Below are 57,076 nucleotides of genomic sequence, written 5' to 3'. Positions count from 1 at the left end.
CGAGCAGATCGAGATGCTCGTCACACAGGACGGCCTTCTCTCCGGACTTCCGGACATCCCGCCCTACGAGGAAGTCGACGCGGTCGACGCCCGGGCGCTGTCCAAGACCCTCTTCGAGCGTCTGGAGACGCTGGAGGAAGGGACCCATGCGTACTCGTACGTCCGCAACACGCTCGTCGAACTGAACCTCGCGCTGGTCAAGTTCGCCGCCTCCCGGTTCCGCTCCCGCAGCGAGCCGATGGAGGACATCATCCAGGTCGGCACCATCGGCCTGATCAAGGCGATCGACCGCTTCGAGCTGTCCCGCGGTGTGGAGTTCCCCACGTTCGCGATGCCGACCATCATCGGCGAGATCAAGCGCTTCTTCCGTGACACCTCGTGGTCCGTGCGCGTTCCGCGCCGACTCCAGGAGCTGCGGCTCGACCTGGCCAAGGCCGGGGACGAACTGTCCCAGAAGCTCGACCGCGCCCCCACGGTGGCCGAGCTGGCGGAGCGTCTCGGGATCTCCAACGACGAGGTCGTCGAGGGCATGGCGGCGTCGAACGCCTACACCGCCTCCTCGCTGGACGCCCAGCCGGAGGAGGACGACTCCGAGGGCGCGCTCGCGGACCGCATCGGCTACGAGGACCACGGGCTCGAAGGCATCGAGTACGTCGAGTCGTTGAAGCCGCTGATCGCGGAACTGCCGCCGCGCGACCGGAAGATCCTGTCCCTGCGGTTCGTCGCGGGCATGACCCAGTCGGAGATCGGCGAAGAGCTCGGCATCTCGCAGATGCACGTCTCGCGTCTGCTGTCGCGGACGCTGGTGCGGCTGCGCAAGGGGCTGACCGTCGAGGAGTGATCCTCGACCCTGGTGTACGTGTCCCTCGGGGGCGGGCCGGACGGCCCGCCCCCGGGCGCGTGCCACCGGTGGTCGGCGGCGGCCCGATCAGGAGTTGAGGAACAGCGCTGCCGCCGGCAGCAGCGGGGCCGTCAGGCTCAGCAGCCAGTAGGTGTGCGGGGCGAGTGCCGTCCGGCGCCGTAGCGGCATGTTGGCGAGCCACCAGATCAGGCCGTAGAGCGTGACGACGGGGACGACGATCACGAGCCAGAGGGCCATGCCGTCGTTCTCGGTGGGTTCCCGCACGGTCCAGCCGGCCGCGGCGAGCGGCCCGTTCGCCGCGAGGTACCAGAGCAGCCAGAACGGCACCACGCCCGGGATCCCGAGCAGTACGTTCACCACGAGTGGTGCCGACCAGTGCTTCGCCAACCGTCCCCGCCCCATGGGTCCCCGCCCTCCGCCGATGCCGGTCGTCGTCCGACGCGGCATCGCATTATCGCGGGCCGGTGATCACACCACACGCTCTCCGCGCCGCCACACCCCGCTGACCAGCGGGACGCCGGGCCGGTAGGCCAGATGGACGTGGCTCGGGGCGTCGAGGAGCGTCAGGTCCGCGTACGCGCCCGGGGTGAGGCGGCCGACGTCGTCGCGCCGCAGGGCCGCCGCGCCGCCCGCGGTCGCCGACCACACGGCCTCGTCGGGGGTCATCCCCATGTCCCGTACGGCCAGGGCGATGCAGAACGGGACGGACGAGGTGAAGGACGAGCCGGGGTTGCAGTCCGTGGACAGCGCGACCGTGACACCCGCGTCGAGCAGCCGCCGGGCGTCCGGCCATGCGGCGCGCGTGGAGAACTCGGCGCCGGGCAGCAGGGTGGCGACCGTACGGCCGCCGGCCAGGGCGTCCACGTCCGCGTCCGTGAGGTGGGTGCAGTGGTCGGCGCTGGCCGCGTCGAGCTCGACGGCGAGCTGCACACCGGGGCCGTAGGAGAGCTGGTTGGCGTGGATGCGGGGGTGCAGGCCCTTCGCCTTGCCGGCGGTGAGGATCGCGCGGGCCTGGTCGCCGTCGAAGGCGCCCTTCTCGCAGAAGACGTCGATCCAGCGGGCGTGCGGGGCGCAGGCGTCCAGCATCTCGCCGGTGACCAGGGCGACATAGCCGGCCGGGTCCTCGGCGTGGTCCGGCGGGACGATGTGGGCGCCGAGGAAGGTGACCTCGTCGGTGTGGGCGGCGGCGATGCGCAGGGCGCGGGCCTCGTCCTCGACGGTCAGGCCGTAGCCGGACTTCGTCTCGAAGGTGGTGGTGCCCTGACGGAGGCCTTCGGCGAGGTAACGGGTGACGTTGGCCTCGAGTTCCTCGTCGCTCGCCGCCCGCGTCGCCGCGACGGTGGTGCGGATGCCGCCGGCGCTGTACGGCCGCCCGGACATCCGGGCGTTGAACTCCTGCGTCCGGTCGCCCGCGAAGACGAGGTGGGAGTGGGAGTCCACGAAGCCGGGGATGACCGCCCGGCCACCGGCGTCGACCCGATTGTCAGTGGCTGGTGCTTTGCTTTGATCACCGGTCCACACGACGCGGTCGCCCTCGATGACGACGGCCGCGTCCTGGACCAGTCCGAGGGGGGATCCGTCACCGAGGGAGGGGTCGTTGGTGACCAGGCTGGCGATGTTCGTGATGAGCGTGCTTGCGGTGCTCGCGGAGTGGGCGGGGCTGACGGTCGTCGCGTTGCTCATGGCGTCCTTGGTGGCCTGGTCGGCGGTGGGGTCGGGTTCGGGGGCGGAGCCGGGCCGCGCGGGCGGGCGGCCCGGGGTCATCCGCGCAGGGCTTCGACGGCGTCCGCGAGGGCTCGCGGCACGTCCGGTACGAGGGAGTGGACCCCGTCCCGTACGACGTGCCGACCACCCACGACCGTATGCGACACGTCTGCTGCCGACGCAGCGAATACGGCCGTCTCGGCCCCGAGCCGTGGAAGCGGCCCTGCCGTCCTGACCGAGTCGAGCGCGATGGTGGTGAAGTCGGCGAGCGCGCCGGTCTCCAGGGCGCCCGCGTCCTCCCAGCCGAGGGCCGCGTGGCCGTCGGCCGAGGCCGCCCGCAGCAGGGCCGCCGCCGTCCAGTGACCCCGGGTGCGGGTGCGCAGCCGCTCGTTCAGTTCCATGGCCCGCGCCTCTTCGAGCAGGTCGATGACGGCGTGGCTGTCGGAGCCGAGGGAGAGCGGGGAGCCCTCGTTCTGCAGGGCGACGGCCGGTCCGATGCCGTCCGCGAGGTCCCGCTCGGTGGTCGGGCACATGCAGGTACCGGTGCCGCTGCCGCCGATGAGAGAGACGTCCTCGGCGGTGAGGTGGGTGTTGTGGACGCCCGTGGTGCGCGGTCCGAGGACGCCGTGCAGGGCGAGGAGCTGGGTCGGGGTGCAGCCGTGGACCTCCCGGCACGCCTCGTTCTCGGCGGTCTGCTCGGACAGGTGCACATGGAGCGGAGCCCGCCGCTCCTCGGCCCACCGTGCGACGGTCTCCAACTGGTCGGCGGGCACGGCCCGTACGGAGTGGATCGCCGCTCCGATCCGCGCGTGATCCCGTTCCTTGAGAAGTGAACAGCGTGCGGCCCAGGCCTCGGCGTCGCCGTCGGAGAAGCGGAGCTGGTGGGCGGTGGGGGGCTGTCCGAAGCCGGAGGAGAGGTAGGCGGTGTCGAGGAGGGTGATGCGGATGCCGGCCTCGGCGGCGGCCGCGATGAGGGCCTCGCCCATGGCGTTGGGGTCGGCGTAGGGGGTGCCGCCGGGGGCGTGGTGGACGTAGTGGAACTCGCCGACGGCCGTGATGCCGGCCAGCGCCATCTCGGCGTACACGGCGCGGGCGAGGGCGTGGTAGCTGTCCGGGGTGAGCCGGCCGGCCGTGGCGTACATGACCTCGCGCCAGGTCCAGAAGGTGCCGGAGCCGACCTGGACGGTGCCGCGCAGGGCGCGGTGGAAGGCGTGGCTGTGGGCGTTGGCCAGGCCGGGCATGGTGAGCCCGCGCAGGACCTCGGCGCCGGGAGGCGGGGCGGGGGTGCCGGTGCGGACGGCGGTGATGCGGCCGTCCGCGACGTCGAGGGCAACACCCGGCTCGACATTCGTGCCGAGCCAGGCGTGCTCCAGCCAGTACGTCCGCGGGGCTGCTGTCGTCACCTGCACGCCAGTCCTTCCAGTACGTCGGCGAGTGCGAGTACCCCCGCCACGCAGTCGTCCTCGCTCGCGGACTCGGCCGGGGAGTGGGAGACGCCGGTGGGGTTGCGCACGAACAGCATGGCGGTCGGGATGCTCCCGGACAGGATCCCGGCGTCGTGTCCCGCGCCGGTGCCGAGGACGGGGACCGTGAGGTCGGTGTCCGTGCCGAGGATGCGGGCGAGTTCGTCGCGCAGGGCGTGGTCGAACTCGACGACGGGGGTGAAGGACTCGCGGACGATGTCGAGGTCGATGCCGTGGGCGTCCGCGTAACTCCGGGCCGCCTTCTCGATGCCGCCGACCACGGTGTCGAGGCTCATCTGGTCCTCGGCCCGGGAGTCGAGCCAGCCGCGCACCAGGGAGGGGATGGCGTTGACGCCGTTGGGTTCGACGGCGATCTTGCCGAAGGTGGCGACGGCCCCGGCGAGTTCGGCCTCGCGCCGGGCGGCGAGGACGGTCTCGGCGTAGGACAGCATGGGGTCGTGGCGGTCGGCGAGCCGGGTGGTGCCGGCGTGGTTGGCCTCGCCGCGGAAGTCGAACCGCCAGCGGCCGTGCGGCCAGATCGCGCTGGCGAGGCCGACCCGGTCGCCGGACAGGTCTAGGGCCCGGCCCTGTTCGACGTGCAGTTCGACGAAGGCGCCGATGCGGGCGAGCCGTTCGGGGTCCGGCCCGACGGCGTCCGGGTCGTATCCGGCCGCCTCCATGGCCCGGGGCAGCGTCACGCCGTCACCGTCGGTGAGGCGGTGCGCCTGCTCTCGGGTGAGCTGCCCGGCGGTGAGCCGGGACCCGACGCAGGCGAGCCCGAACCGGGCGCCCTCCTCGTCGCCGAAGTTCACGATGGCGAGGGGCCGGGTGAGGCGGGCGTCCCTGCGGCGCAGCTCGTCCAGCGCGGCGAAGGCGGACACGACGCCGAGGGGGCCGTCGAAGGCTCCGCCGTCCGGCACGGAGTCGAGGTGCGAGCCGGTGACGACGGCGTCGCCCTCGGCGGGGTCCCCGAGCCAGGCCCACTGGTTGCCGTTCCGGTCGACCTCGTGGCGCAGCCCGCGGGCCGTGGCCTGCTCTTCGAACCAGGCCCGGCATTCACCGTCGATCGCGGTCCAGGCGAACCGCCGGTAGCCGCCGGAGCCGGGGTGCCGCCCGAGGGGGAGCAGCTCGCGCCACATCTGGTGGAAGGAGCCGCCGGTGTCCTGGGTCACGCCGGGTCACCTTCGCGCATCGGGACGCGGACGCCCCGCTCCCCCGCCACCGACTCCGCGATGTCGTACCCGGCGTCGACGTGCCGGATGACGCCCATGCCGGGGTCGTTGGTGAGCACCCGGCGGATCTTCTCGCCCGCGAGCGCCGTGCCGTCGGCCACCGTGACCTGCCCGGCGTGGATGGACCGGCCCATCCCGACGCCGCCGCCGTGGTGGATCGACACCCAGGACGCCCCGGAGGCGACGTTCACCATGGCGTTCAGCAGGGGCCAGTCGGCGATCGCGTCGGATCCGTCGAGCATGGCCTCGGTCTCGCGGTAGGGGGAGGCGACGGAACCGCAGTCGAGGTGGTCGCGGCCGATGACGACCGGCGCGGCCAGCTCCCCGCTCGCGACCATGTCGTTGAACCGCTCACCGGCCTTGTCCCGCTCGCCGTAGCCGAGCCAGCAGATCCGGGCGGGCAGGCCCTGGAAGTGGACGCGTTCGCCGGCCATCTTGATCCAGCGGGCGAGGGACTCGTTCTCCGGGAAGAGGTCGAGGATCGCCTTGTCGGTCTTGGCGATGTCGGAGGTCTCGCCGGACAGGGCGGCCCAGCGGAAGGGGCCCTTGCCCTCGCAGAACAGCGGGCGGATGTAGGCAGGGACGAAGCCGGGGAAGGCGAAGGCGCGGTCGTATCCGGCGAGCTGGGCCTCGCCGCGGATGGAGTTGCCGTAGTCGAAGACCTCGGCGCCGGCGTCCATGAAGCCGACCATGGCCTCGACGTGCCGGGCCATGGACTCGCGGGCCCGGGTGGTGAAGCCGGCCGGGTCCTTGGCGGCGGCGTCGGCCATGTCCTCGAAGGCGATGCCGACCGGCAGGTAGGCCAGGGGGTCGTGGGCCGAGGTCTGGTCGGTGACGATGTCGATCGGGGCGCCCTCGGCGAGCATCCGCGGGAGCAGCTCGGCGGCGTTGCCCAGGAGGCCGATGGACAGCGGCTTGCGCTGGTCGCGGGCCTCGGTGGCCAGCTGGAGCGCGTGGGCGAGGCTGTCGGCCTTCACGTCCAGGTAGCGGTGCTCGATGCGCCGGTCGATGGCGCGCGGGTCGCAGTCGACGCAGATCGCCACGCCGTCGTTCATCGTCACGGCGAGCGGCTGGGCGCCGCCCATGCCGCCGAGGCCGGCGGTCAGGGTGATGGTGCCGGCCAGCGTCCCGCCGAACTTCTTCGCGGCGACGGCGGCGAAGGTCTCGTAGGTGCCCTGGAGGATGCCCTGGGTGCCGATGTAGATCCAGGAACCGGCGGTCATCTGCCCGTACATGGTCAGGCCGAGGTGTTCGAGGCGGCGGAACTCCTCCCAGTTTGCCCAGTCGCCGACGAGGTTGGAGTTGGCGATGAGGACGCGCGGGGCCCACTCGTGGGTCTGCATGACGCCGACGGGGCGGCCGGACTGGACCAGCATGGTCTCGTCCTGCTTCAGCCCCTTCAGCGTGCGCACCATGGCGTCGAAGGAGCGCCAGTCGCGGGCGGCCTTGCCGGTGCCGCCGTAGACGACGAGCTTGTCGGGGTGCTCGGCGACCTCGGGATCGAGGTTGTTCTGCAGCATCCGCAGGGCGGCTTCCTGCTGCCATCCCAGGGCGCTCGGTTCCGTGCCGCGCGGCGCTCGGACGGGGCGGGGTCCTGACATGGTCTGCCTCCTGGTGGGTGCGTGGTGCTCCCGGCGGTTTGTTGCTGTGGCTATTCACATCCTGGACGCATGAATAGAGCTAGTCAATACGTGGGGGTGTCGGCGCGGCGCCGCCGTGGATGTTTGGCTGGATGCATGGGCGCACACATCGAGACGGAAGAGGCGGACGGCACCGGGGCCCGGCGGGCCGCGCGGCGGGACGAGGCGGTGCGGGCCGCCGTGGAGCAAGGGCTGCTGGGGCCCGACAGCCCCCTCGTCGGGCTGCTGGACGTCACCGGCATCCGGGAATCGGCGGCGGAGTTGCGGGCCGCGTTCGAGGCGGTGGTGGCGCCGGGCACGCCCGTGCTGCACGCCTTCGCGGTGAAGGCGACCCCGCTGGTGCCGGTCCTGCGGCTGCTGCACGAGGAGGGCGTCGGCGCGGAGGTCGCGAGCCCGGGTGAGCTGGCCCTGGCCCGGGCGGCGGGCATGCCGCCGGAGGCGACGGTGCTCGACTCGCCCGCAAAAACGCCGTCCGAGCTGCGCGAGGCCCTGTCCCTGGGCATCGCCGTCAACGCGGACAACCCGCAGGAGCTGACCCGGATCGACGCCCTGATGGGGTCCTCGACCAGCCGCTCCCCGCTGGGGATCCGGGTGAATCCGCAGGTCGGCGGTGGTTCCATCGAAGCGCTGTCCACGGCGACGGCCACCTCGAAGTTCGGGGTGGCGCTGCGTGACGAGGGCGCCCGGGAGTGGGTCGTCCAGGCGTATCTGGACCGGCCGTGGCTGACCCGGCTGCACGCGCACACCGGGTCCCAGGGCATCCCGCTGGCCCTGATGGCCCGGGGCGTGGCGGAGACCTACGCGCTGGCGGAGGAGATCAACCGGCGGGCCGGACGGCGGCAGGTCGACACACTCGACATCGGCGGCGGTCTGCCGGTGAACTTCGCGTCGGAGGCGACGGCACCGACCTACGCGCAGTACGCGCGGCTGCTGGCCGAGGAGGTGCCGGGGCTGCTCGACGGGCGCTACGGGCTGGTCACCGAGTTCGGGCGGTCACTGCTGGCCAAGCACGGGACGGTGGTGGCGCGTGTCGAGTACGCGAAGGCCTCCGGCGGGCGGGCGGTGGCGGTGACGCACGCCGGGGTGCAGGTGGCCGCGCGGACGGTGTACGCGCCGGGGAGCTGGCCGTTGCGGATCTCCGCGTACGACGCGAAGGGGCGGCCGAAGGAGGGGCCGGTGGTGGTGCAGGACGTCGCGGGCCCGGCCTGTTTCGCGGGGGACCTGCTGGCGGAGGGGCGGTCCATGCCGTTGCTGGAGCAGGGGGACTACGCGGCCGCGCTGGACACCGGGGCGTACTACTTCGCCCATCACTACGGGTACAACTCGCTGGTGCGGCCCGGGGTGTTCGGGTTCGGACCGGGCGGGCGCTTCGCGGTGGTGCGGCGGGCGCAGAGCGTGGAGGAGATCGTCGCGGAGTCGGGTGGGTCCGAGGTGGATGCGTTGACGCGAGCGCGGTGGGAGGTTCCATAGGATTCCGGCCGCGCGTGCGTCGTGGCCTGTCGCGCAGTTCCCCGCGCCCCTGGGTGGGCCGGCCGCTGCCGGGTCACAGCAGCGCGGGGGGCTCTGCCCAGGGTGTCGGCCGCGAGTGCGTCGTGGCTCGTCGCGCAGTTCCCCGCGCCCCTGGGTGGGCCAACCGCTGCCCGATCACACCAGCGCCGGCGATTTCCTTCGCGCGCCTCCCGGCGCGGCGTCTCCCGCCGCGATGCCCGTGCTGCGGTACGCCCTCACGTGCTTGCCGGTCGGGTGGGCCGCTCCGGCGCGGAGCCAGTTCACGCGGACCCACAGCAGTGCCTCGTCGGCCTGCTCGCGGCGGCCCAGCCAGGCCGACTTCAGCCACAGGCCCGCGCCGCAGCCGGCCAGGAGCATGCCCCCGGCCGCCGGGGCCGCGAAGGCGCTTCCCAGGGCGGCGAGGAAGGCGAGGAGGAGCCACCAGCGGTGGCCCCGGCGCCAGTTGCGTACCGTGACCGCGCGGTCCTGGAGTACGTCGTGCTTGCCGGCCCGGGACGCGGCCGCGGCCAGGGCCGCGTAGCGCTTGCGGCGCACGCACGCGACCACCGCCGCCGCCAGGACGAACAGCGCCGCTCCGGCCAGGACGCCGATGCGGCGTCCGGTCAGGCCCGGTGCGAGCAGGCCGATGCCCGTCGCGAGAACGCCCAGCCACCACAGCGGGGCCGCCCCCGCCCGTACGACGACGGCCACTCGGGCCAGTCCCTGTCCTCCGCGCGTCACGTCCAGCCTCCGTCCGGTTCCGAAGCCTCCGGGAGCCGTACGGTAGCGACGCAACGTGAGACGAGTCTTAAGAAGCCCGCCCGTGCCGTCAGTCGACGAACAGGCCCCGCGCCGCCGCCTTCGTGTCGAACTCCTCCAGGCGGGACTGGGCCTGGGGCAGGTCGTCGCACATGGCCTCCAGCAGCACCCGGCCGAGCAGCATCGGCGCGCAGGCCGTGTCGAAGGCGAGGCCGGTGCCGACGGCGGCGGGCAGCAGCAGGTCGGACACCTTGGCGACAGGCGCGAAGGCGGAGTCGGCGACCGTGACGACGGTCAGCCCGGCCCCCTTGGCGTAGGCGAGGGTGTCGACGACCTCACGGGGGTGCCGGGGCAGCGCGAAACAGAGCAGTGCGCTCGCGCCGGCCCGGACGGCGGCGTCGATGCGGTCCTGGAGCATCGTGCCGCCCTCGCCGAGCAGCCGTACGTCGGGATGCACCTTGGCGGCGAAGTAGGCGAAACCGTGTGCCTGGGCGGCAGCCGCCCGCAGGCCGAGGACGAGCAGCGGCCGGGAGCCCGCGAGGAGGCGTCCCGCGCGCTGGACGGGGCCGGGATCGGCCAGCGCCTCCGCCAGGTGCCGCAGGTTCTCGATCTCGGCCTCGACGGCCTGCTGGTACTCGTTGTGCGACCCGGCCTCCACGGCGGGTTCGGCGGGCGTGACCTCGCGCAGATGGCGGCGCAGGGCGGGGTAGCCGTCGAAGCCGAGGGCGACGGCGAACCGGGTCACGGACGGCTGGCTGACCCCGGCCAGCTCGGCGAGCTCCACGCTCGACAGGAACGGCACGTCGGCGGCGCGCCGCACCATGCTGTGCGCGATGCGCCGCTGCGTCGGCGTCAGCCGGTGGCCCTCGAAGAGCGCCTGCAGCCGCGCGGCAGGGCTGTCGGTCACGCTCATGACGTGCTCCCCCTCGCCTATTCAGTAGCTGAGGATTCTGCATGAGCATATGCAGAGCGGCAAGCCGGACCGGAGGGCGGCGGCAGGACCGGGAACCCCCGGCGGAACAGGGGGGCTAACCCCAGTGCGACGGGCGGCGGCGCTTTCTACCGTGGACGGCATGACGGGAATGGACGCGCGGGACACCGACCTCAAGAGGGAACTCGACGCCACCCTGCACGCACGCAGGGATCTGGGCGAGGAGTACGAGCCGGCGCTGGTCGACTCGTTCCTGGAGAAGGTCGACCAGCGGATCGACGGCGCGGTGGAGCGCCGGGTGCGCCGGCAGCTCGCAGAGCAGCAGATGCAGGCGGCCCGGGACTCCCGGTCGCCGAAGGTCACGGACTCGTGGGGCGAGCGGTTCGGCTTCGGAATCGTCTCCCTGGTCCTCGCGGTGCCGCTGTCCGCGATCGGCGGGGGCGTGGCCCGTCTGCCCGGACTGCTCGTCGCCTGGGCCGGGATCGTCGGCGTCAACGTCGTCCAGGCGCTCCGCTCCAACCCGAACCTCTTCGGCCGCCGCCGCACGTCCTCCCAGGACGGTGGCTGGGAGGACTGAGCGTGCGCACGCCGGTCAGACCTGCCGCGTCGGCAGCGCGATGATCTGCCGCAGGTTGACCCGGCGCGGCCGGCTCGTCGCGTAGGCCACCAGGTCGGCCAGCTCCTCCGCGGACAGGGCGCCCACCTCGTCGAGCATGCCCTCGACCTGCCGGGACAGGTCCGCGTCCGAGATGTGGGTGCGCAGCTCGCTCTCCACGAACCCGGGCTCGATGTTGGTGACCCGGACGTCCCGGGGCCCGAACTCCCCGCGCAGGGCTTCCGACAGGTAGGTGACGGCGGCCTTGGTCGCGCCGTAGACCGCGTAGTTCGGGAAGCTGAGGTGCGCGGCGATGGACGAGATGTTCACGATGTCGGCCGTACGGCCGTCGGCGGCGGCGCTCACCAGGTCGTCGGTGAAGGCGCCGATCATCCGCAGCACCCCGGAGACGTTGGTGTCGAGCATCCGCTGCCACTCGTCGGCGCGCCGGGCGTCGACGGGGTGGGGCAGCATGACGCCGGCGCAGTTCACGACCAGGTCGACGGTCCCGTACTCCGCGTGGATGCCCGCCGCGGCGTCCGCGACGGACGTCTCGTCGGTGACGTCCGCGGCGACGGCCAGGGCCTGCCCGCCGTCGGCCCGGATCTTCGCCGCGATCTCGGTCAGCCGTTCCGCACGCCGGGCGACCAGCGCGACCCGGGCGCCCCGGGCGGCCAGCAGCACGGCGACGGCCTCGCCGATCCCGCTCGCGGCTCCGGTGACGACGGCGGTACGGCCGGCCAGGTTGTCGTACGACATGGGGTTTCCCTTCGGTGCCGGCCGGGGCGTCTCCCCGGCCTCGGACACCACCCTCGGCCGCCTCGGCCGCCCTACCCAGGGCTGCGCTCTTCCTGGGTCCGGCAGTACCAGGTTCGGCGGGCCCGGGCGGCCTAGGCTCGGACCCATGGACGGAGAACTGGGAGACTTCCTGCGCTCGCGCCGCGCCCGGATCCAGCCGGAGGAGGTGGGGCTGCCGTCGTACGGCCGCCGCCGCGTCCCGGGTCTGCGCCGCGAGGAGGTGGCGCAGCTGGCCGGGGTGAGCGTCGACTACTACGTCCGCCTCGAACAGGGCAGGGGGCCCGGGGCTCCCTCCCGGACCAGGTCCGGGGGTGTCTCGGACGCCGTGCTGGACGCGATCGCCCGGGTGCTGCGGCTGGACGAGGCCGAGCACGAGTATCTGCGGGCGGTGGCCCGGCCGCGCCGGCAGGACGGGCACGGGCAGGCCGCGCCCCGGGTGCGTCCGGGTGTCCAGCTGCTCCTGGACGGTATGGACCGCAATCCCGCCTATGTCCTGGACCACCGCATGGACGTCCTGGCCTGGAACCCCCTCGCCGACGCCGTGCTCGGCTTCAGCGGCGCGGGCGACCTCAGCCTGCCGCGCCGGCTCTTCCTCGACCCCGACTCGCGCGAGCTCTACCCGGACTGGGCCGAGGTCACCGCCCAGACGGTCGCACACCTGCGCCTGCAGGCGGGCCACCATCCCGGCGACCCCGCCACGGGGGAGCTCGTCGCCGAACTCGCCCGGGCCAGCGAGGAGTTCCGCCGGCTGTGGGTGGACCACCTGGTCAAGCCCTGCGACCACGGCGTGAAGCTCCTGCGGCACCCGGTCGCGGGCCTGCTGACCCTCCCCTACGAGACCCTCACCATCCCGGCGGCGCCGGACCAGACGATCGTGGTGTACGCGCCCGAACCCGGGTCCGAGACGGCGGAGCGGCTCCAGTTGCTGGGCAGCTGGAGGGCGTAGACGGTCTCCTGGGCACAGAAGGCTTCCTGGGCGCTGAGAGAGGTGCGCGGGGACCGCCGCACCCCCGTGAACGGGGGGCGGGACGACGGCGGTCCCCGCGAAGGACGCGGGCCCGGTCAGGGCCGGGCGTGCGCGTCCATGGCGTCCGTGGAGGTCCGGGAGCCGCTCCGGAGGTCCTGTGACGCCGTTCGGCGCCGGTTCGGGCGGGGAGCCGCTCCCGCCCTTGCCGACATCCACCAATGTGCAGGACGCGTGTTAAGCGGGTGCTGCGTGAACGTGACACCCGCGTACCGGTTCCGCGAAGTCCGCGAAGATCACGGACGCCGCAAGTTCACCCGGTGCACGGGTAGTTCACCGGGTGTTGGCCGTCACTTCCCCGCGCGGGCGAGGAAGGACAGCAGGTCCTGGCGGCTGACCACACCGGTCGGCTTGCCCTCGACGAGGACGATCGCCGCGTCCGCCTTGCCCAGCACGGCCATCAGGTCGGCGACCGGCTCGCCGGAACCGACCTGGGGCAGCGGGCCGGACATGTGCTTCTCCAACGGGTCCTCGAGCGAGGCGCTCTTGCTGAACAGCGCGTCCAGCAGCTCGCGTTCCACGACCGAGCCGACGACCTCGGCCGCCATCACGTCGGGGTGGCCGGCGCCCGGCTTGACGACCGGCATCTGCGAGACGCCGTACTCGCGCAGCACGTCGATGGCCTGACCGACCGTCTCCTCCGGGTGCATGTGGACGAGTGAGGGCATGCGGTCGCCCTCCTTGTCGTTCAGGACGTCGGCGACGCGGGCGCTCGGGCCCGTGTCCTCCAGGAAGCCGTAGTCGGCCATCCACTCGTCGTTGAAGATCTTGCTGAGGTAGCCGCGGCCGCTGTCCGGCAGCAGGACGACCACGACGTCGTCCGGTCCGAGCCGCTCGGCGACCTCCAGCGCGGCCACGACGGCCATGCCGCAGGAGCCGCCGACGAGCAGGCCCTCCTCCTTGGCGAGGCGGCGGGTCATCTGGAAGGAGTCCTTGTCGGACACGGCGACGATCTCGTCCGCGACGGTCCGGTCGTAGGCGGTCGGCCAGAAGTCCTCGCCGACGCCCTCGACGAGGTAGGGCCGGCCGGAGCCGCCGGAGTAGACGGAGCCCTCGGGGTCCGCGCCGACGACCTTCACCGAGCCGCCGCTGATCTCCTTCAGATAGCGGCCGGTTCCGGAGATGGTGCCGCCGGTGCCCACGCCCGCCACGAAGTGGGTGAGCTTCCCCTCCGTCTGCTCCCACAGCTCGGGGCCGGTCGAGTGGTAGTGGGAGAGCGGGTTGTTGGGGTTGGAGTACTGGTCGGGCTTCCAGGCCCCCGGCGTCTCACGGACCAGCCGGTCGGAGACGTTGTAGTACGAGTCCGGGTGCTCGGGGTCCACGGCGGTCGGGCACACCACGACCTCGGCGCCGTACGCGCGCAGCACGTTGATCTTGTCGGTGCTCACCTTGTCGGGGCACACGAAGATGCACTTGTACCCCTTCTGCTGCGCCACGATGGCGAGCCCGACGCCGGTGTTGCCGCTGGTCGGCTCGACGATCGTGCCGCCGGGCTTGAGAGCGCCGCTCTCCTCCGCCGCCTCGATCATGCGCAGGGCGATGCGGTCCTTCACGGAACCGCCGGGGTTGAAGTACTCCACCTTGGCCAGGACGGTCGCCCTGATGCCCTTGGTCACGCTGTTGAGCTTCACCAGCGGGGTGTTGCCGACGAGGCTGATCATCGAGTCGTGGAACTGCACCGTTGTCTCCGGATGCCGCAGAAGTGGTCTGAGTGGTGCCGCCAGCCTATGACCTTGTCGTGGTCCGTGACGGTCGTTCACTCCCTGTTGAGATTGGGCGACGGGCTGTACGGGGCAAGCACTGGGTGTACGGGTTCGAGGAGGTGGCAGCGACGCATGACGAGCATGTCGAGGGCGAGGGTGGCCCGGCGGATCGCCGCCGGCGCGGCGTACGGCGGCGGCGGGGTCGGTCTGGCCGGGGCGGCGGCGGTCGGGCTGGTGCTGGCCGAGGTGCAGCTGGCGCGGCGCCGGGTGGGCAACGGCACGTCTCCTCATGTGCCGCACGCGGACGGGCTGTACGGCCGTACGTACGCCGGTCCGGCCGAGGCACCGCTGAGGCTGACGATGCTGGGCGACTCCACGGCCGCGGGCCAGGGCGTGCACCGGGGCGGGCAGACACCGGGAGCGCTGCTGGCGTCGGGGCTCGCGGCGCTGGCCGAGCGGCCGGTGGAGCTGCGCACGGTGGCGACTCCCGGGGCCCGTTCGGACGACCTGGACCGCCAGGTGGCCCTGGTGCTGGCCGATCCCGACCCGATGCCCGACATCTGCGTGATCATGGTCGGGGCGAACGACGTCACCCACCGCATGCCCCCGACCCGCTCGGTCCGCCATCTCGCCTCGGCGGTCCGGCGGCTGCGCACGGCCGGCGCGGAGGTGGTGGTCGGCACCTGCCCCGACCTCGGCACGATCGAGCCGGTGCGGCAGCCCTTGCGCTGGCTGGCCCGGCGGGCCTCCCGCCAGCTGGCGGCCGCGCAGACGATCGGAGTCGTCGAACAGGGCGGCCGCACCGTGTCCCTGGGCGACCTGCTGGGCCCCGAGTTCGCCGAGAACCCGCGCGAGCTGTTCGGCCCGGACAGCTACCACCCCTCCGCCGAGGGCTACGCGACGGCGGCGATGGCGGTCCTGCCGACCGTCTGCGCCTCCCTGGGCCTGTGGCCCGCCGAGGAGGAGCGCCCGGACGCCTCCCGCCGCGAGGGCTTCCTGCCGGTGGCGCGGGCGGCCGCGGAGGCCGCCTCGGAGGCGGGCACGGAGGTCGCGGCGGCGATGCCGAGCGGACCGCGCGGACCGTGGGCCCTGCTGAAGCGCCGACGGCGCCGGCGGGTCCCCGAGCAGGAACCGGCCCCCGCGAGCCCTTCGAACTGAGGAGCGGAAGCGGCGGACCTGGGAACAGGGAGGAGGAGCGGCAAAGCAAGCGCTTGGAAACTGCGGTCAGGGTCACACCGTGACACCCGTGACCCAGGCCATACGTACGGGTAACTTCCCAGTCAGCCCTGCCAGACCACCCGGTACGTCAATGGAGCCGTGATGCCCGAAGCCGTGATCGTCTCAGCCGCCCGCTCCCCCATCGGCCGCGCCTTCAAGGGCTCCCTGAAGGACGTGCGGCCGGACGACCTGACCGCCACGATCATCCAGGCCGCACTGGCCAAGGTCCCCGAGCTGGACCCGAGGGACATCGACGACCTGATGCTCGGCTGCGGCCTGCCCGGCGGTGAGCAGGGCCACAACCTCGGCCGCGTCGTCGCCGTGCAGATGGGCATGGACCACCTGCCGGGCTGCACCGTCACCCGCTACTGCTCCTCCTCCCTGCAGACCTCCCGGATGGCCCTGCACGCCATCAAGGCCGGTGAGGGCGACGTCTTCATCTCGGCCGGCGTCGAGACGGTCTCCCGTTACGCCAAGGGCAACTCCGACAGCCTTCCGGACACGCACAACCCGCTGTTCGCCGATGCCGAGGCCCGCACCGCCGCGGTCGCCGCGTCCGAGGGCTCGACCTGGCACGACCCGCGCGAGGACGGCCTGCTGCCCGACCCGTACATCGCGATGGGCCAGACCGCCGAGAACCTGGCCCGCACCAAGGGCGTCACCCGCCAGGACATGGACGAGTTCGGCGTCCGCTCGCAGAACCTCGCCGAGGAAGCCATCAAGAACGGCTTCTGGGAGCGCGAGATCACCCCGGTCACCCTCCCCGACGGCACGGTCGTCTCCAAGGACGACGGCCCCCGCGCCGGCGTCACCCTGGAGGGCGTGCAGGGCCTCAAGCCGGTCTTCCGCCCCGACGGCATGGTCACGGCCGCCAACTGCTGTCCGCTGAACGACGGCGCCGCGGCCCTCGTGATCATGTCCGACACCAAGGCCCGCGAGCTCGGCCTCACCCCGCTCGCCCGCATCGTGTCGACCGGGGTCTCCGGCCTCTCTCCCGAGATCATGGGCCTCGGCCCGGTCGAGGCGAGCAACCAGGCGCTGAAGCGCGCCGGGCTGGGCATCGGCGACATCGACCTGGTCGAGATCAACGAGGCGTTCGCCGCCCAGGTGATCCCCTCCTACCGCGACCTGGGCATCCCGCTGGAGAAGCTGAACGTCAACGGCGGCGCGATCGCCGTCGGTCACCCCTTCGGCATGACCGGCGCCCGCATCACGACCACGCTGATCAACTCCCTCCAGTTCCACGACAAGCAGTTCGGCCTGGAGACGATGTGCGTCGGCGGCGGCCAGGGCATGGCCATGGTCATCGAGCGCCTCAGCTGAGCGGCGCACCGTAACCGCCATAGCACCCGCAGTGAGCCTTCAGCCCAGAACCCTGGAAACTCCAGGGTTCTGGGCTGTTTTGTGATCCAATCTCCCCCAGGATGTGACCTATCTCCCTCCGCCAGGGGAGAACCGCAGGTCACGACAGGCACACCCCCTCCCCCGACATCGAAGCCCTGTCCGTTTCGTGACGTTACGCACTGACAGCTGGTTAGTCCGCCCTTCAAGCTGATGTAGGAAGTCGGGGGTCGACTTTGAACCGGGAGTACGTCAGTGAGCGCCATGCCGATCGCGTTGCTGGTCACCACGGCCGCCACGGGAGCCGTGGGCGTCGCCGTCCTGCGCACCGTCCTGCAGCTGCGCCGACAGGTCGCGGCCCTGCACACCGCGCTGGCCGAGAGCCGCGCCGCCACCACCCGTGCGCTGCTGCCCGCCGCTCGCACCACTGCCGACACCGATGAGATACGTGCCGCCGTGGCGGCGGCGCTGGCCGAGGAGCGGGAGCGGGAGCTTGCCGAGGCGCGGGCGTTCTGGGCCGCCCAGGAGGCCCGTGACGCCTCCGACGCGCCCTCCCTGCTGGGCCTGCCCGAGGTCGATCTGTTCCTGCCCCGTCAGGCCGATTTCGCGGGTCTGGAGCCGGTGTCCGAGCCCGGCGCCGACACCGAGGAACCCGCCGCCGAGTCCCCGGAGCTGGCCGCGGCCCGCCGCCGCCACCCCTCGCACCCGGACTTCGTGCCGACGCAGTCGCCGGTCGTGAACGACCACGAGCGCACCGTCGCCACTCTGGAGGAGCTGGCTTCCTCCCGCGTCGAGCTGACGGACGTCCGCCCCGGCCCGCTGGGCACCCTGGACGTCTACGTCTTCGCCGACGGCACGACCCTGTGCATGACCCCGGGTCACCGCGAGACGGCGGAGCACCTCTCCGCGGCCCTGCGCGCCGGCCGGACCCCGGTCCTGCTGGGCGGCTCCGGCATCTCGGGCGCCTACACCCTCACGTTCGAATGCGGCGAGGAGAACGTCTACATCCTGGCGGACCGGGTCATCGCGTCCCTGTAGGGAAGCGCCCCCGAAGGGGTGCGGGGCTGCATCAATGTGCGGCTCCGCCGCGCGGGCACGATCAGCCACTGACCACCCGCGGCACGGCGCTACACCCCCGCCCGCTTCTGCGCCTCCTCCACCAACGTCACGGCTTCGTCGACGTCGGCTTCGTCGGGGACCACGACCGCCAGATCGTTCCCGGCCACGGTGATCTGATCTGCCGCTGCAAACATCCCCGCATCCGGCATCTCCCGGGGCTCCACGCCCTCGAGGACTTGCGCCCTGCGGGCCAACTCCCGGGCCAGCCCGAGAGCCTCGGCGGCAGCGCCCCGCTGCAACCGGCTCTGGGGCGCGGCCCTCAATCGATCGGCGAAGTGCTCCACCGCACGGGTCAGAGGCGTCGTATCAACCACGCCGCGAGCGTACGCGTCCCAGCGGGACTGTTGCCAACGGGCGAACACTCAGGCACGGTGACCTGAAGGACCGGCTTACATCCCAGCGTCCGGAGGCGCCGATGTCCCAAGTCTTCTCCGAAGAGACCCACCGCAACATGCTCGCCCGCATCCCCCACTGCACCGGTCGTGAGATCTCCGACTGGTTGCGCACCGTCGAAGATGGCCCGGCGCTCTTCCGCTTCGAGGAAAAGGTCAGCTGGCTCCGGCACGAACACAACCTCGCGTACGGCCACGCCAAGGCGATCATCCACGAGTACGACCTGAGGAGGGCCGCGCGCAAACTGCTCTAGGCGCGCACACCGCACCGTCCTCCCGACGACGAAGGGCCCCGGCCGAAGCCGGGGCCCTTCGCGCTACGACTGCCTGAACTAGTCGCTGCTGTTGAGGATCGAGATGAGCCTCAGGAACTCCATGTAGATCCACACCAGCGTCAGCGTGAGGCCGAAGGCCGCGAGCCAGGCCTCCTCGCGCGGGGCGCCGTAGGCGATGCCGTCCTCGACCTGCTTGAAGTCCAGGGCGAGGAAGCAGGCACCGAGGATGATGCCGATGACGCCGAAGACGATGCCGAGGGGACCGCTGCGGAAGCCGAGGCCGTCACCGCCGCCGAACACCGCGAACAGCAGGTTCACGGTCATCAGCAGGATGAAGCCGAGCGCGGCCGCCATCACGAAGCCGTAGAAGCGTCGGTTGACGCGGATCCAGCCGGCCTTGTAGGCGATCAGCACACCGGTGAAGACCGCCATCGTGCCGATCACGGCCTGCATGGCCGCACCGTCGGCGATGCGGTTGTCGACGATGTTGGAGACGACGCCGAGGAACACGCCCTCGAACGCGGCGTACGTCAGGATCAGCGCGGGCGAGGCCTTGCGCTTGAAGGACTGCACGAACGCCAGGACCATGCCGATCAGCGCGGCGCCGATACCGATGCCGTAGCTACGGCTGATGTTGGCGTCGTCGATCGGCAGCAGGGCCCACGAGAGCGCCGCGGTGAGGATGAGCACACCGAGCGTGCTCGCCGTGCGCAGGACGACGTCGTCGATGGTCATCCGGCCGGTGGTGGCCGGTGCCTGCGGCGGCGCGCCGTACTGCAGGTCCTGCTGGGCGTAAGGGTTCTGCGCGTACGGGTTCTGCGCGTACTGGTCGCCCGTCGGCTGCGCGTACGGGTTGCCCTGGGTGGCGACAGCGGGACCCCCGGCCTGCGGCGCGGTGTTGAAGCCCGCGTAGCCGTTGTCGCGGCTGAACCCCCGTCGCGAGAAGACCGGGTTTCTGCTCCTCATTTCACTCCTCCATGGCCACCAGGCGTGGCCTTGGCTCAAGAGTAATAGGTAGGCAAAGGAATGACCCTACTGCTTGGGGAGGATCTTTCCCTCGTCGTGCTGCGCAACACGCTACGCGGCTTGGTGATTCCCCTCACCGGAGGGGGTCACCCCCGGCTCCGCCGAACGGGAAGCCCGTGTAGGCCTCCGCCAGGTCCGTCTCGGCCGCGCGGGACGAGGCGATCCGCTCCAGCCGGGCGAGCTGGAGACGGTCCTCGAAGGCCGTCGCGGCGGGTGCGCGGTGCAGAAGGGCCGTCATGTCGTAGGAGAACCGCTCGGCCTGCCAGACGCGGCGCAGGCACGTCGCGGAGTAGGCGTCGAGCAGCTCCGGGGAGCCGGTCTCCTGCTGGTGCGTCAGGGCCCGAGCGAAGGTCACGACGTCGCCGACTGCGAGGTTCAGGCCCTTGGCCCCGGTCGGGGGGACGATGTGTGCCGCGTCACCGGCGAGGAAGAGGCGGCCGTGGCGCATGGGCTCGTGGACGTAGGAGCGCATGGGCGTGACCGACTTCTGGGTGATCGGGCCGCGCTCCAGGCGCCAGTCGTCGTCGGTCTCGAACCGGCGCTCCAGCTCGTCCCAGATCTCCTCGTCGCTCCACGTCCCGGCATCGGTGCCGTCGGGCACCTGGAGGTAGAGGCGGGAGACGAAGGATTCGATGGGGAGTGAAGCGACTTCCTTGGAAGGGTGGTGGCGGGTGACGGGCGGGCGCATGGAGAGCAGGGCGAAGCCGCGGTCGTGGCGGGCGTAGACGAGCTCGTCGTGCGAGGGCGGCACGTCGGCGAGGATGCCGAGCCAGCCGAAGGGGTACGTCCGTTCGAAGACTTGGGCGAGTCCGGCCGGGATCGCCTTGCGGGCCACGCCCCAGAAGCCGTCGCAGCCGACGACGTAGGCGCACTCCAGGACGTCCTCGCGGCCCTCGTGCCGGAAGCGGATCCGCGGGGCGTCGGTGCCGGCGTCCTCCACGGCCAGCGCCTCCGCCTCGAAGAGCAGGGGGCCGCCGTCCCGGAGCTGGAGGGCGATGAGGTCCTTGCACACCTCGGTCTGGGCGTAGACCGTCACGGACCGTCCGCCGGTGAGGGCGGGGAAGTCCACGCGGTGGCGCCTGCGGTCGAAGCGCAGCTCGATGCCGTCGTGGCGCAGCCCCTCGCGGTCCATGCGCTCCCCGGCGCCGGCCGCGCGCAGCACGTCCGCCGTGCCCTGCTCCAGAATCCCGGCGCGCTGCCGCCGTTCGACGTAGGAGCGGTCGCGGCTCTCCAGGACGACCGCGTCGATGCCCGCGTTGTGGAGCAGCCGGGCGAGGAGGAGGCCGGCGGGGCCCGCTCCGATGATGCCGACGGTGGTGCGCATCGGACGACCTCTTCTCATCCCGTTCGTCAGGTGAAATTTCTTTCACCATATGCCTGTGAGTCTCCGACGGCATGCGGCCGCTGTCAACGGGCGCGCCGTGAACTCTTCAATGGACCACGCAGGGATCGGAAGGTGCCCGGAGCCGGACTCGAACCGGCACGCCCGCGAAGGGGCAGCGAGGTTTAAGCTCGCCGTGTCTGCATTCCACCATCCGGGCAGGCCGTGGGCTCCGCATCGAGGTTCCGAGACTATCCGGACAGGTCCCCCGAACAGCGGAAGCGTGGACCGATGTTGTCTTATTTTATTGACGTCTGAGGGTGCATCAGCACACGGAACACGCCATCCGCACTTGCCAATAGCCTTCCCTGCGCCGGTCGGCCGCGCATACGGAATGACGGAATTTCACCGCCCGAACGAGGGCACTCCACCTGTTCTCGACACCCGGACGCATCGGTTCCCGACACGGGGGCCCCTCAGGGGTGTTCGTCATCCCCAGGTATGACACCGCTCCGCGCGGTCAGACCCGAGTCGGCCTTCGGAACCAGAACTACGGGTGACTACACGGCGCCGTGGGACCCGGACGATGGAACACGTCCTTCCCCCTGCACAGCCGTCCGACAGGAGAGCCATCCCGTGACCACCGCTTCCCTCACCGACCGGGCCACCACCGCGGCCGCGCGCGCCACGGATCTCTCGAAGATCTACGGGCAGGGTGAGACCCAGGTGGTCGCCCTGGACCGCGTCTCCGTCGACTTCCGGCAGGCCGAGTTCACCGCGATCATGGGCCCCTCCGGCTCCGGCAAGTCCACCCTGATGCACTGCGTGGCCGGCCTCGACTCCTTCTCCTCCGGGTCGGTGCGCATCGGTGACACCGAGCTCGGCTCCCTGAAGGACAAGCAGCTGACCAAGCTGCGCCGGGACAAGATCGGCTTCATCTTCCAGGCGTTCAACCTGCTGCCCACGCTGACCGCCCTGGAGAACATCACCCTTCCGATGGACATCGCGGGTCGAAAGCCGGACAAGCAGTGGCTGGACTCCGTCATCCGGATGGTCGGCCTGGCGGACCGGCTCGGCCACCGGCCGTCCCAGCTCTCCGGCGGTCAGCAGCAACGCGTCGCCGTGGCCCGGGCGCTGGCCTCCCGGCCCGAGATCATCTTCGGGGACGAGCCCACCGGAAACCTCGACTCTCGCTCCGGCGCCGAGGTGCTGGGCTTCCTGCGCAACTCCGTGCGGGAGCTGGGCCAGACGGTGGTGATGGTGACGCACGACCCGGTGGCCGCGGCCTACGCGGACCGGGTGATCTTCCTGGCGGACGGCCGGATCGTCGACGAGATGTACGGGCCGACGGCCGACTCCGTGCTCGACCGCATGAAGGCGTTCGACGCCAAGGGCCGTACGAGCTGACGCCCCCTCACCGACGCCCCGGCCCTCACCTACTGGACTGAGAAAACCCATGTTCCGTACCGCCTTGCGCAACGTGCTCGCGCACAAGGCCCGGCTCCTGATGACCGTACTCGCCGTGATGCTCGGCGTGGCCTTCGTGTCGGGGACCCTGGTCTTCACCAACACCATCTCCGACGCCTACCAGAAGAGCTCCGCCAAGGGCTTCGACCAGGTCGACGTCGCCATGACCGCGGACTACCAGGACGCCGAGGGCGACAAGGTCGGAAAGCTCCACGAGCTGACCCGGGCCACCCTCGACACGAGCGAGCGGGTGCCCGGAGCCGCGTCCGCGATAGGCGTGGTGCAGAACTTCACCGCCATCGCCGGCAAGGACGGCAAGCTGATCGGCGAGGGCTTCCAGTCGCAGGGCGGCAACTACTGGGGCACCGAGGACCCCCGTTACCCGCTCGTCAGCGGGCACGCCCCCAAGGGCGAGAACGAGATCCTCATCGACTCCGCGACGGCGAAGCGTGCCGGCTACGAGGTCGGCGACACCGTGCGGATGTCCGTCGACGGGCCGGTCCTGACGCCGAAGATCACCGGCATCTTCACCACCGACGACGGCAACGTCGCGGCCGGCGGCAGCCTCACCCTGTTCGACACGGCGACCGCCCAGAAGCTGCTGGGCAAGCCGGGCGTGTACGACGAGATCGACGTCAAGGCGAAGCCGGGCGTCTCTCAGGCCGCGCTGAAGGCGGAGCTGGACAAGGCACTGCCCAAGGGCACCGTCTCCACCACCACCGGCAAGCAGCTCGCCGACGACCAGGCGGAGATGATCTCCCGGTCGATGAGCGGCATGCAGACGGCCCTGCTGGTCTTCGCCGGCATCGCCCTGTTCGTCGGCACGTTCATCATCGCCAACACCTTCACCATGCTGGTCGCCCAGCGCACCAAGGAGCTGGCGCTGATGCGTGCGGTCGGCGCCTCGCGCCGGCAGGTGACGCGCTCGGTGCTCATCGAGGCGTTCGTGGTCGGCCTGGTCGCCGCCGTGACCGGTCTGGTGGCGGGCATCGGCATCGGGGCAGGACTGCGCTCCCTGATGGGCACGTTCGACGCGACCGTGCCCGACGGTCCGCTGGTCATCACGCCCGGCACGATCGGCGCCGCGCTCGCGGTCGGCGTTCTGGTCACCATGCTGGCGGCGTGGCTGCCCGGCCGCCGTGCCGCGAAGATCCCGCCGGTGGCGGCCATGAGCAGCGTGCACGCCAAGGCCACGACCAAGTCGCTGGTGCTGCGCAACACGCTGGGCGCCCTGGTCTCGGCCGCGGGCATCGCGGTGGTCCTCGTCGCCACGACCATGGACGGCTCGGACGGCCAGATGCCGATGGGCTTCGGCGCGGTGCTGCTGATCATCGGCGTGTTCATCCTGACCCCGCTGCTGTCCTGCCCGCTGATCGCCGCCGCCGCGCCGCTGCTGCGCACCTTCGGCATCTCCGGCAAGCTGGCCCGGCAGAACTCGGTGCGCAACCCGCGCCGTACGGCCGCCACCGCCTCCGCGCTGATGATCGGCCTGACCCTGATCACCGGCATGACGGTGATGGCGGGCAGTCTCCAGCAGGCGATCGAGAAGATGGCGTCGGCGTCGATCAAGGCCGACTACGTGGTGTCCATGGCGAACGGCAACCCGCTGTCGCCGGACGTCGAGAAGAAGCTGAAGCAGGCCGACGACGTCACCGCCACCAGCCCGATGCTCAACGCCGAGACCAGGATCGGCGGCCAGAGCGAGTACGTGACCGGCGTGAACGGCGCGGCGATCCGCGACCTGGTCGGCCCGGAGGTCGACAAGGGCACCTTCAAGGTCGGCGGCAGCGACGTGGTCGTGGACAGCGAGACGGCCAAGTCCTACGGCTGGAAGGCCGGTTCCACCTTCGACGTCTCCTTCGAGGACGGCAAGAAGCAGAAGCTCACGGTCGCCGGGACCTACGAGAGCAACGACTTCCTGGGCGGCATCCTGCTCGACGAGAAGACCCTCGCCCCGCACGAGTCGGACCCGTACAACATGAAGGTCATGGTGAAGACCTCCGACGGCACGTCCGGCGCGGTGCAGGACAAGCTGGAGAAGGCCCTCGGCACCAACCCGGCCGTCAAGGTCCAGTCCAAGGACGACATCTCCAACGAGATCGCGCAGATGTTCACGCTGATGCTGAACATGGTCTACGGCCTGCTCGCGATGGCGGTGATCGTGGCGGTCCTCGGTGTCATCAACACCCTGGCCATGTCCGTCTTCGAGCGCTCGCAGGAGATCGGCATGCTCCGCGCGATCGGCCTGGACCGCAAGGGCATCAAGCGGATGGTCCGCATCGAGTCCCTGGTGATCTCCCTGTTCGGCGCGGTGCTGGGCATCGGCCTGGGCGTGTTCTTCGGCTGGGCGGCCGGTGAGCTGCTGGCCTCGAAGATGGCGACCTACGAGCTGGTCCTGCCGTGGGCGCGGATGGGTGTCTTCCTGCTGCTGGCCGCGACGGTGGGCGTCCTCGCGGCGCTGTGGCCGGCACGGCGGGCGGCGCGGCTGAACATGCTGGAGGCCATCAAGGCGGAGTAGCGGAACGCGCGAAGGGCCCCTTTCCCACGGGTGAGAGGGGCCCTTCGCCGTGGTCAGTTCCAGGTGCGGGCGCGCAGCGGAAGGTCTGACGTCCCGGACTCGGGAGTGCGCACGGCGAGGACCTGGTTGACGCCGATGCGGTTGCGTTCGAAGGCCAGGGCGGAGGCAGCCATGTAGAGGCGCCAGACGCGAGCGCGGCCCGGGCCGGCCAGCCGGACGGCGCGCTGCCAGTCGGCCTCCAGGCGCTCGACCCAGCGGCGCAGCGTGAGGGCGTAGTGCTCGCGGATCGCCTCGACGTCGCGCACCTCGAACCCGGTGCGCTCCAGCTGGGCCACGGTGGCGCCGATCGGCTGGAGCTCGCCGTCGGGGAAGACGTAGGAGTCGATGAAGGCGTCGACGCTGTACGCCGTCTCGTCCCCCTGCGGGCGGCGGGCGATCTGGTGGTTCAGGAGCCGCCCGCCGGGCTTGAGCAGGTCGTACAGGTCGGCGGCGTACTCCAGGTACCGGTCGGCGCCGACGTGTTCGGCCATGCCGATGGAGGAGATCGCGTCGTAGGGCCCGTCGCGGACGTCGCGGTAGTCCTGGACGCGGATCTCGACCTTGTCGGTGAGGCCCTCGTCGGCGACGCGCTTGCGGGCGTAGGCGGCCTGCTCCTGGGAGAGCGTGACGCCGACGACGCGCACGCCGTGCTCGCGGGCCGCGTGGATGGCCATCGAGCCCCAGCCGCAGCCGACGTCGAGCACCCGCAGGCCGGGTCTCAGGCCGAGCTTGCGGCAGACGAGTTCGAGCTTGTCCCGCTGGGCCTGTTCGAGGGTGCTGTCCGGCGTGGGCCAGTAGGCGCAGGAGTACACCATGGACGGGCCGAGGACGATCTCGTAGAAGTCGTTGCCGACGTCGTAGTGGTGGCTGATGGCGCGTCGGTCGGTGCGCTTGGTGTGCAGGTGGCGGCGGGGGCTGCGGGCCTCCTCGGGGGGCGGGGCGGGCGGCAGCGGGGGTCCGGCGAGTTTGACCAGTCCGCGGACGGCGGCGCGGACCTCGGGGTCGCGCAGGGCCTGGGCGAGGGTGCGGGCGTCCTCGCCGCGCTCCCAGATGAGACCGGCCAGCAGATCGAGGGTCGCGTAGAGGTCGCCCTCGATGTCGAGGTCGCCCGCCACCCACGCGCGGGCCAGGCCCAGTTCGCCCGGCTTCCACAGCAGGCGGCGCAACGCGCGGCGGTTGCGTACGACCAGGGTCGGCGCGCCCGGCGGGCCGGACTGCGAACCGTCCCAGGCGCGGATGCGCACCGGGAGCGGTGCTCCCAGCAACTGTGTGAAGAGGCCCTGCAGCCGCGGCGCGGCGTCTGCCATGGTGTACACCTCCGTGACGGGGAATCCCGGAATGTCCGACACCACGTAAACACCTGCGGGGCTCCGGCGCAGTCCCCGGCACGCGTCATGACTGGGCAAAACCGCCGCTTCGGCCGCCCGGACGGCGCTCCCTGACGGGTCGGCGGACCTGGACGCGCCGGAGGACCTGAACGCGCCGCCGAACCTGAACGCGCCGGGGGGCCTGCACGGGCCGACGAACCTGACGCGCCGACGGACCTGAACGGGCCGACGGACCTGAACGCGCCGAAGGGCCCGGGCACGCCGAAGGGCCTCCCGCACCACGGATGGCGGGAGGCCCTTCGTCAGGCAGATGACCGACCGGAGGTCAGGAGGCCTTGGCCTTCTCCTCGGTCTTCTCCTTCGGCGCGGCGGCGACCGGGGCCGGCTTGGCGGCCTCGTAGAACTCCTCGCGCGGGGTCTCCATCGCGCCGAGGGAGACGACCTCGCGCTTGAGGAACATCGCCAGGGTCCAGTCGGCGAAGACGCGGATCTTGCGGTTCCAGGTCGGCATCGCCAGACCGTGGTAGCCACGGTGCATGTACCAGGCGAGACGGCCCTTGAGCTTGATCTTCATCTTGCCCATGACGATCATCGCGACGCCCTTGTGGAGGCCGAGACCGGCCACCGCGCCCTTGTTGGCGTGCGCGTAGTCCTTCTGCGGGAAGCCCCGCATGCCGGACACCACGTTGTCGCCGAGGACCCGGGCCTGGCGCAGCGCGTGCTGGGCGTTCGGCGGGCACCAGGCGTTCTCGTTGCCGGCCTTGCGGCCGACGAGGTCCGGGACCTGGGCGTTGTCGCCGGCGGCCCAGATGTAGTCGGTGCCCTTGACCTGGAGCGTCGGCTCGCAGTCGACGTGACCGCGGGGGCCCAGCGGCAGGCCGTAGCGGGACAGGGCCGGGTTGGGCTTGACGCCTGCGGTCCAGACGATGGTGCTGGAGTCGACCTCGAGGCCGTTCTTCAGCACCACGTGGCCGTCGACGCAGGAGTCCATGGAGGTGGACAGGTAGACCTCGACGCCGCGGCCCTCGAGGTGCTCCTTGCCGTACTTGCCGAGCTTGGGGCCGACCTCGGGGAGGATCTTGTCGGCGGCGTCGACCAGGATGAAGCGCATGTCCTCACGGGACACGTTCTTGTAGTACTTCGAGGCGTCCCGGGCCATGTCCTCGACCTCGCCGATGGTCTCCGCACCGGCGAAACCGCCGCCCACGAAGACGAAGGTGAGCGCCTTGCGGCGGATCTCCTCGTCGGTGGTGGAGTCGGCCTTGTCGAGCTGCTCGAGGACGTGGTTGCGCAGGCCGATGGCCTCCTCGACGCCCTTCATGCCGATGCCCTGCTCCGCGAGACCGGGGATCGGGAAGGTGCGGGAGACCGCGCCGAGCGCGATCACCAGGTAGTCGAAGGGCAGCTCGTAGGCCTCGCCGACCAGCGGGGAGACCGTGGCGACCTTGCGGTCCTGGTCGATGGTGGTGACCCGGCCGGTGAGAACCTCCGCCTTGGGCAGCACGCGTCGCAGCGGGACGACGACATGGCGCGGGGAGATGTTGCCGGCGGCGGCTTCGGGGAGGAAGGGCTGGTAGGTCATGTACGACCGGGGGTCGACGACCGTGACGGTCGCCTCGCCGTAGCGCATCTTCTTCTGGATGCGCCGAGCTGCGTACAGGCCTACGTACCCACCGCCTACTACGAGGATCCTGGGACGCTCCGTGGTGCTCATGCCATCGAGTATCCACCCGTCTCAGGGGGGTGGCTCGTGCGCCCCTTCACAAGCTCGGGTGGGGTGTGTGCTATCCTCCGCGGCCCGCGTGATCCACGTCATGGTGACAACCGGGCTCCTTTGTGCACCCCGGAGCGTTGTCAATGCCGCGTGAGCTGCCTCTCTGTGTCTGAGGAGCCTCCGTGAGGCACTCCCCGAACGCCACTCCGAGCAGCCTCCCGACCCCCTCCATACCATGCTTCTGAACATGTTCAAAGGACTGTTCAGCCCCCGGACGGGTCAATGGGGCCCCTCTCGTCGCCCGGGAGGGCCGAATTCCTTGTGAAGAACTTCACGAACTTTTCCGACGGACTGTCGCCCGGGAGTCCCTCCGGACCCCCGGGACGCGCTCATTCGTGATCCATGCCTGCTCAGAAGCGGGCTACGCGACCGACCACGCGATGCCGTCGAGGATGTCGTGCTCGCTCACGACGACCTCCTGCGCGCCGATCCGCTCCATGATCGACAGGAGCACGAGGGCACCCGCCCCGATCACGTCGACCCGGCCCGGGTGCATGGAGGGCACGGCCGCGCGCTCGGCGTGGGTGGAGCGCAGCAGCCACTCGGTGATCTCCCGGACCTTCTCGTGGGAGACGCGGGAGTGGTGGATGGCCTCGGAGTCGTACTCGGGCAGCTCCTGCGCGATCGCCGACACGGTCGTCACGGAGCCGGCGAGGCCGACCAGCGTGCGCGCCTCGCGCAGCGGAACCGTCTGCTCGGCGAGGTCGAGCGCGGCCTCGATGTCGGCCCGCATCGCCGCGATCTGCTCCTCGGAGGGCGGGTCGCTCACCACCCCGTCCCGGACCAGGTGCCGCTCGGTCATGCGGACGCAACCGACGTCCACCGAGCGGGCCGCCCGGACCCGGTCGTCACCCACGACGAACTCGGTCGAGCCGCCGCCGATGTCCACGACCAGGTAGGGCTTCGGGAGGTGGTCGCCCCCGGCGAGTTCCTTGGTGGCGCCGGTGAAGGAGAACGCGGCCTCCTGGTCCCCGGAGATCACCTCGGGCTCGACGCCCAGGATGTCCAGCACGCCGCGCACGAACTCGTCCCGGTTCTCGGCGTCCCGGGAGGCGGACGTCGCCACGAACCGCAGCCGCTCCGCCCCGTGCTCCTTGATGATCGCGGCGTACTCGCGGCACGCCGCGAAGGTCCGCTGGAGCGCCTCGGGGGCGAGCCGGCCGGTGCGGTCGACACCCTGTCCGAGCCGCACGATCGTCATCCGGCGGTCCAGGTCGACGAGCTCGCCGGAGGCGCCATTGGACACAGTGGCGTCGGCGACCAGGAGCCGGATGGAGTTCGTACCGCAGTCCACGGCGGCGACACGGGTCACTGGGCGTCCTCCCCGGCGGTCGTCACACAGGCGCCCTTGCGCCACCACTCAGGCAGCATCGCCAGCGCCTCGTCGCCCAGCGGGTTCACGCCCGGCCCCGCGGCCAGCGAGTGGGCCACCAGGACGTGCAGGCACTTCACCCGGTCCGGCATGCCGCCCGCGCTCGGGAAGTTCTTCAGCTCCTCGATCTCGTCGCGCCGCCGGATGTAGTCCTCGTGCGCGGCCCGGTAGGCCGCCGCGAGCTCCGGGTCCGAGGCCAGCCGCTCGGTCATCTCTTTCATCACGCCGTTGGCCTCCAGCGTGCCGATGGCCGAGTTCGCCTTCGGGCACGTCAGGTAGTACAGCGTGGGGAACGGCGTGCCGTCCGGCAGCCGCGGGGCCGTCTCGACGACGTCGGGCTGTCCGCACGGGCAGCGGTGCGCGATCGCGCGCAGACCGCGCGGAGGCCGACCGAGCTGCTGCTTGAAGGCCTCGACGTCGGCGTCGGTGGGCTCGGTGCGCGGGGTGGTCGGCGGGGGCGTTTCCATGACTGTCTTCAGGCTGTCTTTCTCTGGGTTCAGGTCACTGAGCGGGACGCGGGTCACCGGCCGGCGGCGTCGGCCTTGTCGACCCCGTCCCACACGTTCGAGTACCAGGGGCGGTCGGCCGCCCCGAGGTCGGTGCGCGACTGCTTCGCCGCGTGCGGGTCGACGACGATGAAGCCCGTCTCCCCCGGCATGACGTAGTGCAACCGCTGCCGGATCTGCTGCTCGGCGTACGCGTCGTCCTGCCAGCGCGCCTTCAGGTCGCGCAGCCGTTCGACGCGCTCGCGGGCCTGCTGCTGTTCGCGCTGGAGGTCGTCGATCTCGGCGCGCTGCGAGACGTACTCCCGCATCGGGTAGGCCAGGGCCACGATCAGCGAGCACAGCACCAGGGCGAGCAGGGCGGCCCGGCCGGTCAGCCGCGAGCGGCGGGCCTGGCGCTTGGTCTGGGAACGGTAGACCCGGGCCGCGGTCTGCTCACCGAGCAGCCGGATCCTGGTCGCGGTGGAGAACCGGTCCCGGTCCTTCACGGCCATCTGTCCGCCTCCCGCTCCACCGTCATACGCGCGTACGTCCCCGGACACGGTACGGGACCGAGTACGGGGACGTACGTACGACTGGCTAAGGCTTAACCCGCTGAGGTTCAGCCCTTGAAGCGCGGGAAGGCGCTGCGGCCGGCGTAGACCGCGGCGTCGTCGAGGATCTCCTCGATGCGCAGCAGCTGGTTGTACTTGGCGACGCGCTCGGAGCGGGCCGGGGCGCCGGTCTTGATCTGGCCGCAGTTGGTGGCGACGGCCAGGTCGGCGATGGTGACGTCCTCGGTCTCGCCGGAGCGGTGCGACATCATGCACTTGAAGCCGTTGCGCTGGGCCAGCTCGACGGCGTCCAGCGTCTCGGTGAGCGAGCCGATCTGGTTGACCTTGACCAGGAGCGCGTTGGCCGCGCCCTCCTCGATGCCGCGGGCGAGGCGCTCGGGGTTGGTGACGAACAGGTCGTCGCCGACGAGCTGGACCTTGTCACCGAGCTTGGCGGTGATGGTCTTCCAGCCCTCCCAGTCGTCCTCGAACAGCGGGTCCTCGATGGAGACGAGCGGGTACGCGTCGACGAGCTCCGCGTAGTACTCGGTCATCTCGGCCGCCGAGCGCTGCTTGCCCTCGAAGGTGTAGACGCCGTCCTTGTAGAACTCGGAGGCGGCGACGTCGAGCGCCAGGGCGATCTGCTCGCCGGGGGTGTAGCCGGCTTCCTTGACGGCCTCGAGGATGAGGTCGAGGGCCTCACGGTTGGAGCCGAGGTTCGGGGCGAAGCCGCCCTCGTCGCCGAGGCCGGTGGCCAGGCCCTTGCTCTTCAGGACCTTCTTCAGCGTGTGGTAGACCTCGGCACCCCAGCGCAGGGCCTCGGAGAAGGACTCCGCGCCGATCGGGGCGATCATGAACTCCTGGATGTCCACGTTGGAGTCGGCGTGCGAGCCGCCGTTCAGGATGTTCATCATCGGCACCGGCAGCAGGTGCGCGTTGGGGCCGCCCAGGTAGCGGAACAGCGGCAGGTCGCTGGCCTCGGAGGCGGCGTGGGCGACGGCGAGCGAGACGCCGAGGATGGCGTTGGCGCCGAGGGAGCCCTTGTTGTCGGTGGCGTCCAGGTCGAACATCGCCTGGTCGATCAGGCGCTGCTCGGTGGCGTCATAGCCGACCAGCTCCGGGCCGATCTGCTCGATGACCGCGAGGACGGCCTTCTCCACACCCTTGCCGAGGTAGCGGTTCGAGTCGCCGTCGCGGAGCTCGATGGCCTCGAAGGCGCCCGTGGAGGCGCCGGACGGGACGGCGGCACGACCGGTGCTGCCGTCGTCGAGGCCGACCTCGACCTCGACCGTGGGGTTGCCTCGGGAGTCCAGGATTTCCCGGGCTACGACGACGTCGATGGACGGCACGAGCATCTCCTTCTTATGTGACGCGGTGACGCGGGTCGCGGGGACCCGGCGAGGTGCGGGCCCGGTGGCTCGCGACATGAGCCTAACCGGCTCGGGGCGATCGGCCACCGGGTCGCCCACCCCATGGACAGAACCGAGAGTAAATTGTTTCCGAACGGAACAAAGCCGGTTGCCGAAAAAACCCCGCCCCGGTGCGTACGGGGGATGACGCACCGGGGCGGGGAGCCTGTGGACCCTGGGCGGGTCCGGGCGGGCCGGGACCCTGGCGGGTCCGGCGGGCCGCTGCTTACTTCAGGTGCAGCTGCTGGCCCGGGTAGATGAGGTTGGCATCGGTGACGATGTCCTTGTTCAGCTTGAAGAGCTTCTCCCAGCCGCCCTTGACCTTCTTGTCCTCGGCGATCGAGCTGAGGGTGTCACCCTTGACGACCTTGTACTCGCCGTCACCCTTCTTGACCTTCTTGCCGGTCGGGGTGGTGACGGTCTTCTTGGCCGCGGGGCGCTCGTCGGAGCGGGAGGCCGGCTGCTGCTCGGTCTGGCGGGTCTCGGTGCTCTGCTGGCTCTGCGAGGAGCTGCCGGAGTCGGAGTCGCTCGAGGAGCCGCCACCGGTGGAGGCACCCGACAGACCCTTGCCGCAGACCGGCCAGGCGCCCTTGCCCTGACCCGCGAGGACCTTCTCGCCGATCTCGATCTGCTGCTCCTTGGTGGCCTGGTCGGCGGTGGCGGCGTACTTGGTGCCGCCGTAGCCGGACCAGGTGGAGGCGGAGAACTGCAGACCGCCGTAGTAGCCGTTGCCGGTGTTGATGGACCAGTTGCCGCCGGCCTCGCACTGGGCGACGGCGTCCCACTCGGAGGCGGTGGCGGCGGAGGCGCTGCCGGACGCCATCAGCGGGGCGGCGACGGCGGCACCGGTGACACCGGCGATGGCGATGACCCGAGAGGCCTTGGACGGACGGCGGTGCGTGCCCTTGCCGGAAAACAGCATGGAGAGATCCCCTCACCGACGCCTGCGAGGTGAGCTGTCGGGTTCGGGCCGGTTGAGTTGCCCGGCCACGCCCCTCTCGGGACGCGGCTTCACCCCAAGCCCTTCCGGCACAACCGTCCGGTCGGGCACCTACCTTGGGTCCCCCGCTCCTGCCTACGGCGCTTGACGCGACGACTGTTCCCGTACGGCCGCTGGCAGGATTCGGCGTTGCGGCAGCCGGGGCTCGTGGTGACGAGCGGTCACGACCGTAGACACGCGATCCACGGAATTTCAAAGACGATCAGGGCTTCTGAGATCTATCTCTCACGGGCCTTAAACGGGACATTCAGCGCGAATCATGACGCGAACTCGGGCGGTTTGGGGGCGACTTCCGCCCCCGTTTCCGCACTGCCCGAACGGCTACTCTTCGTCCCCTTCGCCCTCCACCGCGAGCTTCTGACCGGGGTGGATGAGGTTCGGGTCGGTACCGACGGCCTTCTCGTTGCCGACGTAGAGCGCGTGCCATCCGCCGCTGACGTCAAGGGAGTCGGCGATGGACCAGAGGCTGTCGCCGACTCCCACGATGTAGTCGCCTTGGACGGACTCGCCAGAGCCCTCTCCAGAGCCCTCGTCGTCACGCGAGGCGTGACGGCCCGTGGACTCGTCCGCACGGCCACTGTCGGACGGGAGGGATTCGTCGGCACTGGGGCCGCGGTGACGGCCGGAGCCGGTGTCGGTCAGCGCCGAGGACTCGTCACCCTCCCGCGACTTGCCGGACTCGCCGCTCTCGGGGGTGGCCGACGGGGAGCTGTCGGACCCCTTGTCCCGCGACGTGGAGCCGGTGGATTCAGGCGACTTGTCCGACTTGGCCTTTTCATCCTCGGTGTCCGACGGCGTGTCGGACGACGACGGGGACGAGGAAGGGCTCGCGGAGGGCGACGACCCGAGCGAGTCGAGCAGGCCGGGCGAGTCCGTCGGAGCGGACGAGTCGGATGAACCGGACGCACCGGAGTCCGAGCCCTTGCCCTGCTCGAGCCCGGAGAGCAGTCCGCAGGTGCGCCACGCGCCGACCCCCTGGTCGGCGAGGATTCTCTCGGCCACGGCTATCTGCTGGGAGCGACTGGCCAGGTCGGCGCTCGCGGCGTAGTCGAGGCCGCCGTGGTTCTCCCAGTCCTCCTGGGACAACTGCAGGCCGCCGTAGTAGCCGTTGCCGCTGTTCTGGCTCCACGCGCCGCCGGTCTCGCAGTCCGCGACCCGGTCCCAGGTCGTGCCGTCGGCCGCACTGGCACCGGAGGCCCCGAGGAGCGGGATCGCGATGGCGGAGCCGGTCACTCCGGCCGCCACGAGGAGAGCCGGAGCCTGGCGGGGGCGACGGTGCCGACCGTTCCCGGAGAGCATACGGAGACCTTTCGCGAGACAGCAGTGACCGACGCGGCGTGATTCCCCGCCGCGTTGATGGGTGAACGTATCGGCAGTCGATCACTTGTCACAAGTTCATGCCGCGCAGATCACGTGAAGATCACAGGTCTGATGTTTCGTCACCTTCAGCCGGTGCTACCGGTGCGAACTCCACCGGCAGCGTGCGCAGCCCCCGCATGATGAGGCCGCCGCGCCACCGCAGCTCGGCCGGATCCGCGGCGAGCCGGAGGTCCGGGAGGCGGGTGAGCAGGGTGGCGAGAGCGGTCTGGCCCTCCAGACGGGCGAGCGGGGCGCCGAGGCAGTAGTGGATGCCGTGGCCGTAGCCGAGGTGCTGGTTGTCGCGGCGGGAGAGGTCCAGCACGTCGGGATCGGCGAACCGCTCCGGGTCCCGGTCCGCGGCGGCCAGGACCACGAGGACGGGGTCGCCGGCCTCGATGCGCTGCCCGCCGAGGGTGAGGGACTGCGTGGCGAAACGCCAGGTGGCGAGCTCGACCGGGCCGTCGTAGCGGAGGAGTTCCTCGACGCCGGTCTCCAGGAGGCCGGTCTCCCCGGCGGCGAGGGACGCCTGGAGCCGTGTGCGCTGCCCGGGGTGGGTGAGCAGGGCGTAGGTGCCGTTGCCGATCAGGTTCACGGTCGTCTCGAAACCGGCGAACAGCAGGATGAAGGCCATGGCCGCCGCCTCGTTCTCGGTGAGGTGCTCACCGTGGTCGGACGCGCGGATGAGACCGGAGATGAGGTCCTCGCCGGGGGCGGCTTCGGCGGGCAGCGCCTCCCGCTTGCGGTGGATGAGGTCGGCGAGGTAGCCGCGCATCTTCTTCACGGACCGCGCGACGCCGCCCCTGGGACCGCCCTGGTGACGGATCATCATGCCCGCCCAGTCGCGGAAGTCGTCCTGGTCCTCGCCCGGGACGCCGAGCAGGTCGCAGATGGCGTAGATGGGCAGCGGGAACGCGAACTCGTGGATCAGATCGGCGGACCCCTTCCCCGCGAACCCGTCGATGAGGGTGTCGGTGAGCTCCTGCACCCGCGGCGCGAACTCGGCGACCCGGCGGGGCGTGAACGCCTTGGACACGAGCCGCCGCAGCCGGGTGTGGTCCGGCGGGTCGATGTTGAGCAGATGCGTCATCAGCTCGGCCTTGCGCTCCCCGGGGATCCCGGTCTTGCCCTTGGCGTGCGCCGGTTCGTCGTGATGCGCGGGGTTCTTGGAGAGCCGGTGGTCCGCGAGCGTCTGCTTGGCGTCGGCGTACCGCGTGACCAGCCAGGCCTCCACACCGCTGGGGAGCCGCGTCTTGTGGACGGGGCTGTGCTCGCGGAGCCAGGCGTAGGCGGGATAGGGGTCGCTCGCGAACTCCCAGGTGAAGAGGTCGGGAGCGGTCACGGGTGTGCGGGGCTGGGGCTGGTCGGTCACGCCTCGACGGTATCCGGCTTCCGGGAGCGCCCCTGCCTCGGTCGCGGCTGGGCTGGGCTTCCCCGGAGCTGTTCCGTCCTCCCGGCTCCCAGCCTTCGGCTCCTGGGTGCCTGCCTCCTGGCTCCCGGCTCCCGGCTCCCGGCTCCCGGGAGCCCACGTCTCCGTCCCCGGGCCGCTCAGCCCTCGGCGTCTCTGATCGCGTCCCGGTACGCGCGGGCCGCCGCTCTCAGGGCCGCCTCCGGGTCGACGCCCTCCGACTCGGCGCGGACGGCCAGGGCCAGGAGGTCGTAGCCGATGCCCTCGACGGGTGGGAGGGATATGTCCAGGTTCGCCGTGCGGACGCGGGAGGCCAGTTTGGCGGCGAGGGCCAGGCCGGGCTGGCCGAGGGGGATGCCCTCGGTGATCGAGGTGCGCTGCTTCTCGACCGCCTTGGTACGCAGCCAGTGCTCCTTGACCTCCTCGGGGGTGGTGGCCGTCGCGTCGCCGAAGACATGCGGATGGCGGTGGATCAGCTTGGCGACGATGCCACCGGCCACGTCGTCGATGGAGAAGGGCTCCTCCCCGTCCTCCGGGCGGCCCTCCTCGGCGATGCGGGCGTGGAAGACGACCTGGAGGAGGACGTCGCCGAGCTCCTCGCGCAGTTCGTCGCGGTCACCCTCCTCGATCGCCTCGACGAGTTCGTACGCCTCCTCGATGCCGTACTTGGCCAGACCCTCGTGGGTCTGCTGGGAGGACCAGGGGCATTCGGCGCGGATGCGGTCCATGACCTGGACCAGATCGAGGAGCCGGGCGCCCGGCAGATCGTAGGAGGCGGGCAGCAGCTCCAGCTCGGGCATGGCGATACGGCCGGTGCCGGCGAGGCGGGCCAGGCCGTCCGTGAGGACCGGTTCGCCCTCGCCGGTCGCGACCACGACCAGCATGTGTCCGCCGGCGCAGGCGTCGACCAGCTCCTGGGCGGTCGGGGACGCCTCGGCGACGGGGATCCCCGCCTCGCGCAGGTACGGCAGCTGCGGGTGCGTGCCGTCCGCGCACAGCACCCGGTCGGCCGCGTGCAGTGCCTGCCAGGCGGGCCAGGAGAGCAGGCCGGGGGCGACGCGGTGGCTGGTGGTGAGCAGGACGATGCGGCCGGGGGCGGCGGCCGCGTCGGGGGCGGTCCGCTCGGGGCCCGGGGTGGCTTCGGGGCTGTTGGCGTTCACGGTTCGAAGCTATCCCACGTCGCCGACAGCGCCCGAAGTTGTCCACAGGGCCCCGTGGCCCGGGTTGTCCACAGGCCCCGGAGGTCAGGTGCCCACAGGGCCCGGCGGCCGGGCGTCCTACATGCCCTGCTGCGTCTGTGCCGCCGTGACGTCCCGTACCCACGGCGTCTTGGCGTCGGCGCGGCTGCTCTTCTGGACGTCCCAGGTGCCGTAGCGCGGGTTGAGGTCGACGTTCAGGTCCTTGGAGGCGTCGGAGAGGGCCTTCCAGAACTCGGGACGGTCGGTGTTCGTGCCGAGCTTCTCGGCGAGCTTCTGGGCCTCCAGCTGGAGGCGGAGGTTCTCGTCGAGGCGCTGCGGCGGGATGCCGTACTGCTGGAGCCAGGTCGTCTCCAGCGCCTTCGCGCCGCCGGCCTGCTGTTCCAGGCCGGAGCGCATCGCCTGGATCTCCTTGCGGGAGGCGCTCACTCCGGCGTTCTCGGCGGCGCGGTGCAGCACCCGGTCCAGGACCATGGTGTGCAGGGTGTCGCGGGTGAGGGTGCCGGTCCTGGCAATGACCTGCTGGTACTGCGCCTCGTCCTGTACGGCCGCCCGCTGGGCCGCGCGAACCTCGCCGACCCTCTCGTCCAGCTGCGAGACGGTGATCCGCTGGCCGCCCACCACGGCTGCCGCGCCGGGATGCGCGTCGTTCCCGCAGGCGGTGAGAAGGGGCGCCGCGGCGGCGATCGCGGCGGTGAGGACGAGCGCGGTGCGACGGCGGCGGTGCAAGGAAACCTCCCGAGGAGATTGTGCGACGGTGCACAAGGTCTTGCGATGATCGATGGTAGGCAGTGGCCAAGCTCTGGCCAACCCATTCGACCAACGATTCACCGGGACTTCCGGCACCGCCGCGCCTCACCCCGGGCGGTCGTCAGCCGCGGACCTGCCCCAGCCACTGCAGCGTCCTGCGGATCTCCGCACCGAGCGGGTGCCCGGGGCCGTGGGTGCGCTCCACGTCGTGCAGCAGCCGGGCGAGGGTGTCGTGGGCGGCACCGCGGTCCCCGAGAGCGAGCTGGAGGTGCCCGATCCGGCGGCGGACGTCGTGCGCGAGCTCGGGTCCGCCGGCGGCGACGTACTGGTTCTCGTAGTACGGCAGGACCGCCCGGTACTCGGCGAGCGCCGCGGCCGGTTCGCCCAGCTGTTCCAGGCACTGGGCGGCCTCGTAGCGGTGGCGCAGGGCCTGTGGGTCGGCCTGGCCGGCCTCGGCGGCGCGTTCGTCGGCGAGGCGGCGCAGCTCGGGCAGGGCGCGCCGGTACTGGCCGTCGTCCAGGAGCGTCGCCGCGTACTGCTTGCGCAGGGTGCGCACGACCGGGGAGTGCGCGCCGTGCTGTTCCGCCGCGGCAGGCAGGATTCCGCCCAGGATGTCGACGGCCTGGGTGATGCGGCCCTCGCCGAGGAGCCGCTTGACCTCGTCGACAGCGCGGACAATGTCCGTCATGCCCGTGGTCTCGGCGACGGGTGCGGCGGGCGGCGCGGGCTGGGGCGCCGGGGTGCGCGCACGGTCCGGCCAGGGGGCGTGCGGGCGCAGGAACGGGCGGGTGGGATCCAGGGCCGCTCCGGTGGGCGTGCCGCGCGCGGGCAGGAGCAGCTCCAGGTGCTCGTAGACCTCCTGTGCGGAGGCGGGCCGGTGCTGCGGGTCCTTGGCCAGGAGGCGCAGGACGAGGGCCTCAAGGGCCTCGGGGACTTCGGGCCGGACGCGGCGTACGGGCAGCGGCGGCTCGTACAGGTGCCGGTGCAGGACGCCGAGGGCCGTGGAGCCGGAGAAGGGCACGTCGCCGCTGAGCAGCTCGTGCAGGACCACACCGAGCGCGTACAGGTCGGTGTAGGGGCCGACGGCGCCGCCCATCGCCTGCTCCGGGGCCATGTAGGCGGGCGAGCCGATGGGCGTGCCGGTGTGGGTGAGGCGGGTGGTGTCCGCGTCCATGACGGAGGCGACGCCGAGGTCGAGGACGGTGACCGTGCCGTCCTGCTTCACCATCACGTTCCGCGGCTTGAGGTCGCGGTGGACGATCGGCACCGCGTGCACGGCGCTCAGTACCGCGCACAACTGCGCGGCGACCGCGACCGCCCACTGCCAGGGGTACGGGGTGTGCTCGGCGAGGTGGCCGGCGAGGTCGGCGCCGTCGATGTACTGCATGACGAGGAACAGCTCCTCGCCCTCGCTGCCCGCGTCGTGCACCGTGACCAGGCCGGGGTGGTCGACCTGCGCGGTCACCCGGCACTCGCGCACGAAACGGCGCCGCAGTTCCTCCGCGTCCTGGCCGGCCACCTTGTCGGGGCGCAGCAGCTTCACCGCCACGCGCCGGTCGAGCCGCTCGTCGTACGCCGTCCAGACCTGGCCCATGCCGCCCTGCCCGAGGACGGCGGACAGTTCGTAGCGCCCGGCGACGACACGTCCTGCCGCCACGGTCACCGTCCGCCCTCGTGGTTGCCGTCCCGGTGGCCTTCTCCCTCGTGCCGGCGCAGGTAGTCGCTGAGCTCGTCGAGTTCGGCGCGGACCTGGTCGATGCGGGCCGGGGCGGGGCGCTGGGGCGACGGGGGCGGGCCCGCGACCCCGGGCGTGTGGTGCGGGGCGGGGGTGTGGGGACCCGGGGGCTGCGGGACGGGCGTGGACGTCGGGGCGTACGGCGGCGCCTGGTGCGGATAGCCGTACGGGGTCTGCGCGACGGTCGGCGCGTGGGGCGACGCGTAACCGGCGAACCTCCGCCGCTCGCCGTGGTGTCCGATGTCCACGACGAGGAAGTAGATGGCGGAGGCCGCTCCGAGCAGCAGGATCAGGGCCAGCGCGATGTCGGTCCGGTAGTCGTCCTCCGGCAGGGTGCCGATCACGACGAAGCACGCGATGGACAGCGGAAGACTCACCCAGGCCAGCACCCAGTCGAGGGCCCTTCCGCGCAGCACGGCCACCCGGAACAGCGGTACGCAGGCCAGCACGCCGCACGTGAGGAAGCCGGCTGCTGCGAACAGCACACGCAGCGAGATGACCGTTGCCGCGCTGCGGGGAGGCGGCGCCGCGCCGTGGCCGTACATGACTGCTCCTGGACCGGTGTGGCCGATGGGGACGGACGTGCGAGTGACAGACCCTGTTGGGGAATCCGAGCGTATAGCCCGACACGGACAACCGGTCACGGGTTGTACCGAACCGTTGTCATGCTGATCACTTCGTGTGAACAGCCCGCCCGCGGACCGTCGTAGGCCGTACCGTCCGTCGCGTCCTGCAGGGGTACCGACTACAGGGGGTGCCGCATCCACACGTTGGGCTCGACGTACACCGCGTACCCGCGCTCCACCTCGCAGCGCACCGGCACCAGACCGCCCGGCACCTCGATGTCGCCGTCGGTGTCGAAGGGCAGGCCCGTCCAGCGACGCCAGTCCGCGAGCGAGGCGGCCACCGTCATGGACGCCGGGGCCACCGAGTCGATGGTGGCCCCGGCCCGGGCGTGGACGCGCAGCCACGGGTCCTGGGGCAGGCCGTCGGGGCGGACACGGTGGGCGTACTCCTCCATCGGCGTGTGCGGTTCGAGGTGCTTGGCGTTGGGGCGGACCGGGGCGACGACTTCGCGGAAGCCGCGGGCCCGGGCGTTGTCCCGCATGGCCGAGAGCATCACCCCGGACAGGCCGCGCCCCTGTGCCTGCGGGGCTATGGAGACCGAGATCGCGCTGACGGTGTCGGGCCGGACTCCGCGCCGCAGATCGGAGAAGGCCCACACCAGCACCGTGTCCCAGCCGTTGGCCGGCAGCCGGCCGCGGTGTTCGGCTCCGAGGGCGAACGGCACGCTGTAGGCGTTCGCCACGACCTCGCCCCGCTCGTCCTCGGCGAACAGGACGTACTCCGGCAGTTCGGCGGCGATCCGCGGGAAGTGGGCGGCACCCACGAGGTCCTGGATCACGAACTCCGGCCAGCTGTCCGCCATCCCTACGACCCGCTCCAGCATGTCCGGACGGTCGGCGAGGCTCGATATCTTCGGCTGCATGTGATCACGGTAGGCAGGGGCGGCGGACCCACGGAACCGAATTACCGAGCGGGCACCCGGTCTACCGCCTGGGACGACCTGGCACGCTGCGCGGCAACCACCATGACGGCCACGGACATCAGAACGATCCCGGCCCCCACGTACAGCGGTGCCGTGTACCCGAGACCCGCGGAGATGGCCACGCCCCCGAGCCAGGCGCCCAGCGCATTGCCGACGTTGGACGCGGACACGTTGGCGCTCGCCGCCAAGGCCGCCCCGTGGGCGAAGTCGGTGACCCGAGTGATCATGCCGGGCACACTGGCGAACCCGGTCACGCCCATGAGGAAGACGAGGACCACCGAGGCGGTGCCGCGGTCCGCCAGCAGCCCGAACAGGGCCAGGGTGAGGGCGAGTCCGAGCAGGGCGAGGACGAGGGCCCGGTCGCGGTCGCGGTCGGCCGCGCGCCCTCCGACCAGGTTCCCCACGACCAGTCCGACGCCGTAGACCATCAGCAGCCAGGCGAGGTCCTCGGAGGCGAAGCCGCTCACTTCGGTGAACGTGTAGGCGATGTAGCTGAACGCGCCGAACATCCCGCCGTAGCTCAGGGCGGTGGCCACCAGCGTCAGCCAGACCTGCCAAGAGCGGAAGGCACGGAGCTGCTGCGCCAGGCCGCTGGGCGGTATTCGCTCCGCTCCGGCCCCTGTCGCCCGCCCGGCTTCTGCTGCCGGCCGCACCCGGCCCGCCCAGGAGGGGACCAGCGCGGCGATTCCCGCCAGCGCGAGCAGGCCGATCGCCGTGACCGCCCAGAAGGCCGCTCGCCAGCCCCACCGCTCGCCGACCAGTGCACCGAAGGGCACACCCAGCACGTTCGCGACCGTCAGCCCGGCGAACATGACCGCCACCGCCTGGGACTTCTTCTCCGGTGCGACCAGGCTGCGCGCGACCAGGGACCCGATGCCGAAGAACGAGCCGTGGCACATCGCCGCCACGATCCGTCCGAGCAGCATCACCTGATAGTTCGGTGCGACCGCGGACAGCAGGTTGCCGATGACGAACAGCGCCACCAGGCCGACCAGGATGTGCTTCCGGGGCAGCCGTGCCGTCGCCGCGGTCAGGGCGATCGCGCCGACCGCGACACTCAACGCGTAGCCCGAGATCAGCCAGCCGGCGGCCGCCTCGGACACCGCGAAACTCGATGCCACCTGCGGCAGCAGCCCGGCGATCAGGAACTCGGTCAGACCGATACCGAAACCGCCGAGTGCCAGCGCGATGAGTCCACTCGGCATCCGGTCACTCTCCGCTCGACGTCAACTGCCCACCGGACAGGGGCCCTACCCGCCGCACTGCTTCAGCATCATCTCCTTGTCGGCCGCCGTCACGGGGAGTTCGTACTTCAGCGACACCTGGGCGAAGCGCACCGAGTAGGCGCAGCGGATCTGCTTGTTCGGGGGCAGCCAGGACGCCGGACCGGAGTCCCCCTTCGAGCCGTTCGTCGGCCCGTCCACCGGGACGAGGTTGAGTGGGTCGTTGGCGATGGACTCCCGCTTGTCCTTCGTCCAGCGCGAGGCGCCCATCTGCCAGTCGTACGACAACGGCATGACGTGGTCTATCTGGACCTTGATCGCATGGGACTTGGTCCACTCGATGATCTTCCCGGTGTAGGGGTCGTGCAGCGTCAGCGAGGTGACGACGCAGTCCGATCCCGCGCGGAAACGCAGGTCGTCCCCGTCTCGCTTCAGGAGGTCGTTCCGCGAGTCGCAGCCGTTGTGGGAGAAGGGGACGTCACGTGGCGCCGAGTCCATCCAGGCGTAGCCGAACTTGTCCCGTTCGTAGCCCGTCCTGGGGCCGCGGCCTTTCGTCGCCACCTTCTCGATCAGGGCGCGTGCCCTCTCCTTGTCCGCGCCGGAGGTGACCGCCGCCAGTCCCGGCCTGGTGCCGTCCGGGTTGTCCAGCGGGTTCGCGGCGCGTCCGTCGCCGGCGGCCGGGGCGCCGGAAGCGGAGGATCCACCGCCGTCCGCGGGCGGGGTCAAACCCTCGCAGCCGGCCAGTGCCGAACCGGTGAACACCATCGCGACAGCCAGTGCCGCCCCGCCCCTCAGACGCGTCACCCTGCGCCCTCCTCTGTCTGTCTGTTCCGCTCCGGCACGGGCGGCCCGCGCCCGGTCCCACGGTAGCGAGGAAGAGGTTCAGACCACATCGGGCCTCAATGCGCATTCTTCGCATCTCGCGCGTATCGTCGGTTCTGAGTCACCTCCGGAGGGAGCTTTGCATGGGCATCTTCGACAAGTTCAAGAGCCAGGCGCGGAACAAGGGCAAGCAGGGCTCTGACACCGCGGAAGAGCGGATCAACGAGAGGACCGGCGGCAAGTACGAAGACCAGGTCGACTCCGGCCAGCAGCGCGTCGAGGGCTCGCTGGGCATGGACCGCGACCGGGAACGGCCCGAACAGCAGTAAGGCCTCCGACTCCGAGGCCGTCCGCGGAGACCCATGGATCTGTCCTGCGGGCGGCTTCACGTATGTCTGCGGCGCGCGGCTTCGCGTGTATCCGCTGCGGGCGGCTTCACTTCTTGCGTCCGGAGTCATTCTCCTCCGGTCGGAACTCGCCCGTGCGCCCGGTGCTCAGACCTTGCCTATACCCAACGTCGTTTCCGAAGGCAGCAGGCCCGACGCCAGGACCGCGACCCAGAAGTCACCCAGCAGCTCGGCGAGACGGTCGGTGCCGGCGGGGCCGAGGGACTGCCATGGGCCGGCGGCCAGTTGGTCGGTGCGCTGCTCCACGCTCCGGCGCAGGGCCCGGCCCGCCTCCGTGGCCGCGCCGTCCACGCCGACCAGTCCCCTGGCGGCCAGACGGCCACGCGCGGCCGTCCACTCCTGCGGACTCCAACCGCGACTCTCGAAGCGTTCCACCGACGCGGCGCCTATCGCGGCGAAGGAGACGAGCGACTCCACGGGATCCAGGCCCGCCGCGAGCAGGGCCGCGAGGTGGCCGTCGCCGCGGTGCTCGCGCAGGATCGTCGCCGCGTGCCAGAGCTGCAGGTGCGGGGCCTGCGGCCAGTCAAGCGCGGCGTTGGCGGTGGCCAGTGGACGCGCGGCCGTGTCCGCGGCTTCTGCCGCTCGCCGGGCGAGCCGGGCGGCCTCCGCCAGCTCGGGGCCGGTCACCCGGTCGCCGAACAGGGCGCGGTAGGCCCTGTCGACCGCCCGCGTCCTCGCCTCGATCACCTCGGCGGGGCTCGCGATCCGCCACGCCGGTTCGACGTGCTCGGCGACCATGCGCGGACTGAAGCTGTAGAAGGCCGAGGTCACCTGCTCCGGCCCGACCTCGCCCAACGGGGCGGCACGGTAGGGGAAGTAGCTGGGCCAGCGCTCGTCCGTGCCGTACCCGAGGGCGGACGCCTCCTCGAATGCCTCCGGCGCGTAGTACAACACGGCATGCAAGGGCTCCAGCAGGTGCCACATCCGCCGAACGCGGACCGGCTCCACACCGCTTCCCCGCACCCCGGCGCCCTCGTCGATCTCAGTGACCTGTTCCGGCATGGCGTACCTCCACTCGTGCCCGATCCCGCAGGCGTGACCCCATCACTTCCGGCCCCGCATAACTTGTCACTGACAAGATTGCCCGAGCCCACTCAACTTGTCAACGACAAGATTCGGCGTACGCTCCTGACCATGAGCTCCAGCAAGACACCGGCGGGCGAAAAGAAGCCTGCCGACCGCCCGTACCACCACGGTGACCTGCGCCGCGCCATCCTCGGCGCCGCCCTCGACGTGATCGCGGCGGACGGTCCGTCCGCGCTGAGTCTGCGCGACCTCGCCCGCCGCGCCGGTGTCTCGCACGCCGCGCCGGCCCACCACTTCAAGGACCGCGCGGGGCTCCTCACGGCGATCGCCGCCGAAGGCTTCGGGCTGCTCGCGACCACGCTCAGAGAGGCGGCGGACCTGCAGGGGGCGGGCGTGCACTACGTGCGTTTCGCGCGGGAGCATCCGGCCCACTTCCAGGTGATGTTCGCGCCCGGACTGCTGCGCGACGGCGACCTGGAACTGGCCACCGCCCGTGCCCTCGCCGGTGACGCCCTGCGCGACGCCGTCACGGCCGTGCCGCCGGAGGGCCGCGGCACCGATGCCCGACTCGCCGGTGTCGCCGCCTGGTCCCTGGCCCACGGCTTCGCCACGCTGCTGCTCAGCCACAACCTCGACGGCCCGGTGGGCGACCAGGACCCCGAGGAGGTCTTCCGCGAGCTGGCGACGATGCTGTTCCGCGCCGGCGAGTAGCAGCCCGGGTGCCGCACCCGCTTGACCTTGACACTGACGTCAGGGTCGGACGATCACCGCATGGCAACCCCGTATCCGAGGACCAGGCAGCAGAACGGGCCGAACGCGCGGACGGCCCCGCGGACCGTACTCGTCACCGGCGCCGGTAGCGGCATAGGCCGTGCCACCGCGCACGCCTTCGCCGACGAGGGCGCACACGTCGTGGCGGTGGGCCGCCGCGAGGCGCCCCTCGTCGAGACCGCCGGACATGACCCGTCCCGCATCAGCCCGCTCGTCGCCGACATCACGGCCGCCGACGGCCCGGAGACCGTCGTCCGTACGGCACTCGACCGGCACGGCCGTCTGGACGTCCTGGTGAACAACGCCGGCCTCGTCAACGGCCGGTCGTTGCGCACCTACACGCGCGCCACCGTCGACCCTCTCCTCGCGACGAACCTCCTCGCCCCGGTCCTGCTCACCCAGGCGGCGCTCCCGGCGCTGGAGGACAGCCGAGGTGTCATCGTGAATGTCACGACGTCGGTGGGGCAGCGCGGCTGGCCCGGCAATTCCCTGTACGCGGCCGGGAAGGCGGCCCTGGAGGTGCTCACCCGCAGTTGGGCGGTGGAGCTCGCGCCGCTCGGAATCCGGGTCGCCGCCGTGGCGCCGGGCGCGATCGACACCCCCATCGGCGACCACGCCGGTCTCGCCCCCGAGCAACAGGCCGCGATCCGCGCGTGGCAGCTCGACCACACGCCGCTCGGCCGGATCGGCCGCCCCGAGGAGGTGGCGTGGGCGATCGCCCGACTGGCGTCGCCGCGGGCCTCGTTCATCACCGGCGTGATCCTTCCGGTGGACGGCGGCGCGGTGGTCGCATGAAACCGATGCGCGGCGTGGTCCTCCGGGGGGGGGCGGCGCGGTGGTCGCATGAGACCGATGCGCGGCGTGGTCCTCCGGGGGGGGGCGGCGCGGTGGTCGCATGAAACCGATGCGCGGCGTGGTCCTCCGGGGGGCGGCGCGGCCGTCACGTGACGCTGACGCTCGGCCCGCATCCGGTGGACGGCGGCGCGGTCGTCACATGACACTGACGCCCATGGCAGCACCTCGTATGCGGATCGGTGAACTCGCCGACGCGACCGGCACGTCAGCACGCGCCCTGCGTCACTACGAGCAGACGGGCCTCATCTCCTCCGAACGGGCCGCGAACGGCTATCGCCTGTACGACGCCGCTACGGCCGTGCGCGTCCGCAACATCCGGCAGCTGCTCGACGTGGGGCTGACGCTCGACGACGCACGGGTGTTCCTGCCCTGCCTGGACGGTGACGTCGCGGCCGGGCCCGCCTCCGAGAAGGGGCTGCAGGTGGCCGCCGACCGACTCGCGGTGCTGGAGGCCCGTATCGCCGCGCAGGTCGCCGTGCGCGACCGGCTTGCGACGGCACTGCGTCAGGCCGGCGTCAGCGCACACGCAGCGGCCCCGCCGCACCAGGCAACCGGTACACAGGCACGGCCGGTGGCCTGACCAACCCTCAGCGGAGCCGGGGCGTCAGCGACACCCCGGCCACCGACGCATCACGACCCCAGCACCGACGTCAGGAACTCCCCGACCCACGCCAGCAGTTCCCGACCGACCAGCGGCTTGCCGCCCACCTTCGCGGTCTTCGGGCGCGGTACCAGCACCTGGTGCACGGCCGGCTTGATGACGACCCCGGGGTACAGCCGCTTGACCCGCAGCTCCTGCGACTCGCGCAACTCCACCGGCGCGAACCGGATGTTGTTGCCCTGGAGCACGATCTCGCCGACGCCGCACGCACGCGCGAACATGCGCAGGCCCGCGACGAGCAGCAGATTCTCCACCGGTTCGGGCAGCTTGCCGTACCGGTCGACGAGTTCCTCGCGGACCGCCTTGATGTCCTCCTCCGAGTTGGCGGAGGCGATGGCGCGGTACGCCTGGAGGCGGAGGCGCTCGCCCGGCGCGTAGTCGTGCGGGACGTGCGCGTCGACGGGCAGCTCGATCTTGACCTCGAGCGGCGGCTCCTCCTCGATCTCGCCGGTCTCCAGCTGGCGCCGGTAGTCCGCGACGGCCTCGCCGACCATCCGCACGTACAGGTCGAACCCGACGCCCGCGATGTGACCGGACTGCTCGCCGCCGAGGAGGTTGCCCGCGCCGCGGATCTCCAGGTCCTTCATGGCCACGTACATGCCGGCGCCCATCTCGGTGTGCTGGGCGATGGTCGCGAGCCGCTCGTGCGCGGTCTCGGTCAGCGGCTTCTCCGGCGGGTAGAGGAAGTAGGCGTAGCCGCGCTCGCGGCCACGGCCCACCCGGCCGCGGAGCTGGTGGAGCTGGCTGAGCCCGAAGTTGTCGCCGCGCTCCACGATCAGGGTGTTGGCGTTGGAGATGTCGATGCCGGACTCCACGATCGTCGTGGACACCAGCACGTCGAACTTCTTCTCCCAGAAGTCGACGACGACCTGCTCCAGCGCCTGTTCCGACATCTGCCCGTGGGCGGTGGCGATGCGCGCCTCGGGGACGATCTCGCGCAGCCGGGCCGCCGCGCGGTCGATCGACTCGACGCGGTTGTGGATGTAGAAGACCTGGCCCTCGCGCAGCAGCTCACGGCGGATGGCGGCGCCGATCTGCTTCTCCTCGTAGGGGCCGACGAAGGTCAGGACCGGGTGGCGCTCCTCCGGCGGGGTGGTAATCGTCGACATCTCGCGGATGCCGGTGACCGCCATCTCCAGCGTCCTGGGGATCGGGGTCGCGGACATCGTCAGCACGTCGACGTTCGCGCGGAGCTTCTTCAGCTGCTCCTTGTGCTCGACGCCGAAACGCTGCTCCTCGTCGACGATGACCAGGCCCAGGTCCTTGAACTTCGTCTCGGACGAGAACAGCCGGTGGGTGCCGATGACGATGTCGACCGAGCCCTCGCGCAGGCCCTCCAGGACCGCCTTGGCCTCGGTGTCGGTCTGGAAGCGGGACAGGGCCTTCACGTTCACCGGGAACTGCGCGTACCGCTCGCTGAACGTCCCGAAGTGCTGCTGCACCAGCAGCGTCGTGGGCACCAGGACGGCCACCTGCTTGCCGTCCTGGACGGCCTTGAAGGCGGCCCGGACCGCGATCTCCGTCTTGCCGTAACCTACGTCGCCGCAGATCAGGCGGTCCATCGGGACCGTCTTCTCCATGTCCTCCTTGACCTCGGCGATGGTGGTGAGCTGGTCGGGCGTCTCCGCGTAGGGGAAGGCGTCCTCCAGTTCCCGCTGCCACGGGGTGTCCGCGCCGAAGGCGTGCCCGGGGGCCGCCATGCGCGCGCTGTACAGCTTGATGAGGTCGGCCGCGATCTCCTTGACGGCCTTCTTCGCGCGGGCCTTCGTCTTCGTCCAGTCGGCGCCGCCGAGGCGGTGCAGGGTGGGGGCCTCGCCACCGACGTACTTGGTGATCTGCTCCAGCTGGTCGGTGGGGATGTAGAGGCGGTCGCCGGGCTGGCCGCGTTTGGCGGGGGCGTACTCGACGACCAGGTACTCGCGGGTGGCGCCCTGCACGGTGCGCTGCACCATCTCGATGTAGCGGCCCACGCCGTGCTGCTCGTGGACGATGTAGTCGCCCGGCTCCAGGGTGAGCGGGTCGATGGTCTTGCGGCGGCGGGCCGGCATGCGGGCGCCCTCGCGGCCGGACGCCTTCTGACCCGTCAGGTCGGTCTCGGTCAGGACCGCGAGTCCGAGGGTCGCGTCGACGAAGCCGTGGTCGATCGAGCCGCACGCCACGTGCACGACGGACGGGGAGATCTCGGCGAGGTCGGAGTCGAGGCGGGCCGCGATGCCCTCGCCGCCCAGCACCTCGACCGTACGGGCCGCCGGGCCGTGACCCTCGGTGACGAACACCGTGCGCCAGCCGTCGGCGAGCCAGCCCTTGGTGTCGGCGAGGGCCTTGGCGGTGTCGCCGCGGTAGGTCTCCGGGGCGCGCATGCCTAGCTTGAGGGTGTCCCCGTCGAGCTCCTCGTCGGCGGCGAACGGCGACACCGACCACCACATCATGTCCAGCTCGCGGGCCCGGTCCCGGACGTCCGCGATGGACCACAGGGAGGCCGCGCCGACGTCGATGGGTGCCTCGCCGCCCCCGGCGGTGGCGGCCCAGGAGGCCTGCAGAAACTCCTGCGAGGTGGCCACGAGGTCCGACGCGCGCGTGCGGACCCGCTCCGGGTCGCACACGACGGCCATGGCGCCCTTGGGCAGCACGTCGAGCAGCAGCTCCATGTCGTCGACGAGGACCGGCGCGAGGGACTCCATGCCCTCGACGGCGATGCCCTCGGCGATCTTGCCGAGCAGTTCACCGAGCTCGGGATGCTGTTCGGCGAGGGCGGCCGCGCGCGTGCGGACGTCCTCGGTGAGCAGCAGCTCGCGGCACGGCGGCGCCCACAGGCCGTGCTCGGCGACTTCGAGGGAGCGCTGGTCGGCGACCTTGAAGTAGCGGATCTCCTCGACGTCGTCACCCCAGAACTCGACGCGCAGGGGGTGCTCCTCGGTGGGCGGGAACACGTCGAGGATGCCGCCGCGCACGGCGAACTCGCCGCGCTTCTCGACGAGCTCCACGCGCGCGTAGGCGGCTGCCGCGAGAGCTTCGACGATCTCGTTGAGGTCGGTGGTCTGCCCGGTTCTCAGGGAGACCGGTTCCAGGTCGCCGAGGCCCTTGACCTGCGGCTGGAGCACGGACCGGACAGGTGCGACGACGACGGAGACCGGGCCGGTCTCGGGGTCGTCGGGGCGGGGGTGGGCCAGGCGGCGCAGGACGGCCAGGCGGCGGCCGACGGTGTCGCTGCGGGGGCTGAGCCGCTCGTGCGGGAGCGTCTCCCAGGACGGGTACTCCACGACCCCCTCGGCCGGGAGAAGGGAGCGCAGGGCCGCGGCCAGGTCCTCCGCCTCACGGCCCGTCGCCGTGACCGCCAGCACCGGGCGGCCCGTCTCACGGGCCAGGGCGGCGACTGCGAAGGGCCGGGCCGCAGGGGGGCCGACCATGTCGACGTGCATGCGGTTGCCGTCTGCGGCCGCCCTGATCGCTTCCGCGAGGGCGGCGTCCTTGACTACGGCGTCGAGCAGACCGTGCAGGCTCATTCGGGGCTTTCCGTCCAGGGGGTGGGCAGGTCGACGGGCGTGGGGCGGGCATGTCGAGGGCAGGGTGTGGGCAAGACGACGGGCCTGACGCGCGCCGCGGGCCGGGGGGTCTCCAGCGTACGACGATGCGCGTCCGCGCGGCGGGCCTGTGGATAACGCCCGTTCCCCCCGGAGCGAACACCCGTTCCCCTCGGAGTCGGCTCCTGGGAAGCGCCGCCGTCGAGGCACGCGGCTCCACGGCGCGCAGTCGACCAAGTGGGGATTCACCCGCCCAACCTTCACGACATCATCCCCACCCGTTGTTTTCGCCCCGGCATGATCGGTCGGACGTCGCTCCCGGCCGTTCTCCGCACTCCTAAGGCACGGCATGCCCGCCCCCTCCCTCCAGGTCGCACGACCTCACATACCGGCGCCGGTCACCCTCCCCCCGGGTGACCGGCGCCCCGGCCTCGCGCGAGCGGAGCACTGGGTTCTCGCCGGAGCTCTCTTCGCCGCTTACACGGTCGTCTCCGTCGGCCGCCATCGGCACATGGCCGGCCTCTCCTGGGACCTGGGCATCTTCGAGCAGGTCGTGCGCGCCTACACCCAGCTGCGGACGCCGGTGGCCGACCTCAAGGGGCCGGGGTTCATCATCCTCGGGGACCACTTCAGCCCGGTGACCGCCCTGCTCGCACCGCTGTACCGGCTCTTCCCCTCGCCGGTCACGCTGCTGGTCGCGCAGGCCGCGCTCTTCGCACTGTCCGCCGTGCCGGTCACGCGGGCCGCCGCCCGGTTCCTGGGCCGCCGCCGCGGGCTCGCACTCGGTCTCGCGTACGGGCTGTCCTGGGGCATCCAGCGCGCCGTCGACTTCGACTTCCACGAGATCTGCTTCGCCGTCCCGCTGATCGCCTTCTCCCTGGAGGCCCTCCTGGCGCGGCGCCCGCGCGCGGCCCTGTGGTGGGCGCTTCCCCTGGTGCTGGTGAAGGAGGACCTGGGACTGACGCTGGCCGCGATCGCGCTCGTCGTCGCCTGGCGGGCGCGTGGCTCGTCGGCGCGGACGGTTCGGTACGCGCTCGGCGTCGCGGTGTTCGGCGTGGCGGTGACGGTGCTCGTCCTGACGGTGATCATCCCTTCGTTCAACACCGCGGGGGGCTACGACTACTGGACCAAGGTCAGCGATGCGGGCAGCCCCTTCGACGGCCTCGTCACCAAGCTCCGCACGCTCGCCTGGCTGCTCGTCCCCACCACGGGGCTGCTCGCCCTGCGCTCCCCGCTGGTGCTCGTCGCGCTGCCGACGCTCGGCTGGCGGTTCCTCTCCGGCGACGAGCACTACTGGGGCACCGACTGGCACTACAGCGCGGTCCTGATGCCGGTCGTCTTCCTCGCCCTCGCCGACGCGCTCCCGGCCGTCCGCCACAGCACACGCGCGTGGCTTCGCTCCTACGCAGTTCAACTACCGGCCGCGGTCACCGCGGCGGCACTGGCGCTGACGACCTCCCTGCCACTGGCGCAGCTCACCGGGGCGGAGGTCTATCGCAAGCCCGCCGCGGTGTCCGGCGTGGAACGGCTGCTGGCACGGATCCCCGACAACGCCACCGTCGAGGCCAACATCGGCCCGATCAGCCGCCTCACCTCGCGCTGCCGGGCCTTCTGGCTCGGCGACACCCAGGGCGTCACCCCGGAGTACATCGCCCTGGAGAACATCGGCGACAGGTACCGCGACCCCGTGGGGTACGCCCGGCAGCTGCATCCGGTCGCCGAGTACGACGTCGCGGGTGAGACGGGCGGCTATGTGCTGCTCCAGCGGCGCACGAGGGCCGGGGGCTGAAGGCAGACCTGCCCCGGAGGCTGGAAGCCACGGCGCCCCGGAGGCTGAAAGCAAGCCCGCCCCGGAGGCGATGCCTCCGGGGCGGGCCCATCCTCCGCAACCCCCGTGTGCGGTGGTTCTCGCGCGACGTTCGGCTACTCCGTCGCGATCGCGTTCAGGACGTTCATCCGGCCCGCCCGGAACGCCGGGATCAGTGCCGCGAACAGACCCACGAACGCCGAGCTGATGAAGACGCCGATGATCGTCGGCCAGGGGATGTCCAGGACCCCAAGGCCCTCCAGGGCGAGCAGCTGCTGCGCCGTGGCGCCCCAGCCCATGCCCAGCCCGAGGCCCAGCAGGGCACCGAAGAGGGCGATGACGACCGACTCCATGCGGATCATGCGGCGCAGCTGGCGGCGCGAGAGGCCGATGGCCCGCATCAGACCGATCTCCCTGGTGCGCTCCACCACCGACAGGGCCAGCGTGTTCACCACACCCAGGATGGCGACGATGATCGCCAGGGCCAGCAGGCCGTAGATCATGTTGAGCAGCTGGCCGATCTGGTCCTTCAGGGCGTCCTTGTAGTCGGTCTGGTCGCGCACGACGTACTGCGGGTAGTCGTGCAGCGCCGACTTCAGGGACGTGTAGGCGGCGTCCTGCTGCCCGTCCTTGGCGCTGGCGAAGACCAGCGAGTCGAGCGGCATCTTGTCGGCCGGGACGTACTTGGCCATCGTCGAGATGGAGGTGTACATCGCGCCCGCGTCGATCACGACGTCACTGCTGGTGATCGCCCGGACCGTCAGGTCGGCCGCGGAGCCGTCCTTGAAGGCCACCTTGATCGTGGAGCCGAGGTGGATGCCGTGGTCCTTGGCGAACTTCTCGTGGACCGACATCGAGTCGGGCTTGTAGGCGTCGGGGAGCTTGCCGGCGACCGTCTCGGTGCGCAGGTCGGTCGCGTACGACGGGTCGGCCGCCGTGATCGCCGTGTCCTTGAGCGTCTTGCCGTCAGGGGTGGTGAAGTCGGCCTTGCTCCACTTGTACTCGGTGACCCGCTCGACGTCCGACGCCGACTTGGCGGCCTTGACGGCCTGCGGGGTGATCAGCTGGCCGCTGTCGGACTGGATGATGAAGTCGGTGCCGACGGTCTTGTCGAGCTGGTCGGTGGCGGACGCCACCATGGAGGAGCCGACGACGGACAGGCACGCCACCAGGGCGAGGCCGATCATCAGCGCGGCTCCGGTCGCGCCGGTGCGGCGCGGGTTGCGCAGGGCGTTGCGCTCGGCCATGCGGCCGACGGGGCCGAACATGCGCAGCAGCACGGCGCCCAGGACGCGGACCACGGCGCCGGCGAGCAGCGGGCCGATGACGACGAACCCGATCAACGACAGCACCACACCGAGGCCGAGCCACATCGAGCCGTCCTTGGCCTTGTCGGCCTCCGACGCGAGGTAGAGGGCGAAGCCGCCGGTGCCGGTGAGGACCGTGCCGATCGCGGCGCGGATCCAGCCGGCCTTGGCGTCGGCGGGGGCTCCCGCGTCGCGCAGTGCGGCCATCGGGGAGATCTTGCCGGCGCGCCGGGCGGGCAGGTAGGCGGCCAGGACGGTGACGACCACGCCGAGGACGAGGCCGACCAGCGGGGTCGTCCAGGCCACCGTGAGGTCGTCGGTGGACAGTTCCATGCCCATCTGGCCCATGAGCTTCATCAGGCCGATGGCGAGGCCGACGCCCGCGCCGACGCCGAGCACCGAGCCGACGACGCCGAGCAGCAGCGCCTCGGCCAGTACGGAGCGGTTGACCTGCTTGCGGGAGGAGCCGATGGCCCGCATCAGGCCGATCTCCCGGGTGCGCTGGGCGACCAGCATGGAGAAGGTGTTGATGATCAGGAAGATGCCGACGAGGAAGGCGATCCCGGCGAAGCCGAGCATCGCGTACTTCATGACGTTCATGAAGCCCTCGACGTCCTTCTGGTTGGCGTCGGCGGTCTCCTTGGCCGTCTTCACCTGGAAGTCGCCGCCGAGTTCGGCCGTGACGTTCTTCTTCAGCTGCGCGTCGCTGACGCCGGTGGCCGCGGTGACGTTGACGTTGGTGTAGACGCCGCTCTCGCCGACCAGGGTTTGCTGGGCGGTCTTGGTGTCGAGGTAGAAGATCGCGGCGCCGGGGTTGGTGACGGTGAAGTCGGCGATGCCGGAGATCTTCGCGGTGTGGGTGCCGACGGCGGTGATCACGCCGATCGCGTCACCGAGTTTCAGGTCGTGCTTGTCGGCGGTGTCGGCGTCGACCATGATCTGGTCGGCGCCCTTGGGCGCCGCACCGGAGGTGATCTTCATGGTGCGGGCGTCGTTGCCGTTCCAGCTGCCCACGATGGTCGGGGCGCCGCTGGAGGGCGACAGGTTGTCCTTGTCGCCGTCGACGACCGTCACCGAGGTGGAGAACACCGTTCCCTCGGCGGACTTCACGCCCTGCGCCTTGCGGACCTCACCCAGCACGGAGGCCGGCATGACCGGCGGCTTGCCGTTGTCGGCGGTCGTCTCACCGGTGTCGGAGGCGCCCTTGGCGCTCACCGTCACGTCGGAGGACGTGGCCGCGAAGAGCTTGTCGAACGTGGTCGACATGGTGTCCGTGAAGACGAGCGTGCCGCAGACGAAGGCGACCGACAGCAGGACGGCGATCGCGGAGAGCGCCATCCGCCCCTTGTGCGCGAAGAAGTTGCGCATCGAGGTCTTCATGACGGTCATGACGTGCGCCCCCGGGCGTCGAAGTCCTTCATGCGGTCGAGGACGGCCTCCGCGGTCGGCTTGTACATCTCGTCGACGATGCGGCCGTCGGCGAGGTACAGCACCCGGTCCGCGTAACTGGCGGCCACCGGGTCGTGGGTGACCATCACGATGGTCTGGCCCAGCTCGTCGACGGACCGGCGCAGGAAGCCGAGGACCTCGGCGCCGGCGCGGGAGTCGAGGTTTCCGGTCGGCTCGTCCCCGAAGATGATCTCGGGCCGGGCCGCGAGGGCCCGCGCCACGGCGACGCGCTGCTGCTGGCCGCCGGACAGCTGGGTGGGGCGGTGCTTGAGGCGGTCGGCGAGCCCGACGGTCTCCACGACCCGCGTCAGCCACTCCTTGTCCGGCTTGCGGCCCGCGATGTCCATGGGCAGCGTGATGTTCTCGATCGCGTTGAGCGTCGGCAGCAGGTTGAACGCCTGGAAGATGAACCCGATCCGGTCCCGGCGCAGCCGTGTGAGCTTCTTGTCCTTCAGGCCGGTGATCTCGGTCTCGTCGAGGTAGATCTGGCCGTCCGTCACGGTGTCGAGTCCGGCGAGGCAGTGCATGAGCGTGGACTTGCCGGACCCCGAGGGGCCCATGATCGCGGTGAACTGGCCGCGTGCGATGTCCACGTCGACGTGGTCGAGGGCGACGACACGGGTCTCACCGGATCCGTACGCCTTCACGACCTGCCGCGCCCGCGCGGCAACGGCCGTACGCCCTCCAGTACCCCCGTGCCTGGGAATGGTCACAGCCGAAGTCACGGTATGTCTCCTATTTCGGTCAGCAGATGGTGAAGGTGGTCCCCTGGTCGACAGCCGCTGTGCGCGGTGCCGGACCAGGAGTCCGTTCGTCGCGTTGTCAGTCTCGCGGCGGGGAGGGGTCCCGCGCCCTGGTGTTCAGCGCAGTCTTTTGCTGTGGAAAACCCCACCCCCGCCGGTGTGCCAACCGCCCCCCGGCGGCGTAAAGCCAGGTTAAGGACGAGCCCCCGCCCGTCTCGTCCTCCGCCGGTACGAACCCTCCCCAGGTCGTAGTACGGAGGTACCCCTAGGGGCAGTCCACCGCAGGGTGGAGGCGGTCTCAGGGTTTGCTCCACCCGTCGGCCCAGTCAGGCTCCACCCTCCCGCTGCGTCAGGGTCAAGTGGGAGGCTGTCCGCGGCAGGTAGGTGCAAGGGGCAGGCATACGACGGGACCCGTGGCGCGGGCGAGGGGGAGGCACCGGCATGGGCAGCACCGGTTCAGCGGCACGAGAGGCCGCACGTCCCGCCACGACCGGCCGGCGCGGAGCCGTCGTCGCGGCGCTGATGCTCTCGATGGCGCTGGCGGCGCTCGACGCGACCATCGTCTCGACGGCCGTCCCGCAGATCGTCGGGGACCTCGGCGGTTTCTCCGTCTTCTCCTGGCTGTTCTCCGGCTATCTGCTGGCGGTGACCGTCACCCTGCCCGTGTACGGCAAGCTTTCCGACACCTTCGGCCGCAAACCGGTCCTCATAGCCGGGTCAGTGGTCTTCCTGCTCGGGTCCCTGCTGTGCGCGGTGGCCTGGAACATGGGGGCGCTCATCGCCTTCCGCATCGTGCAGGGCCTGGGCGGCGGCGCGCTCCAGGGCACGGTGCAGACCCTCGCCGCCGACCTGTATCCGCTGAAGGACCGCCCCAAGATCCAGTCGAAGCTGTCGACGGTGTGGGCGGTGTCCGCGGTCGCCGGCCCGGGCCTCGGCGGGGTGCTCGCCGCGTACGCGGACTGGCGCTGGATCTTCCTGATCAACCTTCCGATCGGCGCGGTCGCGCTGTGGCTGATCGTCCGTCACCTCCACGAGCCGGTACGGGAGGCCACCGCGCACGCGCGCGTGGACTGGGCGGGCGCGCTGGCGGTGTTCGCCTGCGGCGGCGTTCTGCTCACGGCCCTGGTGCAGGGCGGAGTGGCGTGGCCGTGGCTGTCGGTGCCCTCACTGGCGTTGTTCGGTGCGGGGCTCGCCCTGGTCGCGGTCGTGGTGCTGGTGGAGCGCCGGGCGGCGGAGCCGATCATCCCGGGCTGGGTGTGGCGGCGCCGTACGATCGCCGCGGTCAATCTGGCCCTGGGCGCGCTGGGCCTGCTGATGGTCGCGCCGTCGGTCTTCCTGCCCACCTACGCCCAGTCGGTGCTGGGCCTCGCACCCGTGGCCGCCGGATTCGTACTGTCCGTCTGGACGTTGAGCTGGCCCGTGTCGGCGGCACTGAGCCAGCACGTGTACCGCAGGATCGGCTTCCGCAACACGGCGATGCTGGGCATCGGCACGGCCGCGCTGATCCTGTTCGCGTTCCCCTTCCTGCCCTATCCCGGGCAGGCGTGGCAGCCGACGCTGCTGATGCTGCTGCTGGGCGCCGCGCTGGGCCTGTTCCAGCTGCCGCTCATCGTCGGTGTGCAGTCGACGGTGGGATGGGCGGAGCGCGGTACGACG

At 71.3% G+C, this 57,076-nt stretch carries 48 protein-coding genes, 1 tRNA gene and 1 riboswitch (2 of these 50 running past the window's edge); of the genes, 16 read left to right on the top strand and 33 right to left on the bottom strand.

The genetic code is table 11. From position 1 onward, the window contains the following. A protein-coding gene (locus tag IE153_RS26540; RefSeq protein ID WP_189592322.1) for an RNA polymerase sigma factor SigF crosses the window boundary here: on the top strand, nt 1-841 show its 3' portion. Its footprint begins 74 nt before the window's first position; 841 of the gene's 915 nt are visible here — the last part of the coding sequence; its start codon lies beyond the left edge, outside the window; its stop codon occupies nt 839-841. Nucleotides 842-928: 87 nt separating this feature from the next. Here the strand turns inward: IE153_RS26540 and IE153_RS26535 are convergent, their stop codons facing one another. The 5 genes from IE153_RS26535 to hutU all read right to left on the bottom strand — a co-directional run bounded on the left by IE153_RS26535 (nt 929) and on the right by hutU (nt 6,862). Then, a complete protein-coding gene (locus IE153_RS26535) occupies nt 929-1,264 on the bottom strand; it encodes a hypothetical protein (RefSeq protein ID WP_189592375.1) in 336 nt (111 codons plus the stop codon). A 66-nt stretch (nt 1,265-1,330) separates the two neighbouring features. After that, entirely contained in the window at nt 1,331-2,626 is a 1,296-nt protein-coding gene (hutI, locus tag IE153_RS26530) for an imidazolonepropionase (RefSeq protein WP_189592321.1), read from the bottom strand. After that, nucleotides 2,623-3,975: a formimidoylglutamate deiminase gene (locus IE153_RS26525; protein ID WP_189592320.1), complete on the bottom strand. Its 1,353-nt coding sequence runs from the start codon at nt 3,973-3,975 to the stop codon at nt 2,623-2,625. The genes hutI and IE153_RS26525 overlap by 4 nt, the downstream gene beginning before the upstream one ends. After that, nucleotides 3,966-5,168, bottom strand: a complete 1,203-nt coding sequence (locus IE153_RS26520) for an allantoate amidohydrolase (RefSeq protein WP_189592374.1) — start codon at nt 5,166-5,168, stop codon at nt 3,966-3,968. The genes IE153_RS26525 and IE153_RS26520 overlap by 10 nt, the downstream gene beginning before the upstream one ends. A gap of 29 nt (nt 5,169-5,197) precedes the next feature. Then, nucleotides 5,198-6,862 (bottom strand): urocanate hydratase, encoded by a 1,665-nt coding sequence (gene hutU / locus IE153_RS26515; protein WP_189592319.1) that lies wholly within the window; start codon nt 6,860-6,862, stop codon nt 5,198-5,200. A gap of 135 nt (nt 6,863-6,997) precedes the next feature. Between hutU and IE153_RS26510 the strand changes: the two genes are divergently transcribed. Then, nucleotides 6,998-8,371 (top strand): type III PLP-dependent enzyme domain-containing protein, encoded by a 1,374-nt coding sequence (locus IE153_RS26510; RefSeq protein ID WP_229829172.1) that lies wholly within the window; start codon nt 6,998-7,000, stop codon nt 8,369-8,371. Between the two features lie 174 nt (nt 8,372-8,545). Here the strand turns inward: IE153_RS26510 and IE153_RS26505 are convergent, their stop codons facing one another. Continuing rightward, on the bottom strand, nt 8,546-9,130 hold the full coding sequence (locus tag IE153_RS26505) for a hypothetical protein (RefSeq protein WP_189592317.1): 585 nt from the start codon (nt 9,128-9,130) through the stop codon (nt 8,546-8,548). A gap of 88 nt (nt 9,131-9,218) precedes the next feature. Further along, nucleotides 9,219-10,061: a MurR/RpiR family transcriptional regulator gene (locus IE153_RS26500; protein WP_189592316.1), complete on the bottom strand. Its 843-nt coding sequence runs from the start codon at nt 10,059-10,061 to the stop codon at nt 9,219-9,221. A gap of 169 nt (nt 10,062-10,230) precedes the next feature. Here IE153_RS26500 and IE153_RS26495 point away from each other — a divergent pair, with 169 nt between their 5' ends. Beyond that, a complete protein-coding gene (locus tag IE153_RS26495; RefSeq protein WP_189592373.1) occupies nt 10,231-10,656 on the top strand; it encodes a hypothetical protein in 426 nt (141 codons plus the stop codon). A gap of 15 nt (nt 10,657-10,671) precedes the next feature. Here IE153_RS26495 and IE153_RS26490 read toward each other — a convergent pair whose 3' ends face one another. Next, nucleotides 10,672-11,433 carry an SDR family oxidoreductase gene (locus IE153_RS26490; protein ID WP_189592315.1) on the bottom strand — a complete coding sequence of 254 codons (762 nt, stop codon included), beginning with the start codon at nt 11,431-11,433 and terminating at the stop codon, nt 10,672-10,674. 145 nt (nt 11,434-11,578) lie between these two features. On the opposite strand from IE153_RS26490, the gene IE153_RS26485 reads away from it, so the two are divergent. Beyond that, entirely contained in the window at nt 11,579-12,418 is an 840-nt protein-coding gene (locus IE153_RS26485; protein WP_189592314.1) for a helix-turn-helix transcriptional regulator, read from the top strand. Between the two features lie 368 nt (nt 12,419-12,786). Here the strand turns inward: IE153_RS26485 and IE153_RS26480 are convergent, their stop codons facing one another. After that, nucleotides 12,787-14,175: a cystathionine beta-synthase gene (locus tag IE153_RS26480; protein WP_189592313.1), complete on the bottom strand. Its 1,389-nt coding sequence runs from the start codon at nt 14,173-14,175 to the stop codon at nt 12,787-12,789. A gap of 156 nt (nt 14,176-14,331) precedes the next feature. Here IE153_RS26480 and IE153_RS26475 point away from each other — a divergent pair, with 156 nt between their 5' ends. The 3 genes from IE153_RS26475 (at nt 14,332) to IE153_RS26465 (ending at nt 17,796) form a co-directional block, all read left to right on the top strand. Then, nucleotides 14,332-15,357, top strand: coding sequence for an SGNH/GDSL hydrolase family protein (locus IE153_RS26475; RefSeq protein ID WP_189592312.1), 1,026 nt, complete (start codon nt 14,332-14,334; stop codon nt 15,355-15,357). Nucleotides 15,358-15,519: 162 nt separating this feature from the next. Beyond that, the gene (locus IE153_RS26470; protein WP_189592311.1) at nt 15,520-16,740 is read left to right on the top strand and encodes an acetyl-CoA C-acetyltransferase; all 1,221 of its coding nucleotides are present in this window, start codon (nt 15,520-15,522) and stop codon (nt 16,738-16,740) included. A gap of 273 nt (nt 16,741-17,013) precedes the next feature. After that, nucleotides 17,014-17,796: a hypothetical protein gene (locus tag IE153_RS26465; RefSeq protein ID WP_189592310.1), complete on the top strand. Its 783-nt coding sequence runs from the start codon at nt 17,014-17,016 to the stop codon at nt 17,794-17,796. A gap of 89 nt (nt 17,797-17,885) precedes the next feature. Here IE153_RS26465 and IE153_RS26460 read toward each other — a convergent pair whose 3' ends face one another. Further along, entirely contained in the window at nt 17,886-18,191 is a 306-nt protein-coding gene (locus IE153_RS26460; RefSeq protein ID WP_179878872.1) for a hypothetical protein, read from the bottom strand. A gap of 101 nt (nt 18,192-18,292) precedes the next feature. Here IE153_RS26460 and IE153_RS26455 point away from each other — a divergent pair, with 101 nt between their 5' ends. After that, nucleotides 18,293-18,523: a DUF4287 domain-containing protein gene (locus IE153_RS26455; protein WP_031102797.1), complete on the top strand. Its 231-nt coding sequence runs from the start codon at nt 18,293-18,295 to the stop codon at nt 18,521-18,523. A 78-nt stretch (nt 18,524-18,601) separates the two neighbouring features. Here IE153_RS26455 and IE153_RS26450 read toward each other — a convergent pair whose 3' ends face one another. The 3 genes from IE153_RS26450 to IE153_RS26440 form a co-directional block, all read right to left on the bottom strand. Further along, nucleotides 18,602-19,510, bottom strand: a complete 909-nt coding sequence (locus tag IE153_RS26450) for a Bax inhibitor-1/YccA family protein (protein ID WP_031102798.1) — start codon at nt 19,508-19,510, stop codon at nt 18,602-18,604. 133 nt (nt 19,511-19,643) lie between these two features. Continuing rightward, nucleotides 19,644-20,894, bottom strand: coding sequence for a 4-hydroxybenzoate 3-monooxygenase (locus tag IE153_RS26445; RefSeq protein ID WP_189592309.1), 1,251 nt, complete (start codon nt 20,892-20,894; stop codon nt 19,644-19,646). Between the two features lie 133 nt (nt 20,895-21,027). After that, nucleotides 21,028-21,111 (bottom strand) — tRNA-Leu (locus tag IE153_RS26440). A gap of 416 nt (nt 21,112-21,527) precedes the next feature. Between IE153_RS26440 and IE153_RS26435 the strand changes: the two genes are divergently transcribed. Then, nucleotides 21,528-22,298: an ABC transporter ATP-binding protein gene (locus IE153_RS26435; RefSeq protein WP_185007770.1), complete on the top strand. Its 771-nt coding sequence runs from the start codon at nt 21,528-21,530 to the stop codon at nt 22,296-22,298. Between the two features lie 49 nt (nt 22,299-22,347). Then, complete coding sequence (locus IE153_RS26430) at nt 22,348-24,876, top strand: ABC transporter permease (protein WP_189592308.1); 2,529 nt, start codon at nt 22,348-22,350, stop codon at nt 24,874-24,876. Nucleotides 24,877-24,929: 53 nt separating this feature from the next. On the opposite strand, the gene IE153_RS26425 is transcribed toward IE153_RS26430, so the two are convergent. The 16 genes from IE153_RS26425 to IE153_RS26350 form a co-directional block, all read right to left on the bottom strand. Further along, nucleotides 24,930-26,222 carry a class I SAM-dependent methyltransferase gene (locus IE153_RS26425; protein WP_189592307.1) on the bottom strand — a complete coding sequence of 431 codons (1,293 nt, stop codon included), beginning with the start codon at nt 26,220-26,222 and terminating at the stop codon, nt 24,930-24,932. A gap of 346 nt (nt 26,223-26,568) precedes the next feature. After that, nucleotides 26,569-27,957, bottom strand: a complete 1,389-nt coding sequence (locus IE153_RS26420) for an NAD(P)/FAD-dependent oxidoreductase (protein WP_189592306.1) — start codon at nt 27,955-27,957, stop codon at nt 26,569-26,571. A 421-nt stretch (nt 27,958-28,378) separates the two neighbouring features. Next, the gene (locus tag IE153_RS26415; RefSeq protein ID WP_189592305.1) at nt 28,379-29,329 is read right to left on the bottom strand and encodes a Ppx/GppA phosphatase family protein; all 951 of its coding nucleotides are present in this window, start codon (nt 29,327-29,329) and stop codon (nt 28,379-28,381) included. After that, nucleotides 29,326-29,856: a DUF501 domain-containing protein gene (locus tag IE153_RS26410; protein ID WP_189592304.1), complete on the bottom strand. Its 531-nt coding sequence runs from the start codon at nt 29,854-29,856 to the stop codon at nt 29,326-29,328. Before IE153_RS26410 ends, IE153_RS26415 begins: the two co-directional genes overlap by 4 nt. A 53-nt stretch (nt 29,857-29,909) precedes the next feature. Next, complete coding sequence (locus IE153_RS26405) at nt 29,910-30,386, bottom strand: FtsB family cell division protein (protein ID WP_185007760.1); 477 nt, start codon at nt 30,384-30,386, stop codon at nt 29,910-29,912. 107 nt (nt 30,387-30,493) lie between these two features. Next, nucleotides 30,494-31,774: a phosphopyruvate hydratase gene (gene eno, locus IE153_RS26400; protein WP_031102807.1), complete on the bottom strand. Its 1,281-nt coding sequence runs from the start codon at nt 31,772-31,774 to the stop codon at nt 30,494-30,496. A gap of 286 nt (nt 31,775-32,060) precedes the next feature. After that, nucleotides 32,061-32,756 carry a LysM peptidoglycan-binding domain-containing protein gene (locus tag IE153_RS26395; protein ID WP_189592303.1) on the bottom strand — a complete coding sequence of 232 codons (696 nt, stop codon included), beginning with the start codon at nt 32,754-32,756 and terminating at the stop codon, nt 32,061-32,063. A 4-nt stretch (nt 32,757-32,760) separates the two neighbouring features. After that, a riboswitch (cyclic di-AMP (ydaO/yuaA leader) is annotated at nt 32,761-32,927 on the bottom strand. Nucleotides 32,928-33,155: 228 nt separating this feature from the next. Continuing rightward, nucleotides 33,156-34,133, bottom strand: a complete 978-nt coding sequence (locus IE153_RS26390; RefSeq protein WP_189592302.1) for a LysM peptidoglycan-binding domain-containing protein — start codon at nt 34,131-34,133, stop codon at nt 33,156-33,158. 121 nt (nt 34,134-34,254) lie between these two features. Next, nucleotides 34,255-35,562 (bottom strand): cytochrome P450 family protein, encoded by a 1,308-nt coding sequence (locus IE153_RS26385; protein WP_189592301.1) that lies wholly within the window; start codon nt 35,560-35,562, stop codon nt 34,255-34,257. Nucleotides 35,563-35,738: 176 nt separating this feature from the next. Next, on the bottom strand, nt 35,739-36,758 hold the full coding sequence (locus IE153_RS26380; RefSeq protein ID WP_189592300.1) for a nucleoside triphosphate pyrophosphohydrolase: 1,020 nt from the start codon (nt 36,756-36,758) through the stop codon (nt 35,739-35,741). A 117-nt stretch (nt 36,759-36,875) separates the two neighbouring features. Continuing rightward, nucleotides 36,876-37,523: a SurA N-terminal domain-containing protein gene (locus IE153_RS26375; protein ID WP_189592299.1), complete on the bottom strand. Its 648-nt coding sequence runs from the start codon at nt 37,521-37,523 to the stop codon at nt 36,876-36,878. A 142-nt stretch (nt 37,524-37,665) separates the two neighbouring features. Then, on the bottom strand, nt 37,666-39,165 hold the full coding sequence (locus tag IE153_RS26370) for a serine/threonine-protein kinase (RefSeq protein WP_268251838.1): 1,500 nt from the start codon (nt 39,163-39,165) through the stop codon (nt 37,666-37,668). 38 nt (nt 39,166-39,203) lie between these two features. Further along, nucleotides 39,204-39,824 (bottom strand): hypothetical protein, encoded by a 621-nt coding sequence (locus IE153_RS26365; protein ID WP_189592297.1) that lies wholly within the window; start codon nt 39,822-39,824, stop codon nt 39,204-39,206. Between the two features lie 200 nt (nt 39,825-40,024). Further along, the gene (locus tag IE153_RS26360; RefSeq protein WP_189592296.1) at nt 40,025-40,768 is read right to left on the bottom strand and encodes a GNAT family N-acetyltransferase; all 744 of its coding nucleotides are present in this window, start codon (nt 40,766-40,768) and stop codon (nt 40,025-40,027) included. A 41-nt stretch (nt 40,769-40,809) separates the two neighbouring features. Then, on the bottom strand, nt 40,810-42,033 hold the full coding sequence (locus tag IE153_RS26355; RefSeq protein WP_189592295.1) for an MFS transporter: 1,224 nt from the start codon (nt 42,031-42,033) through the stop codon (nt 40,810-40,812). Nucleotides 42,034-42,078: 45 nt separating this feature from the next. Next, nucleotides 42,079-42,855 (bottom strand): HNH endonuclease family protein, encoded by a 777-nt coding sequence (locus tag IE153_RS26350; protein ID WP_229829171.1) that lies wholly within the window; start codon nt 42,853-42,855, stop codon nt 42,079-42,081. Between the two features lie 161 nt (nt 42,856-43,016). Between IE153_RS26350 and IE153_RS26345 the strand changes: the two genes are divergently transcribed. Then, entirely contained in the window at nt 43,017-43,202 is a 186-nt protein-coding gene (locus IE153_RS26345) for an antitoxin (protein ID WP_031105126.1), read from the top strand. 165 nt (nt 43,203-43,367) lie between these two features. Here IE153_RS26345 and IE153_RS26340 read toward each other — a convergent pair whose 3' ends face one another. Continuing rightward, nucleotides 43,368-44,282, bottom strand: coding sequence for an SCO6745 family protein (locus IE153_RS26340; RefSeq protein WP_438817936.1), 915 nt, complete (start codon nt 44,280-44,282; stop codon nt 43,368-43,370). 132 nt (nt 44,283-44,414) lie between these two features. Here IE153_RS26340 and IE153_RS26335 point away from each other — a divergent pair, with 132 nt between their 5' ends. The 3 genes from IE153_RS26335 to IE153_RS26325 all read left to right on the top strand — a co-directional run bounded on the left by IE153_RS26335 (nt 44,415) and on the right by IE153_RS26325 (nt 46,512). Next, the gene (locus IE153_RS26335) at nt 44,415-45,017 is read left to right on the top strand and encodes a TetR/AcrR family transcriptional regulator (RefSeq protein ID WP_189592294.1); all 603 of its coding nucleotides are present in this window, start codon (nt 44,415-44,417) and stop codon (nt 45,015-45,017) included. 60 nt (nt 45,018-45,077) lie between these two features. Further along, nucleotides 45,078-45,872 (top strand): SDR family NAD(P)-dependent oxidoreductase, encoded by a 795-nt coding sequence (locus tag IE153_RS26330; protein WP_189592293.1) that lies wholly within the window; start codon nt 45,078-45,080, stop codon nt 45,870-45,872. 229 nt (nt 45,873-46,101) lie between these two features. Beyond that, the gene (locus IE153_RS26325; RefSeq protein WP_189592370.1) at nt 46,102-46,512 is read left to right on the top strand and encodes a MerR family transcriptional regulator; all 411 of its coding nucleotides are present in this window, start codon (nt 46,102-46,104) and stop codon (nt 46,510-46,512) included. Nucleotides 46,513-46,562: 50 nt separating this feature from the next. On the opposite strand, the gene mfd is transcribed toward IE153_RS26325, so the two are convergent. After that, a complete protein-coding gene (gene mfd, locus IE153_RS26320) occupies nt 46,563-50,096 on the bottom strand; it encodes a transcription-repair coupling factor (protein WP_189592292.1) in 3,534 nt (1,177 codons plus the stop codon). A gap of 367 nt (nt 50,097-50,463) precedes the next feature. On the opposite strand from mfd, the gene IE153_RS26315 reads away from it, so the two are divergent. Further along, a complete protein-coding gene (locus IE153_RS26315; RefSeq protein WP_189592291.1) occupies nt 50,464-51,903 on the top strand; it encodes a DUF2079 domain-containing protein in 1,440 nt (479 codons plus the stop codon). 134 nt (nt 51,904-52,037) lie between these two features. Here the strand turns inward: IE153_RS26315 and IE153_RS26310 are convergent, their stop codons facing one another. After that, nucleotides 52,038-54,617 (bottom strand): ABC transporter permease, encoded by a 2,580-nt coding sequence (locus tag IE153_RS26310; RefSeq protein WP_189592290.1) that lies wholly within the window; start codon nt 54,615-54,617, stop codon nt 52,038-52,040. Next, on the bottom strand, nt 54,614-55,402 hold the full coding sequence (locus IE153_RS26305; protein ID WP_030844842.1) for an ABC transporter ATP-binding protein: 789 nt from the start codon (nt 55,400-55,402) through the stop codon (nt 54,614-54,616). Before IE153_RS26305 ends, IE153_RS26310 begins: the two co-directional genes overlap by 4 nt. Nucleotides 55,403-55,861: 459 nt before the next feature. Here IE153_RS26305 and IE153_RS26300 point away from each other — a divergent pair, with 459 nt between their 5' ends. Beyond that, nucleotides 55,862-57,076, top strand: partial view of an MFS transporter gene (locus IE153_RS26300; RefSeq protein WP_189592289.1) — the 5' portion only. Its footprint extends 279 nt past the window's final position; the window shows 1,215 of its 1,494 coding nt (coding positions 1-1,215); its start codon is at nt 55,862-55,864; its stop codon lies off the right edge, out of view.

Source organism: Streptomyces massasporeus, from assembly GCF_014648995.1.
Classification (GTDB): Bacteria; Actinomycetota; Actinomycetes; order Streptomycetales; family Streptomycetaceae; genus Streptomyces; species Streptomyces massasporeus.
This window is presented reverse-complemented; position numbering and strand designations above follow the sequence as displayed.

Coding starts and splice junctions, on each gene's coding strand:
- IE153_RS26405 (WP_185007760.1), bottom strand. CDS start 30,386: ATGGCCGTGAAGGACCGGGACCGGTTCTCCACCGCGACCAGGATCCGG.
- IE153_RS26360 (WP_189592296.1), bottom strand. CDS start 40,768: ATGCAGCCGAAGATATCGAGCCTCGCCGACCGTCCGGACATGCTGGAG.
- IE153_RS26445 (WP_189592309.1), bottom strand. CDS start 20,894: ATGCGCACCACCGTCGGCATCATCGGAGCGGGCCCCGCCGGCCTCCTC.
- IE153_RS26475 (WP_189592312.1), top strand. CDS start 14,332: ATGACGAGCATGTCGAGGGCGAGGGTGGCCCGGCGGATCGCCGCCGGC.
- IE153_RS26365 (WP_189592297.1), bottom strand. CDS start 39,824: ATGTACGGCCACGGCGCGGCGCCGCCTCCCCGCAGCGCGGCAACGGTC.
- IE153_RS26335 (WP_189592294.1), top strand. CDS start 44,415: ATGAGCTCCAGCAAGACACCGGCGGGCGAAAAGAAGCCTGCCGACCGC.
- IE153_RS26490 (WP_189592315.1), bottom strand. CDS start 11,433: ATGTCGTACGACAACCTGGCCGGCCGTACCGCCGTCGTCACCGGAGCC.
- IE153_RS26450 (WP_031102798.1), bottom strand. CDS start 19,510: ATGAGGAGCAGAAACCCGGTCTTCTCGCGACGGGGGTTCAGCCGCGAC.
- IE153_RS26310 (WP_189592290.1), bottom strand. CDS start 54,617: ATGACCGTCATGAAGACCTCGATGCGCAACTTCTTCGCGCACAAGGGG.
- IE153_RS26520 (WP_189592374.1), bottom strand. CDS start 5,168: ATGTGGCGCGAGCTGCTCCCCCTCGGGCGGCACCCCGGCTCCGGCGGC.
- IE153_RS26495 (WP_189592373.1), top strand. CDS start 10,231: ATGGACGCGCGGGACACCGACCTCAAGAGGGAACTCGACGCCACCCTG.
- IE153_RS26355 (WP_189592295.1), bottom strand. CDS start 42,033: ATGCCGAGTGGACTCATCGCGCTGGCACTCGGCGGTTTCGGTATCGGT.
- IE153_RS26345 (WP_031105126.1), top strand. CDS start 43,017: ATGGGCATCTTCGACAAGTTCAAGAGCCAGGCGCGGAACAAGGGCAAG.
- IE153_RS26410 (WP_189592304.1), bottom strand. CDS start 29,856: ATGGAAACGCCCCCGCCGACCACCCCGCGCACCGAGCCCACCGACGCC.
- IE153_RS26420 (WP_189592306.1), bottom strand. CDS start 27,957: ATGAGCACCACGGAGCGTCCCAGGATCCTCGTAGTAGGCGGTGGGTAC.
- IE153_RS26315 (WP_189592291.1), top strand. CDS start 50,464: ATGCCCGCCCCCTCCCTCCAGGTCGCACGACCTCACATACCGGCGCCG.
- IE153_RS26390 (WP_189592302.1), bottom strand. CDS start 34,133: ATGCTCTCCGGGAACGGTCGGCACCGTCGCCCCCGCCAGGCTCCGGCT.
- IE153_RS26485 (WP_189592314.1), top strand. CDS start 11,579: ATGGACGGAGAACTGGGAGACTTCCTGCGCTCGCGCCGCGCCCGGATC.
- IE153_RS26430 (WP_189592308.1), top strand. CDS start 22,348: ATGTTCCGTACCGCCTTGCGCAACGTGCTCGCGCACAAGGCCCGGCTC.
- IE153_RS26535 (WP_189592375.1), bottom strand. CDS start 1,264: ATGGGGCGGGGACGGTTGGCGAAGCACTGGTCGGCACCACTCGTGGTG.
- IE153_RS26455 (WP_031102797.1), top strand. CDS start 18,293: ATGTCCCAAGTCTTCTCCGAAGAGACCCACCGCAACATGCTCGCCCGC.
- IE153_RS26500 (WP_189592316.1), bottom strand. CDS start 10,061: ATGAGCGTGACCGACAGCCCTGCCGCGCGGCTGCAGGCGCTCTTCGAG.
- IE153_RS26340 (WP_438817936.1), bottom strand. CDS start 44,282: ATGCCGGAACAGGTCACTGAGATCGACGAGGGCGCCGGGGTGCGGGGA.
- hutU (WP_189592319.1), bottom strand. CDS start 6,862: ATGTCAGGACCCCGCCCCGTCCGAGCGCCGCGCGGCACGGAACCGAGC.
- mfd (WP_189592292.1), bottom strand. CDS start 50,096: ATGAGCCTGCACGGTCTGCTCGACGCCGTAGTCAAGGACGCCGCCCTC.
- IE153_RS26395 (WP_189592303.1), bottom strand. CDS start 32,756: ATGCTGTTTTCCGGCAAGGGCACGCACCGCCGTCCGTCCAAGGCCTCT.
- IE153_RS26470 (WP_189592311.1), top strand. CDS start 15,520: ATGCCCGAAGCCGTGATCGTCTCAGCCGCCCGCTCCCCCATCGGCCGC.
- IE153_RS26325 (WP_189592370.1), top strand. CDS start 46,102: ATGCGGATCGGTGAACTCGCCGACGCGACCGGCACGTCAGCACGCGCC.
- IE153_RS26425 (WP_189592307.1), bottom strand. CDS start 26,222: ATGGCAGACGCCGCGCCGCGGCTGCAGGGCCTCTTCACACAGTTGCTG.
- IE153_RS26330 (WP_189592293.1), top strand. CDS start 45,078: ATGGCAACCCCGTATCCGAGGACCAGGCAGCAGAACGGGCCGAACGCG.
- IE153_RS26510 (WP_229829172.1), top strand. CDS start 6,998: ATGGGCGCACACATCGAGACGGAAGAGGCGGACGGCACCGGGGCCCGG.
- hutI (WP_189592321.1), bottom strand. CDS start 2,626: ATGACCCCGGGCCGCCCGCCCGCGCGGCCCGGCTCCGCCCCCGAACCC.